The sequence below is a fragment of the Halapricum sp. CBA1109 genome (genome assembly GCF_009741825.1).
Lineage (GTDB): Archaea > Halobacteriota > Halobacteria > Halobacteriales > Haloarculaceae > Halapricum.
In genome coordinates this window covers 1-54883 of record NZ_WPCA01000002.1, presented here as the reverse complement: position 1 = coordinate 54883, position 54883 = coordinate 1, and the positions used below count along the sequence as shown (strand labels likewise).

The window sequence follows — 54883 nt, the reverse complement described above, 5'->3', positions numbered from 1 at the left end:
CTACTCCGGGGAAAGCACCGTTCTGAGCCGATTGCAGCATTCGTGCTTCACCGACGGCGGCGTGGTACTTCAAAGTGATCGTGATTATTGGAGTAATCACGTCCACATTGCTATTTCCCGGATACCGCGATTAACGCCTATCTGAGCCCTCTTAACCGGAAAGACAGAGATTATAAATTATATATTGCTATACAGAAAATCGCTCGCTGTTCCAGAGTTTCGGCAGATGAGATTCTACAAATCAAACGGAAACTGACACATCTCGACAAATCTAGTACTGCTCGGGATCGACTGCGTGATGCAGTAGCAATTCTATCAGAGGGAAGTAAGGAACATCATAGGCAGGGTGAGTCGTTCTCTGCTCTTGTTTTCTTTTGTCGGGGAACTGCCGAGCGAGCTTTTCGGAAATTCCGGCAATGACTCTTCCGGGTATGCCGCTATTCAGGGCCACCGCCAGAGTACGGATCGACACACCAGTGTGATCAGCTGATCTCCGACCATTTGCTCACGTTCACTCCCATCGTGGCTGTGAACAGAGCAGTCACACCGCCTATGCGACGAGATGACCTTGGAATGCCCTGTGGTCCGGTTCCAGAGTAGCTCAAACCGATCGATTGCCAGTCAGTAACTACTGAGGAGGCAGAAACAATCGGAGACCGGCTGGTACTGTACCGACAGGCCACCAATGGCGGCCTCTTCAAATCCGGTTTGGCGTTACTGATATGGTGGAAGCCGTCTTTCTCGTGGAACATCCCTCTCGACGACTACGAATCTGTGTGAGTGAGGCTTTCCAGCAACGCTCCACGCTCACAATCGAACGCCCGTCACGCGGTGTGGAGACTCTGGATCTCTACACCAGACTGACCTAGACGTGTTCGGGGACGTAGTACTGTGTAGCAGCAACGAAGAGCTGGTGACTGCCACGGGTACTGGACGATTGCTCCTCTGATTCTTCGGGCAGATCGGTTCCGTCGCGATCACGCTGCCGGCGATAGAGATCCCGTCGTCGGTGTTCCTCCGTATCGACCTCCTCTGGGTCGATGGCTCCCTCTAGGAGTTCCTCTTCGTCGACTACTTTTCCCACGTGAGACTGGCGATTGTGAGGAATTGCTCTTTCGCAGTCGCAGGCGGATGGTAGTATCGTGATGCAACCTCGTGGTAGCCGAACTCCGGCGGGATGATCGCACAGGCTCTTGCCAGCAGTTCGTCCGCGGTATGGGTGATGACGCGAATCCGTGTATTCTGCTCGAAGAGGCGAACTGCGAGAGCTACAATCGCCGCATCTCGCCGGTTGTTCGTCGTGGGGTACTTGCTGTGCTGGTCGAGGAAGTGGTTTGCCTCCTGCCACGCCTCCGTAGCGGGATCGGACTCACCGTCGGCCGAGTTACGCTCTGAGTCTGGTAACGATACAACTCGAATCCACTCGTCGTCGATTCCGTGATCCAGATACGGGTTCGTCGTGCCGTCTGGTCCGTGGTCTGCCAGTTCCTCGTAGATGAGTTCTGGAACCCAAATCTCAGTCTGTGCTTGCTCGACGGCGTCTTCGGGTCTGTCGAGATGCGGGTTCGGGTGTTTCCCAAGACTCCGAAAGACAACTGTATCGACGATGTTGGCCGTGAACATCCGCCTTTGTTCACCCGCACTCATTCCTCAGTCACGTCGACGTCGTACTGATCACTGTCGACGTTGGATGGGGTGTACGTCTCTGGGCTGGACGCAGTCGTATCAAAGTCTCGAATCGCGTAGATCGCGTCGACGAGATCGTAGGTCATCCCGGAGGAGAGACCTGTGAGGTCACTGATCTGGCGTATCGGAACGTCCCCATCGTTGTGATCCATCACGAGGTCGTGTGCGAGAGCGAAGGTCAGCAGGCCGTGCTCTTCGAGGACGCGGTCGATGACGGGGTATTCGTCTCGGTGGCTCAGTACAGCCACCAGCGCAGGTGTAATCGACAATAGAGTTACGAAACTCGGAACAGTAAACGTTTGGGTCCACGGTGTGAGCCGTATGCATTGAGACGACCAGTTTCAACTCCTGTATCTGTCAATAAATATGACATCTGTACTGGCCGAACCTACACCTCACATTGCGGTGTTTTTTGATTTTGGGGTAAAAAAGCCGCTCAGTACAGATGATTGTTACTCGATATATCTGGGGTACATATATCACTGTTCGAAAATAAATCGCGGTATGGTGAACAGATCGACGGTCTCTGATTTCATTGTGAAATCTATTCTGATCTTAGGGTTGAGTATAGCAATGATCCGTTCAGGACAAATCGTCGGGTCACGACTTTCACCATTCGATATTCCCTACGCAGGTCAATTGGGGTTCGTATTAGGTGCCGTATTTATAATCGTTATATTTGCTGTGCTACGTCAAATATATCGGATGGACAAGTTGGGAGCGTAGTGCCGTGACCCTCTAATCTTTGTCTCCACTGCTGAACAGCCCCCCAGAAACACCACGTCCTGTAGCTCGGACACTCAGGATATTGCCGGTCACTCGGAATTGCCCTCGCTTCCCGGTGTCTCCTCTTCGAGCGATTCGGCGAGGTCACGGTCGACGGTTACCCGGACCTTCTGGATCCGTGTGTTTTCGACCTGTTCGGCCCGCAGCGTGACGTTCTCGTACTCGAACTCCTCGTTCTGCTCGACGAGGCGGCCAGAGAGGTTGAAGACGAAGCCCGCGATACTCTCGAACTCCTCGCCTTCCGGCAGGACAATGTCGAGCGCCTCGTTGATTTCCTCGATATTAACCTCCCCGTTCACGAGGACGGTGTCGTCATCGACGAACTCGATCGGATCCTCTTCATCACCCGCCAGTATTTCGCCGACGATTTCCTCGGTCATATCCTCTATGGTGATGAGGCCCTCAGTAGCACCGAACTCGTCGACGACGATAGCCATCTGCATCCGTTTCTCGCGCATCTCCGAGAGGAGATCGTCGACGTTCTTCGACTCGGGGATGTGGAGCGTCGGAGTGATCACGTCCTCTACGTCGAGGTCATCGAACGTGTCGTAGTCTGCATCCTGCAGGTCACGGATGTCGAAGACGCCGATCACGTTGTCCAGCGACCCATCGTAGACTGGGAGGTCCGCGTGACCACTTGAGATACATTTTCGAATTGCCGCTTCGACGGTCGCATCACTGGAGATAGCCGCCATATCGAGTCGGGGGGTCATCACCTCCTTGGCAGTGGCATTGGTGAATCGCAGGGCGCGTTGGAGCCGCTGGTGTTCCTCCTCGTCGAGGACGCCCTCGCGCTCGCCCGTCTGGATCATATTCCGAATCTCGTCCCGGCTGACGTAGGTCGACTCGATGGACGGGCTGCCGCCAGTAAGTCTGTTCACGACGCCCGTCAGATAGTGAAACACGGTGATAAGCGGCCACAGTGGCTTCTCGACGATTTTCAGCCCCCGAGCGACACGCCGTGCGTGTAGTTCGGTGTTCTCCACAGCGTAGGATTTGGGTGCGCTCTCGCCGAATATCAACACTACCGATGTGATGCCGAGCGACGAGACGATAACTGCCGTGCCCGCGTCGAAGTAGAAGCCAACGATCGTCGTCGATATCGAGGACATCGTGATGTTGACCATATTGTTCCCCACGAGAATCGTTACGAGCAGGCGGTGGGGGTCCTCCTTGAGAGACGCAACCGCCCGTGCGCCGCGCAAGCCTTGCTCGACCATCGCATCGACTTGGTGGGACGGTAGAGAGAACAGCGCAATCTCCGACGACGAGAAGAATCCCGACCCTACCAGGAGAAGCAGAATCAAGCCGATACCGATCACGGTGACTGCCGTCTGGCTCAGTTCGAGGCCGACGACCGGCACGTTGTACTGGTGGAGGCCGCCCGTTGACAGTACTGTGCGGAGGGATATCCACATACGACCGCCTACTGCGTGAGCTGAAAAGTAACCCGTGGGAACAGGGTATGGATTCCTTGACCGACACCCATACGAACGAATCTGATGGAAGCACTGGACCCCCTGAGACCTACGCCGTGCGAACTCCCGAGACCGCGCTCGGCGAGGTCGCTGTTCCTGACGCTGTTGACGCTGATATCGACCGGCTCCGAGACGTGATGATCACTGATGGAACGGTGTTGCGGTTGCACGAGTTCCTCGCTGATGAGTTCCAGGCCCGCCACGAGGAGCAGGCTGACGATGTGATCGTGTTTCCGCCGGAACGCTGGGCGGCGACCTTCCGGTCGCACGCTCGGCTCATCCTCCACGAACTCGGTGAGTACCTCGGATACTCGCCACCGCCGCCGTTGGAGCGACTGATCGACGACGTACAGAAGATCCACCAGCAACGACCGATCTTACAGGAGACGCTCGCTACCGCTACGCAACCGGGATGTGAGTCTTATCTAAAGACGAATGCTCTTTCCGGTCAGGATATCGGGGAAACTCGAAGTGCAGGTATTCGGTCCAAACCTGATTTTGCGCATCGTGATAGTCATAGCCGGTCTGCTATTGTCTTGCGAAATCGAGGCCGGGGTGCTGTCAGACTGACTGACCCGGATTGCGTCGTTTGGGAACCGTAATGCGGACGGTTGTGCCAGTGTCGGTTTCGATTGTCAGTTCGCCGTTGAGGTTATCTACACACCATCGGAGTTGCCAGAGACCGAGGCCTCTCCCGTGCTGGAGGCGCGTCTCGGTCTGGGCTTCGATCGGTCTGAGTTCTTCCTCCGGAATACCGGGGCCGTCGTCGGCAATCGTAATCACGTGTTCGGTCGGTCTGTCATCGACGGCAACGGCCACCGCCGATGCTGCGTGCCCGAGTGCATTCTCCAGCGCGCTCTCGACAGCCATCGTTATGCTCTCCTCGTCCGTTTGCAGACGCGCTTCTTTCGGGAAGTCAGTCCTCACGACGATGTCACTATCTATCGCTTCCATCGTCTCGACGATCTCACGTAACCGCTGGGTGATGTCTATTTCGGTAAAATTATCCTCTTTTGATAAGATCTGGTCGACTTGGCGTGCGCGTCTCCCGACCCCGGCTAGGTCGTCGACAGCAGCGACGATGCGCTCTGCGTGGTCGCCAGTCGTCCGGCTTTGCAACTCTTCGGCGTGGCTCTGGATCACGTCGAGGCGGTTTCGGAGGTTGTGGCGCAAAATCCGGTTGAAAACCTCTAACCGTTGTTTGCGGCGCTTGCGCTCTGTGATGTCCCGCTGAATCGAGACGGTACGCTGCTCGCCACCAATAACGGCCGGAGCGACCTTGACCTCAAGCCAGACGCGTTCGCCACTACTGGTCTCTCCCTGCCACTCGACTATTTCGGGCTCGTCGCTCTCTACGACCCGTTGGTGGACCTCTCGACCCCGCTGTTCCGTGTACCCTTCCTTGGTGACACTGAGTCCGGAAACCCCTCGCTCGCGAAGTTCGCCGAGGCTCTCGTGATCGAACATCTCCAGATAGGCTTCGTTGGCATCGAGGAACTCCAATGTCCCCGGATCGAACACGGCTATCGCGTCTTGGACTCCGTTGAATATCTGTTCGTACTCCTGTTCCCGCCGCTTTCGCTCGGTGACGTCTCGCTGGATGCTCAACACCCGTTTCTCGCCCCGGATAACGGCCGGCGATAGCGTTATATCCAGATACCGGCGGTCACCACCGGCCGTCTCGGCTTCCCATTCGACGGTTTTCGGCTCACTGGTGGTACTCACCTCTCGGATGAGTGCCGTACCCCGCTCGGCGGTGTACTCCCCTTCGCTTGGGCTCATCCCCTCGATACCCAATTCTTGAATCGTCTCGAGGTCGTCGTATCCGATCATATCACGATACGGCTCGTTGACCTCCGTGATGTCGCCGGTATCGGGATCGAACACCGCTATCGGATCTTCGACCCCGTTGAAGATCTGTTCGTACTCCTGCTCCCTGCGCTTTCGCTCGGTGATATCTTGGACGCTCGCGAGGACCCGTTCCTCACCATCCAGTTCGATCACCGTCAGATCGACTTCTACCGGAAACGTTTTTCCATCTCTGCGCCGATTGCGCCACTCGAACCGCTGTGGCCCCTCTGTGCGCGCCTGCTGCATCATCTCCGTGGCTGCTTGGGGTCCGTAGGCCTCGTCGTCAGTCATCACGATCCCGATCGGTTCACCGATCAGTTCCGACTGCTCGTACCCGTTCATCTCGCAGAATCGCTCGTTCACGTCCACGATCACGCCGGTTTCGGGCTCGTGGACGACTAACCCCTCGGAGATTTTCTCGAACAGCGCCTCATATGCCTCCCCATAAGGCGACCCTCCCTTTTGCGTATTCGCGGGGGAGCTATCGGTAACGAGCCGTTCGACGGCGATTCGTACTGTGCGTTCGCTGTCGTCCGGGGAAACACGTCGGTCGCTCCCGCCTCGATGACGCGGGCAATCGTCTCGTCGTCCCAGCCCGACTCACTGAGGACGACAACCGGCAGACCCGCCTCTTCGATGAACCGTTCGATGACGGCTACCGGCTCGGCTATCTGCCCGTCAACAACAGCCCCGCCGAGGCTGCTGGTGTCGCGCTGTATCGCCTCCTCGACCGCTGGTTCGACCCGCACCCCGCTCGGCGCACCTTCCGTTCTTTCGATCGCATCAACCACCCCACTGCCGAACGACCGGTCCTCCGTGACCACCAGCACTTCGAGCTCAGGCCTCCCGCGGCTCTCGCTCATACGAACACTCGTTTGATTGTCGTGAGCCACATTAATACCACGGGAGAACACTGTTCGAGCTACGTACCGCCACGCAGTAGCTACTGAGAGGAGCGATTGTTGTCGCGGTCGTCGCCCCACGTGCGGTTCCCTTCACCGGTACTCTCGGCGTACACGGTCGACTCCTCGGCAGTAATCTCGCCCACACTTGACAGCATCTATGACACACCCGTGGGGCTACTCCACCCATCCCTCAGCAGTGTTTCTCCGTCTGAAACACTGATTCCCGTTTTATTCCCCTTCGGTACGTTGTCTCGGTCGTAGATGAAACTCAACAGAACGTACGTTGCAGGTGTCACGGCCGTGGCAGTCGTCGCAGCGTACAGCCTCTCCAGATGGCGTAACGCTTCCGACAGCACAGACGAACGAGCGTTCACCGCCGAACAGGAACGCCCCGCCGCTGACTGACCGACACCGACTACCCACCAATGGACTACGAGTTCTCACACCGACCGTCGTACACTCACCTACAAATAACACTAGACCGTGGCGAATCGATCGTTGCCGAACCCGGCGCGATGGTCGGTCACTCGACGACTATCTCGATAGACACCGGAACGAGCCGCGACGGCCTTCTCAGTTCCGCAAAGTCGATGCTCGGCGGTGAATCGATGTTCACCAACGAGTTCACTGCCGAAGATGGGCCGGGAACTGTGACCCTCGCGCCCCCGACGCCCGGGGACATTATGTCCCACGAGCTAGAGGGTGAGACGCTGTACTCCACCGACGGTGCGTTCATCGCGGGAACAGATGGTATCGACATCGATTCCGAGATAGGCGGCCTCAAGTCAGTGCTGGGAGAAGCCGGCTTGACCCCGCTTGCGTTAAAAGGCACCGGGACGGTGTTCATCGACGCGTACGGCGGCCTCGAAAAACTCGAGTTGGCTGCGGCGAGTCGTACGTTCTGGACAACGAACACCTGATCGCTTGGGACGACGAAATCGAGTATTCGACTCGCCGGGTCGGTGACCTCAAATCGACGCTACTGAGCGGTGAGGGACTCGTCTTCGAGTTCACCGGTCCGGGAACAGCGTGGTACCAGACGCGCGATATGGATTCGCTGGTCGAGGTTCTCGCCCCGCGGTTGCCCGGTGAGGAGGCGGACATCTCTATCGGTGAATGACGTGTCGTCCCGAACGCGGGGGTTGCAACGATCACCGCCGCCATCCGGCTCGAACACGGCAGGCGGGTGAACGCGACACAGCGAAGCCAGAAACCCGCGGTGGTTGCGGCCGTTCCCGCTCGACCGGCCTCGCTCCGGGTCGTCCGGCTAGAACGTGATGATCTCGTAGTCGTCGTCGACGAGCGAGCGGATGCTCGGGTGGCCGTCGTGGTCGTCCACCAGTTGGACGCCCGAGTCGGCGACGGCGTCCGTCACGCCGAAGGCACCCGAACAGAAGTCACAGACCGAGGAGTCGGCCTTGACCGTCCGGTAGAGCTCGTGGTAGTCGCTGTCCTCGTCCTCGAGCTCCGGGATCCACTGTGTCCCGGCGCCGTCGAAGATCAGTTCGAGTTCGTCGCCTTCGGTCTCGGCGAACTCCTTGGCCGCTTCGAGGCCGTTGGCGAGGCGACCGTGGTCCGCGTGCGATTCCGTACCGGCGAGGATTACGACTGCTGCTTTGGTCATTCCACTCCTCTGTAGCCGGGTCAGGGGGATAAGGCCGCGCGAACGTCAACGTAAGCCGGTGACAGTCGTGTTACGAGTAGTTCCATCACTCGCCAGTGAGTCACGCGGACGGCGGGTCCCCGGTCGTCCCGACCCGTCACGCGGAGCGCGGCAGGACGATCAGTGGCGGTGTTCGTGGGTCCCGCCGCGGCTGAACTGCCCGGAGAACGCCCGGTCGACGACTTCGGGCAGCGCCGGGTGGATGTGGACGGCGTTCCGGATGTCCTGGACCGAACCCGTCCCGGACCTCATCGCGACGACGACCTCTTGTATCAGCGTCGAGGCGTCGGGGCCGATCACGTGACAGCCGCGGATCTCGCCGTCGAGGTCGACGATGGCCTTCACGAAGCCCTCGGCTTTCATCGCGTCGCCGCGGGCGGTGTCCTCGTATCGGTAGGTGTTCGTGGCGTACTCTTCACTGGCCGCTCGCAGGTCCGCTTCCTTCGCGCCGACGCCGGCCACTTCGGGCGAGGCAAAGACGGCAAACGGCATCGCGCTGTAGTCGACGGGCTGTGGGTCGTCGCCAAAGATGTTCCGGACCGCCGCCTTGGCTTCGTGGTTGGCGCTGTGTTTGAGCAGGTACTCGCCGACGATGTCGCCCAGCGCCCAGACGCCGTCGGCGTCCGTCCGCAGGTACCCGTCGGTCTCGACGAAACCGCGCTCGTCGGTCTCGACACCCGTCGCTTCGAGGTTCAGCGTGTCGGCGTTGGAGACCCGTCCAGCCGCGACGAGCAGTGCGTCGCCGGTAGCGCGTACGCCGTCCGCGCCCTCGACGATGCCTGCGCTCTCGCCGGCCTCGGCATCGCCGACGCCCCCGCTGTCCCCGTACTCGTAGGGCTGTGCCTCGAGCGTAATCTCGTCGCCGTCTTGGGAGACGGCCGTGGCCGCGTGCCCGGTGTGGACGGTGAACCGGTCGGCGTAGCGGTCGGTAAACGCCGCCGCCACCTCCTCGTCGGCCTCGGGCAGGAGGTTCGGTCGCCGGCCGACGATGGTCACGTCGCTCCCGAAGGTCCCGAAGAAGTGCCCGAGTTCGGCGGCGATGTAGCCCCCGCCGACGATCAGGAGGTGCTCTGGCGGCGTCTCTAACTGCAACGCCTCCGTGCTGGTCAGATAGTCGACGGACTCGATACCGTCGACGTCCGGGACCGCCGGCCGCGTCCCGGCCGCGATCAGGACGGTTTCGGCCCGGAGACGGGCCCCGTCGTCCGCGCCGCCCGAGACTTCGACTGTCCGGTCGTCGACGAAGCGAGCCTCGCCGTCGTACAGTTCGTGGTCGGGCGAGGCGGTCAGTCCGCGCCGGATGGACTCGGCGTCGCTGTTGACTTCCTCGTTGACCTCGCGGACGATCTCGGCGAAGTCGACGCTCTCGACGGTCGCGTCGATGTCGAACTCCCCGGCGCGCTCGACCGTCTCCAGCACGTCCGCGTGATACAGTAGCAGTTTCGATGGGATGCACCCGCGGTTGAGACAGGTCCCGCCGAGGTGCCCCTTCTCGACGACGGCGACCGACTGCCCTCGGTTCGTCGCGACGTTCGCCACGTCTAGGCCGGATCCGGAGCCGATGACCAGAAAGTCGAACTCGTCCATAGCAGGACTGTCACGGACTGTCTCCTTGAAACCGAGCTAACCTATCAGTAAAACATCACTCTCGGGCCGGTAGAGCGCGTCCGGCCCGTGGTCGTCCTGCCAGGCGAACGCGAACAACCGCCGCGCAGGCATCCGGTCGAGTGCCCGCCCCTCCTCGCTCTCGCCCGCCGCGGGGTTCCAAATCGTCCCGTCGGCGCGGAGGGCCGTCATCATCAATAAGTGCGGTAACACCGGCGTTAGCCGCGGACAAGCCGTCGAGTCCCGATCACAGCAGTCCCTGCGAGATCCAACCGCCGAGCACGGCCCCGTAGACGAGATGGAACAGCGCGAACGTACCGACCATCGCCGGGTCCGGGTCCATATCGAGGACGACGTTCATCCAGAACACGGCACCGACCACCGTCAGGACGACCCCGTACCCGAGTCCGAGACCGACCGCCGTCACCACCGAGAGTCCGAATTCGAGCACCGTGAACAACACCGCGAACGCAGCGCCGGCGCTGATCCCGTACAGTATGTGCAGCGCCATCCCCTGCATCATATACTCCTCGGGGGGACCGTCGCCCACGTATTTCGCCCAGAGCGCGGCCGTCGGTGGCGGCGAGTCGTCGCCGAGAGCCATCATAAACACGGTCATAACGATAGTTGCGAGCAATCCACCTGCGAGTCCGTTGATGATGCTTACGTCAGCCATTGTTGTGTCTCCGGGCTCCGCGCCCGAGTTCGGTTACCTCTAGTTACCAAGTCGTCGCCGGAGCGTATAGTGTTGATCTGAGGCCGGCGTGACCGGGTTACGCCACGGGAAGACGACGCGTGAGGCCGAAGTAACACGGTCTCGCGGCGGTGAGTAAGTCCTATTCGGTCGGCCACGAACACTCTCCACATCGGCGACCGTCCTCGGCACCCCCACGACTCACGTATGTCCCCGTCACTGTACACCGTCCTCGAAACGCTTGTCGACCTGTACCGACAGTCCGGGGACCCGGTCACGGCGAGGGCCGTCGCCGCGTCCCTCGATCATCAGACTGTCGAGCCGCAGTGTCGGTCGCTTCGGGGCCACGACCTACTCGAGGCCACCGGCGACGGGTATCGTCCGACGGTCACCGCACACGAACTGCTGGCGCTCGACGTCGACGCCGACGACGTCCTCGTGCTCGATGTCGTCGACGACTGAGACGGGCTCAAATTTAATGCACCGACACGTGTACCTTCCGTCGACTATGGACCACCAGAGGGGCGGTGTACCGACCGATGACTGACGACGAGTCCGCGCGCGAGCCGTCGCTCTCGCTCCGGTCCACCGAGGCCGACGAGACGGCGTCGTCGGTCAGTCTCGCGGACCGGGAGTACGCAATCTACCGGTGTACCGACTGCAACAACGTCGTCCTGACGATGCAGGACTGCGACGGCGGGATGACCTGTCACGACGAACCGATGGAGCGCGTCGAGGAGTGCGCGCTGGACATTCGGCCGCCGGACGTCCGGCAGGTCCTGCTCGACGCCTTCGGCCTGCCCAAGGCGGGGCTGGACGTCTGTCTCTGTGTCATCGGTGAGGGACCGCTCTCCCCGAGCGAACTCGCCGAGCGGCTGGAGTACGACGAGACCACCGTCCGGCAGTACCTGAACGAACTCGTCGAGTTCGGCCTCCTACAGAAGTCACAGCTGAACCGCGAGTCCGGCGGGTTCGTCAACGTCTACCACTCTATCGATCTGGACGAGATGCGCGAGGAGACGTTGGTTGGGTTCTACGCCTGGGCGGGAGAGGCGGCCTCGCTCATCGAGGAGGCGAATCTCACCAAGGAGGACTATCGGGACGGCGAGTACGAGGACGGACTCAACGAGGTGTTCTGGGAGCGCTTCGAGGCGCGAGAGGACTCCTGAACCCCCCTTCGTGAACTGGGGCGCTCAGATATCGCGACGCCGCGGGACGTTCTCGTATATAACGGTTTCGGGGACGGGGGTTCGAGCCGCGCGTCCGTTTGTGCTTGATTACCGGTCGGTGTGTCTGTGGCTGTATGAGTTCGGAACCACTCTCGCGGAGCCGTGGTGTGGCCGACGGACAATCGCTGTTCACGAACCCGAGTGAACTGTTCGACGACGTGCAGGATATCCTCGGCCGGAAGTGGCACCTACGGATCGTCTACCGACTGCTGGAGCACGGCCCGATGGGGTTCAGCGCGCTCAAGTCCGAACTGGTCGACGTGTCCTCGAAGATGCTCTCGGAGAGCCTGACCACGCTGGAGGCGGACGGCATCGTCGACCGGACTATCGTCAACGACCAGCCCGTGCGCGTCGAGTACTCGCTGACCGAGCGCGGTCGGGCACTCGAGCCAGTCGTCTCGTCGGTGGTGCACTGGGGGACCGAGTACGGACCGGCGGAGGGCGAGTAGATGCCCCACCACGACGTCCTCGTGGTCGGCGGCGGCACCGGGAACAACGTCGCCGCCGCCGCGGCCGACGCCGGCCTCGACACGGCGCTCGTCGAGAATGGGCCCCTCGGCGGGACCTGTCTCAACCGCGGCTGTAACCCCTCGAAGATGCTGATTCAAGCGGCGACCGCCGCCAACCACGTCCGCGACGCGGACCGGTTCTTCCTCGACGCGAGCCTCGAAGACGTCGACTACGCGGCGATCATCGACGACATGGACGAGACGCTCTCGCCGCTGGCGGCGGGGATAGAGGACAGATACCGCAGGAAGGAGCACCTGACGATGTACAAAGACGAGGCCGTCTTCGTGGACGAGCGAACCGTCGAGGTGGGCGGGGAGCGAGTCAGCGCGGACAAGGTCGTCGTCGCCGCGGGGTCCCGTCCGCTGGTGCCGCCCATCGACGGCCTAGACGAGGTCGACTACATAACCAGCACCGAGGCGCTGTACCAGCGCGAACAGCCCGACTCGCTGGTGATCCTCGGCGGCGGCTACATCGCGGTCGAACTGGGCTACTTCTTCGAGTCGCTGGGGACGGACGTGACCATCGTCGAGATGATGGATTCGCTGGTGCCCCGCGAGGACCCGGACGTGGCCGAAGCGTTCACCGACATCGCGAGCGAGCGCCACGAGGTGTACACGGGCTACCGGGCGACGCGCGTCGAGGAGGACGGCGACGGCGTCGTCGTCCACGCGGAGGCCGAAAACGGCGACACGGTCGCCGTCCGGGGCGAGGACGTGCTGGTCGCGCTCGGCCGGCGGCCCAACACCGACACGCTGGACGTCGCGGCGGCGGGTATCGAGACCGACGACAGGGGGTTCGTCGTGACCGACGACCGCCTGCAGACCTCCGCTGAGGGCGTCTGGGCGCAGGGGGACATCGCGGACAACGCGATGTTCAAACACTCCGGCGACTACGAGACACAGGTCACTGTCGAGAACGTCGTCCACGGCGGGGACGCCGCGGCCGACTTCACCGCGATGCCCCACGCTATCTTCACCGAACCGCAGATGGCCGGCGTCGGCGAGACCGAGGCCGAACTGGAGGAGGCGGGCACCGAGTACGTCGTCGGGCGCGAGGACCTCCCCGGGACGCCGATGGGCCGGGCGAAGAAACTCGATCACGGCTTCGTGAAGATGCTCGCGTCCCCGGACGGCGAGATACTGGGGTGTCATATGCTCGGCTACGAGGCGTCGACGATGATCCACGAAGTCGTCGTGGCGATGCGGGCGGGGTCGGGCCACGTCTCGGACATCACCGACACCATCCACGCGCACCCGACGCTCAACAAGGTGGTGCAGTACGCCTTCGAGGATGTCTCACTGTAAAAGAGTCATCGCGCAGGGGCGGTTCAGTCTTCGAAGTTCTCCTCGTAGGCGTCGGGGTGGTTCTCCTTGGCGTGTGCTTTCAGTTGGTCGAGCGTGTCGAACGTCGCCCCGCAGTCACAGGCGTGGATATCTTCGTCTGACATTGCGTCCGATACTCTGGGACCTGTCCTCAAATACCTCTGTCGTGCGTGTACAAGGGACACATATGCGCACGTCGAAACGAAATCCCACGGCAAGCACCAATGAGTGAGCACGAATCCGGACAATCGGCGAACGAGCAGGTCGAACAGTTGACGCTGAACCACGCCGAGTTGCTCTCGGTCATCGGGACGGAACTAAGCGAGTCCAGCGAGGTGATCGCGACGCTGTCCCGCAACGCCGCCGAGGCCAACCAGTCGAGCACGGAGACGGTCGAGCGTGCGGAGACGGCACAGGACTCGGCCCAACAGGCCCACGACGCCGTCGGCGAAGCCAACGAGGCCGCGACCGAGGCCCGTGACCGTCTCGAAACCCTCCAGCAGACCGTCAGCGAGATCGACGAGATCACCGCGATCCTGAACGAGATCGCCGACCAGACGAACATGCTGGCGCTGAACGCTTCGATCGAGGCCGCTCGCGTCGGTGCGGAGGGCGACGGGTTCGCCGTCGTCGCCGACGAGGTCAAGACCCTCGCCGAACAGGCCCAACAGCAGGCGACCGAAATCGAGACCATCGTCGCGGAGGTCCAGTCCGACGCCGAGGACACCATCGCCGAGATCGAAGCGGTCGACGAGAAGACCGCGGTCGCGGCCGACTCGATCACCGAGACCGTCACGGACCTCGATGGGATCGCCGACAGCGCCGTCGAGACCTCCCGGAGCGTCGACGAGGTGGCCGACACGACGCAGGCGTTCGCGGACGATGTCGACGGCCTCGCGAGCAAGGTGATCGACGCGATCGACCAGGCCAACGAACTGCAGGAGCGGATCGGCGGCGCCTAGGTGTTTGCCGTCGCCTCGTCCACAGTCCGGACCGATCACGCCGACGACACCGGCGTCTCCCTGCCGTCGCGTTTCGGGTGATCCGTCAGCCCAGAAACGCTCGTGCGCGCTCGGCACCAAGCTCCCGCAGTTCGTCGAGGAACTCCGGGTCCCGGTCTACCTTCGTCGAGCAGTGGAACCGGTCGCTCATCTGGATCCGGCGGACCTCGGTGTGTTCGAACTCGTCGGCGGGGAGTTTGCCGGTCTCGACCCACTCGTTGACCTGCTCGATGAAGTTGAGCTCCTGGTTCAGCGAGATGTTGCCCGACAGTTCGTTGCGCCGGTCGGCGATGACCTCGTTGGTGGTGGGTTCGCCCTCGAACTCCTGGGCGTTGATCTGGATCACCCACAGCTCCTCGGGTTTGCGCTCCGGTGGCTGGTGCATCAGGTCGCTCACCGGCGGGTTCTGGGAGAACAGGCCGTCCCAGTGGAGGTGGCCGTTGATCTCGACGGCCTCGAAGAGGTTCGGCACGGCCGCCGACGCGAGGACGGCGTCGACGGTGACGTCCTCGTTGGTGAACGTCTCGAAGACGCCCGCGTTGATGTCGACGGTCCCGACGACCAGTTCGGGCGCGGTCGTCCCACAGAGGTCGGGGACCGCGTCGAAGTCGATGTGGCGTTCGAGGATGGTCCGGATCCGTCGCTTGCCGACCTCCGGGCCGGGAATCTGGTAGGGACTGACCGACGGCAGGGGGTAGCCGGCGCTCTCCATCCGGTTGAGGGTCGTGACCATCGTGTTGAGCCAGCGGTCTTGGACGCCATCGACGGCCAGGTCGTCCCACAACTCGCCGACGATCCGTCTGGCCGTCTCCGGCCCCTCGGTGACGAGGCCGTACCACACCGCGAGGGCGTTGAACGCGCCGCCGGAGGTGCCGCTGATGCCGACCAGTTCGTACTGGTCGTCCCAGTCGTCGAGCAGTTCCCGGAGGACGCCGCAGGTGAACGCGGTGTGGCTCCCGCCGCCCTGGCAGGCGATGGCGACCTTGGTAGGTTCCTCGGCGTCGCTTCCGCCGTCCGAGGAGGACTCACTCATACGTGTGGGTGTACCCGCCGTCGAACAGCAGGTCCGCGCCGTTGAGGTGTGTGGCGTGGCTGGAGAAGCCGAAGACGAAGAGGTTCGCGACCTCCGCGGGCGTCATCATCTCCTTCGTGCGGGCCTGGCCGAGCATCACGTTCTCGACGACCTGCCGTTTCGAGAGGCCGCGCTCTTCGGCGGTGTCCTCGATCTGGTTGACCATCAGCGGCGTCAACACGTAGCCGACGCTGACGGTGAAGCTCCGCAGGGACCCCTCGCCCTCGGCGGCGATAGCGCGGGTGAGGCCGGTCAACCCGTGCTTGGCGGTGATGTACGCAGGCTTGTCCTTCGTCGCGTAGTGGCCGTGCACGGAGGACATATTGGCGATAGCGCCCACCCCGTCGTCGGTCTCTCGGATGTGCGGCATCGCGGCCTGGGACATTTTGAACGGCGAGCGGAGCATGATGTCCGACAGGAGGTCGTACTTCTCCATCGGGAACTCGGGGATGCTCGCGATGTGTTGCATCCCGGCGATGTTGGCGACGAACCGGAGGTCGCCCTCCTCGGCCGCCGCCGCGACGACCGCCTCGACGTCGTCGTCGTCCATGAGGTCGGTCAGCGATCCCACGAACCGCCCGTCGAGGTCGAAGTCCTCGACCATCTCCTCGGTCTCGGCCAGTCCGTCCTCGTCGATGTCGGCTCCGACGACGGTGAGGCCGTTCGCCGCGAGCGCGACGGCCGTCGCACGCCCGATACCGGAGGCCGCGCCCGTCACGACCGCGACGGTGTCCGCGTGGAAGTACGGGTCGTCGATGGTGAGGACGTCCTCGGGCGTCAGTTCGGGGGCGCTGAGATCCAGTTCTTCGTCACTCATAACAAGTCACAACAGTACGATCGAGTCCAGACAGAATAAGGCCACCTCACGTCCGGGTAACTGTCAGCTAGGAACGCACACACGGCGCAGTTTTAACGACCCGGCCAACGACCGTCCTATCAAGACTCGTCTCCCGTCTCGGGACGGTAATCGAACGCATGCAAACGGACACGTTTCAGACGCCAAACGGAGATTCGGTCACGGCCGTGACGGCCGCGGAGATGCGAGCGGTCGACCGCGTCGCCGTCGGGGAGTTCGGCCTTGGGCTCCTCCAGATGATGGAGAACGCCGGCCGGAACCTGGCCTGGCACGTTCGGGACCTCGGGGCGGGCCCCGTCACGGTGCTGGCCGGGAGCGGCGGCAACGGCGGCGGCGGGCTCTGTTGTGCGCGGCATCTCGCGAATCGGGGCGTTCGGGTCTCCGTCGTACTGGATCGCGATCCGGAGGCCCTCGACGGCGCCGCTCGCACGCAGTACGAGACGCTTCGCGCGATGGGTGTCCCGGTCGAAAGCGGTCCGGACACACTCGACGACCGCCCGGGCACGGTCGTGGACGCGCTCGTGGGCTACGGTCTGGAAGGGGCCCTGCGCGGCACTGCGGCGTCGCTCGCCGACGCCATCGGCGACGCCCCGACCGTCTCGCTGGACGTGCCGTCGGGACTAGACGCGACGACCGGCGACCGCTCCGGCCCGGTCGTCCGTCCGGACCGCGTGGTCACGCTCGCGCTCCCGAAGACCGGACTGGCGGGCCTCGACGCGGACCTGTTTCTCGCAGACATCGCGATTCCCGCCGGCGTCTACGACGCGCTGGATATTCCCTACGCGAGTCCGTTCGCGGACGAGTACTGGATCGAACTCGACGCGCTCTGAGTCGGGCACGGCTACTGCAGCCGGTTACCCGCGCGTGAGAGACAGTTAATGACCTCCTCGCCCGACCTACCGACGTGACCCGATTGGACCGCCTCGAAAAAGACGAGATACCCGAACAGTACCACTATCTCTTCACGGACGACTACTTGGGCGACCGGCACATCTTCCGGGTGTGGGCCCACAATCCCGAGGTGCTCGAAGCACCCTGGAGTACTTAGAGACGCTGTACGACCAGTTGACGCCGCGACGGAAGGAACTGGTCATTCTGACGGTTGCCCGGGTTCGCGGGGCGCGCTACGAGTGGCACCAGCACGTGGACATCGCCCGCGAGAAGGGCGTCGGGACCGACGAGATGCGGGCCATCGGCGGGTGGGACTTCTCCGGATTCGACGACGAGGAGTTCGTCCTGCTGCAGTACGCCGAGGCGGTCGCGACTGGTGCGGTGACCGACCAGATTCACGCCGCGCTGGCGGCGGTGTACGCGCCGGCGGAAATCGTCGCGGTCGGACTGCTCGTCGACTTCTACGTCGGGCTCTGTAACTACGTCGCGTCCGTCGACCTCCCCTTCGAGGGCGGGGCGTTCGTCGGCTGGACGCCCGACGACGAGACCGTCTCCGCGCTGTTCGAATGAGACGGACGGTCGCCGGTGTCCTCCTGGCTACGCTCGGGACGTTCGTGCTGGTCGACCCGGCCGTCGGTGCGAGCCAGTCGGCTACCGCCGGCCTCGGGCTCCCGTCGGCCGTGGTCGCACAGCTCGACAGCGTCTTCGGCCCCGCGTTCACGGCGCAGTTTGTGAACCACTGGTGGGTGTTCCCGGTCTCGATCCTGTTCTCGGCGGTCGCGCTGGCGTCGGGCGTCTCCGGTGCGCTGTTTTTCAGTCCCTTCTTCATGCTCGTCGTCGGGCTGACGCCGTCTCAGGCCATCGGGGCCGGACTCCTCACCGAGGTGTTCGGGATGGGGAACGGCCTGCGATCGTACGTCAAACAGCGCGTCGTCGACTTCCGGACGGCGAAGTGGCTCCTCGCGGGCGCGGTCCCGGCCGTGGTCGCCGGCGCACTCGCCACCCACTACGTCCCGACGCGGGTCCTGAAGGGAATCTTCGGCGTCGGGTTGCTGGTCCTCGGCGGGTTCCTGGTCTACTACGAGTCGCCCGAGCAGTGTGAACCCGGCGAGTGCGAGGGCGAGTTCCTCCGGGAGAAAAACTCCGGGCGCGGGACGACGACGGTGGAGGCAGCCGACGGCGAGACGTTCACCTACGACACGTGCTGGCGGCCGCCGGGCGTGACCCTCTCGACCGTCGGCGGGTTCGTCACGGGACTGATCAGCGCCGGCCTCCCGGAGATCGTGACCACACAACTCATCGTCCGGTGTCGGATCCCCCCGCGGGTCGCCGTCGCGACGAGCGTGTTCGTCCTCGCCATCGCGGCCACGGCCGGCGCACTGGTCCACGCACTGACTGCCACCCCGGTCTGGTACGTGGTCGCGTGGTCGATTCCCGGCGTCGTCGTCGGCGGCACCGTCGGGACACGGGCCGGGAAGTACGTCCCGAGCGAACTGATGGAGACCGGCCTCGGCGTCGTGTTTGCGCTCGTCGGCCTCGTCGTCCTCGGTACCGAGTTCGTCGTGGCCTGATCGCGTGTCGAAGCCAAGAATTCGTCTTTCTGTACAGGCTTTCACCCCACTGTCCAGCAGAATTTTGTGATTGAGAACAGGGCGAACCACTGGAAGTATGTCGTCGGGTCGTTCTCACGCTCGGTGGGCTGACAGTCACCGGCGTCGCGGGATGTCCCAGTGGCGATACTGGTGACGCGACCACCCGTGGCGGGACGCGCGATTCCGACCAGCCATTCGAGGCCCCTCAGAACACACCCGACGATTCGGAATCAGCAGACCAGATACCACTAGCATCCGGGCCCAGCGTGGGCTCCGACGAACCGTGGCGTCCCAGCGGCGGTCCACTGGATCGATGGGTGCCCCGACCCACTCTCTGTGAGCCCACAGCCTACTGCTGTTCACTCTCGAACCGTAACCGACTGGTTCACTCCGAGTGAACCGTGTGACTGAGCACGTACAGAAGAGTGTTTGAGGAACAAATGAGATTCAGAAATGCGATCCTCTTCGTGGCGTTGGCCGTCGCGTGGGGTAGTGCCTTCACCGCCATCAAGGCGGGCTTGGAGTTCTTCCCACCGGTTCTCTTCGCGGCGTTCAGGTACGACTTGGCGGGCGTGCTGATGCTTGGATACGCAATATTTGTTACCGATCGCTGGATACCCCGAACTCGGAACGAATGGGCTCTAGTCGGTATCGGTGGCACGCTTATGATAGCCGCCTACCACGCGTTCCTCTTCGTCGGGGAACAGGGCACGACGAGTGCTGCCGCCGCCATCATCGTCAGCCTCTCGCCGATCCTCACGACGGGGTTCGCACGGGCGTTCCTGCCGGACGAACGACTCACGATTGTTGGAACCGTCGGGCTCCTCATCGGATTCGCTGGGGTCGGTGTGTTGAGCAATCCCGACCCGAACAACCTCTTCGACACGCGGACAGTCTCGCTGTTTCTGATATTCTTGGCCGCCGCTTCGTTCGCGCTCGGGAGCGTTCTGACCCGCCGCGTCGATGGCGACCTCCCGATAGAGACGATGGAAGCGTGGTCGATGCTCCTCGGAGCGGTGTTGATGCACGGAGCGAGTGTGGCCTTAGCTGAATCCGTGAGCGACGTGCGATGGACAGGAGAGGCCATCTTGGCGCTGCTCTACCTCGTCGTCGTAGCGAGTGCACTGGGATTCCTGATCTACTTTGATCTTCTCGATCGCCTCGGGCCGATAGAGATCAATCTAGTTTCCTATGCTGCGCCCGTCGTGGCGGCAGTAACGGGGCTGCTGTTCCTCGGTGAGACGCCGACGGCCTACACTGTGGTTGGGTTCGTGCTGATTCTCGTCGGGTTCGGTATCTTGAAGCGAGACGCTCTTCGCTCCGAGTTCACTCGGTTCCGGTTGCACAGCGAGAGTGAAAAGTGATCTGGCGGCCCCTGTTCGGCTCTCGTCCGATTATACATCCGGTGTGCGAGCTTCGGTTGTGAAATGATTCGGGGGTTGGAGGTGTCGAAAAACGCCGCTCAGATCGTATCGAACAGATACGTTCAGAGGTCCGACCGGCCGTAGCGCCGGTAGCCGATGGCGACGGGGATGACCGCCCAGAGGGCCAGCACGACGAGGCTGAAGCCCTGTGAGAGATACCACGGGCCCGCGCCGCTGAGCGTTCCCGAGAGGACGCCACCGACGGCGTTCTGGTAGGCCGCACTCGGCGGCACGTTCGCCAGGAAGGCGACCCAGTTCGGCATCGCCGCGAGGTTGCCGGTGAGCAGTCCCTCGGGGACCACGAAGCCGTTGGCGATCAGCCAGGCGCCGAGCGGGACGATGTCCCAGGCGAACTCCACGAGCACGAGCACGAGCACGCTGATCGTAGCGGCACGAGCCGTCGAGGACGTGCTGGCCGAGATGCCGACGAACAGGGCCATATAGACCAGAACGAACAGCATCGTGACGGCGGTGAACAGCGCGTATTCGCTTGCGGCGAAGGAGACGTCGGCCACGAAGATCACGGCCAGCATCGCGACCAGTCCGACGAGGACCGGGAGCGTGAGGACGAGCGTACGACCGACGATCTTCCCGAGGACGACGTCACGGCGGGTGTGTGGCAGACTCAACAGGAGTTTACCCGACCCGGACTCGGTCTCCCCGGCGACGGACTTGTAGGCTGTCACGAGCGCGGCGACGGCCACGAATATCGCGACCGGCGCTGCGAGGAATGCCATCAGACCGAGTGACGTGAGTTCGGCCTCGGCCGAAACTTCCGGGACGAAGGCGTACAGTCCCGCGAACAGGACCGCAAGCAGCAAGAACGCTCCCGAGAGTCCCCACAGCGACCGCGACCGACGAGCGTCGTTGAAGTCCTTGCGCGCGACGACGGCCCAGCTCATCGCGCCACCTCCACGGATTCGGTTGAGGTGTCTGGAGCGAGCGGTTCTTCGCTTTCGGTGTCGCTGCCAGCCTCGACGGCGTCTTCCGATTCAGCCTGTTCTCCGGCCCCGATAGCACCGTCTCCGGTGTAGGCCGCGAACAGTTCTTCTAAGGACATCTCGCTGGTCGTGAAATCAAGGATCTCGGCGCCCGCCGATTCCAGCGCGTGGAGGATGGCGGTTTTGCCGCCGTCCTCAGTGTGGACCGCGACGGTCCGGTCGGTCGCGCTCACCTCGCGGACGCCGTCGATGGACGCGATGGTAGCCAGCGCGGCCTCGGGCACGGCGTCGACGGTGATCGTCAGTTGGGTGCCCGTCCCGGCCGCCTCCCGTAGCCCGTCTATCGTGTCGACGGTGACGATTCGCCCCTGATCGATGATAGCCACACGGTCACAGATAGCCTCGACCTGTTCGAGGATGTGGCTGGAGAAGAACACGGTCGTGCCGCGTTCGTTCTCCTCGCGTATGATCCGGCGCATCTCACGGGCCCCGTTCGGGTCCAGTCCCGTCGAGGGTTCGTCGAGAATCAGGATGTCGGGGTCGCCAACCAGCGCCATCGCGAGGACGAGGCGCTGGCGCATCCCTTTCGAGTAACCGCCGGCCTTGCGGTCGGCCGCGTCAGCGATGCGACGCGCTCTAGTAGGTAGAGCGGGTCGTCGTCGCTATCCTTGGAGTCGATCGCGAACTGCACGTGCTGGCGACCGGTCAGTCGACCGTACACTTGGTAGGCGTCCGGCAATACGCCCGTTCGGCGTCGGATCTCGAGGCTGTCAGCCTGAGCGTCCATACCCAGAACGCGAACGGTCCCCGAGTTGGGGCGGACGAAGTCGAGCAACGTATCGATAGTCGTGGACTTGCCGGCGCCGTTCGGCCCGAGGAAGCCGAATATCTCTCCGTCCTCGACCGTGAGGTCGACACCGTCGAGGGCGACCACTTCGTCGAAGTGTTTCGTCAATCCACTGAGCTCGATAGCAGAAGCCATACCAGATAGACGACTTGTTAATATATAAATATATACTGAACAGTAGTAGCACGGCGCAACCGTTCAGTAGACGTGACACTCTCGGAGACCGGACAGTCGGGACAGAGAGCAGATCGACTCGGAAACGATCACCCGTGAAAACAGCGGACTCAGACAGGTCGGTTCTGCTCGCGAGCGGTCGGGGCCTCGTCCTCGGAGAGGGAGACACCGATGTATCCGCCCAGAGCACTGAGACCGATCATATATGCGACGCCCACGAGGGCGCTGAACAGGATGGCCACGCCGACGAAGACCGAGATCGACGCGGCGAGTCCGACCTCGGACGCGACAACCGCGAAGCCTCCGAGGGCGATCAGCACGACGAGGGTTAGGGGGAGCGCGGCCACGAGACCGGCGTACGCACCGATCCGGACACCGTCGCGCCCGGCGCCGCCACGGAGATGGCCCGAGACGATCCCGCCGATGATCGGCGAGAGTGGGACGAACGAGGTGACGAGGCTCACGACGCCACCGGCGATGGCGATAGCAGCGGTGTCAGGCGTGACGACGCCCGACTCCTCCCGGCGACGCCGGGCGCGGGTTCTGTAAGCCACGAAGGCCACGCCGGCGAGTACGAGCAACAAGCCCGTACCGACCAGACCGAGGCCACCCCACCAGAGGAGGCCGTACGTCACATCTATCAACTCGGGGTCAGTGAGTTCGGTCGACTGGAGTCGGCCCTCGGCGACGAAGTCGGTGATCAGTCCGAGGTCAGCCCAACTGTAGAAGAGGGCCCCGGCAGCCATCGCGAGTACCCCGCCCAGGACGAGAAAGGCCGCGACGAACCAATCGACGAGTTCGCTCAGCGGTTCGGACGTGCGGTCGCCGTGCTGTACCATCGACTCTGTGGACGTGTTTGTCGAAGCCATTTTCGTCATATAATACAACGAACGAGATAATAAAGTCGTACTGACAGGAGCTGTCATAGCACACGCCCGTTTGTAGCTGTTCCCGAGCGGTCGCTGTGCGGCGATCGGCTGCTTTGATAGTCTGAGACCCCCTCGAGCGAACGGACGTTGTATCCGGGCGGCCTATGGATGTCGGGACACAACGATCGGTAGACAAGCGTGCGGTGTAAGATATCTATAAATATATTCCAATCATCACTCTTTGTATGGTCTCTAAGATCACCATCTTCGAAGCCCACTTCGACGGCGCACAGTTCGGTCCAGCCTCCCTCGAGACGCCCACAGGCCACGGCGAGGACTCGTTCGACCACGAATTCCACGAGACCGAATCAGCCGAAGAGCACGCATCGAAGTCCAGTTTCACGACGTTCCTGCAGGGCGCGGCGGTGTTCGTCCTGATGTTCGTCACGCTCTGGGTCGTGCTCTCTCGGGTTCTCGAAGGGGAGGAAGAAGAAGCAGACCCGGACATCGAATAAATATACTCGACAGGATATCGCACCGTCGATTATAGGTGGAACAGGCGCAATACCACGGCCTTCAGGCCGTGGATACGCGCCGTCATTCCGTGAAACAATTCACTGGTTATACCATGGCAGGATATTCTAGAGTATTTAAAAATAAGAAACTCATAACAATATGTGACGGATGCCGACAACACGCCGCACCTACGTCTGCCGTATCCAGAACCACTCACAAGTGGCTGGTGCGCTAGACAGGCACGGCTGGTCGGCATCCAAACTCTGGAATGTTGCCAACTACTACGCCCGTCAACAGTGGGACGAAACCGGTGAAATCCCCGACGAAAAACAACTCAAACGCGAGCTGAAAACCCATCCTAAGTACAAAGGACTGCATAGCCAGTCCAGTCAGAACGTTCTCGAAGAACTTTCTGAAGCCTTCAGTTCGTGGTTTGGCTCCAACGACGACCGAGACAACCCACCGGGCTACCGCAAAACCAACTACTACGATAGCGACGGCAACAGAGTTCACGAAGAACACCCACGCTCGACGGTGACGTGGAAACAGAAGGGCATCCGCCATGACACTAAACACGACAGAATCCGTCTGAGCAAAGGCAAAAACCACAAAGACGGACACGACTTCATCCTCTGCGAGTACCAAGCACCACCAGCGGTCGAACTGGAGAATATGCAGCAGGTGCGTGCTGTCTGGTGTAACACCAAACAACGGTGGGAGTTACACGTCGTCTGTGAAACGGAAATCACCGCAGAGTCGCCCGGTGAGAAAACCGCAGGCGTTGACCTCGGTATCTGTAATCCAGCCGCTGTCGCGTTCCCTTATGACGCTCTGCTGTATCCGGGCAACACGTTGCGTGAAGACAAGCATTACTTCCAGCGCGAAGAATACCAGACAGAAGGGCCCCACGGGCCCAGTCAGACGGCACAGTGGGCGCGTGAGAAGGTGTCACAGCGGAAAGACCACTTCCTGCACGCCCTGTCGAAAGACATCGTAGAACGGTGTGTTGCCCACGACGTGGGAACGCTCGTTGTGGGCGACCCCAGTGGTGTCGATGAAGATGATTGGGGTCGGCACGGCAACAAACGCTTGGATAATTGGGCGTACAAGCGGCTGATGAATCTGCTCGACTACAAGGCCCGTGAACGTGGTATCGAGGTGGAGATGCCGGACGAACGCGGTACGTCCTCGAAATGTAGTGTGTGCGGGCATAAAGACGGTGAAAGTCGTATTGAACGTGGCCTGTGGAAGTGCGACCGCTGTGGTGTGGTTGCGCACGGTGATGTGAATGGAGCCGATAATATCAGACAGAAAACGCTACCCGTGACTCCCCCATTAGGGGATAGCGGTAACGGCTGTTTGGCCCAGCCTCGCGTCATTCAGTTCAGCCGGACTCGCGGATTCCAACCGCGAGCACCCGCCGAGTGACGCGTAAACCCTAATATCCCAACGCTTGCGGTGCGGTCGGGATTCCTCCGCGTTCACGCGGAGGAGGAGGTCAAGGACGAGTATGTAAACTCCGATCCCTACCGAACAGACTGAGTTGTATCCCAGTCGTCTTTCTGCGATTGGTATCTCATTGGAAGCCAAGCGAAAGCGAACAGTCCGATAGCGAAAGCGTTGTCCAGTCCATAGTCGGTGGTGACGAGCGTGGAAAGACGGGCTCCGGTGAGTATTCACAAGCGCGATCTCCGTCGATTCAGCTACACAGTTCCGGAACAATCGACTGCTATCGAACATTTTTCAGCCGAGAATACAGATGAAAATATATTTCGACAGAGCCCCTACGCACTACTTTAGCTGCATCTTCGTTCGAAGCATCGGCATTTCAACTTCGGTGTCAATCGGTGATCGAGACACCGCCGAAGGCGGCGAAACCGGTTACGACGAGGTCAGTCTCGTCAGTAGTGTTCTCGTGGCGTGGGCGGTCGTCGGAGGCACCACCCAGAACCGGCAGGACATCCATCTGGACGTTCCAGTCACGGGGGACGACGACCTCGACACCGCCGAATAGAGCAATCACGTTTATTTGTGCCGGTTGGTCCTCGATGCCAGCGTCACGCAGGTCAAGCTCTACCCCTCCGAACATAGCTGTCAGGTCTGCACCTTCGAACGCCTTCGACGTGTTGCGTTTCTCGACACCGCCGAACGCGGCGAATGCGTTAGTAAAGGCAGTATTGGTCGTCCGGGCACGTGATCGAACCTGTCCGAGAAGTATCGAGAGGCCAAACGCGATAACCAGAACTGGCCAGAACGCGACAACTTCATCACCGGTCGCATAGTCAAGCGCGACGAGTTGCCACGCCCCAGCGACGAAGATCAGTACGATCGGGCCGACGACGTTCCGAAACCGACTCTGAACGAGCGCCCAGACGCCGATTCCGACGAACAACACCGGAACGTACACCAGCAAGTCACTCGTGGAGACGAGCCCTGTCGTCTCCAGCAACAGCAACAACCCAACCAGAATGACGATGGATCCGAAGAGAAACTGGCTGGTTGGCACACGACGATTCGTTTTCGGGTTCATTGGTAACGAGGTGTCGGCAGTACAACAATCACGTTTCGATGAGATTGTAATGAGTGTCCGTAACAAGATAATGCCGGACTACTATCTCCGAACAGCGACCCGCCACTCGCTTCGAAACCACAGCAGTCCGCTCAGAGCATCCCGGCGACGAGAAACCGACCTCTGACGGGACATCGAACCGGCTGTTTCCGTCGCTTGGCGTCCGATCGGTCTCTCGAACCGTCTACACGTCACTCTCCGAGACACATATGTTGAAAGTGATCGTATCAACTGTCTTCGGGTGGTCGTAGGCACACCCGGTAGGCCGGAGTACTGTCGCGGAACGACAGGGTCGGTTTCGGGTGCGTAGCAAATGCCTATGTCACCGGGCGGTTAGATACGTAAGTAGCTCCGGGTATGCGTCTCAGACTAGTCTCACGGCGGCACACGACCCTCGCTCGAATCGCCACCACACCATATCGCCAGTGCGCTCCCGATTTCGAATAATGGTCGCTCCCTCATCCGTTCTCGATTCGTCGACCGTCCTGCTCGCCGGGGAGAGCGAGTGGCTCACCCAGTTTGCAGCGACGCTCGAATCACGGACGAACGCCGTCGTCCGGACGGCCGAAACCACATCGGCGGCGATCGATATCATCGAAGACGGGGGTATCGACTGTCTCGTCAGCGCGTACGCGCTGCCGGAGACGACCGGCATCGACCTCCTCAGAGCGGTCCGCGCCGAGACCACCACGCTCCCGGTTCTCCTCGGTACGACGACCGGGAGTGAGGCCATAGCCAGTACGGCCATCGAGGCCGGCGTCACCGATTACATCGCGCTCGCGGACTCGGCCGAGCAGCGGACCGACGAGATACTCGACCGAACCGAACGCGCGGTTCGGTCCGCACAGCGGTCGACCACGCAACGAGAGCGGGCCAGACAGTTCGACGCGGTGTTCAACGATTCCCGGGCGGCGACGTGGGTACTGGATCCGGACGGCTCGCTCGCTCGTGTGAACCAGACTGCACGGGAGCTGCTATCCGAGGACGTCGACACGCTCGTCGGCGACCCGTTCTGGACACTCCCGTGGTGGTCACGACCGGGCGCGGCGAACGCCGACGTCCGGCGTCTCGTCGAGCAGGCACTCGACGGGTCGTTCGGGAACGCAGTCGTCCAACAGCCGTTGGACACCGACGACCCGCGCGTCGTCGACCTCTCCGTTCGCCCCGTCGAGAACGAACGCGGTGAACTGGTCTCGGTCGTCGTCGAGGGCGTCGATATCACCGAACGTGTCGACCTCGAACGCGACCTCCGGCAATCGGAGGAACTCCACCGGGTGACGCTGAACAACATGACCGACACGGTCCTCATCACGAACGAGGACGGCGAGTACACCTACGTCTGTCCGAACGTTCACTTCATCTTCGGCTACACAGCCGAGGAGATTCACGAGCAAGGGACGATCGACGACCTCCTCGGGGCGGACCTCTTCGACCGTGCCGACCTCGCGGCGGACGGCGTCCTCAAGAACATCGAAACCACGGCCACGGACAAGGCCGGTCGCGAGCACACGCTCCTGATCAACGTTCGCGAAGTCTCGATTCAGGACGGGACGCTCCTGTTCAGCTGTCGCGATATCACGAAACGCAAGCAACGCGAGGAGGCGCTCGCGACCCTCCAGGAAACCGCCCGGGACTTCCTGTACGCCGAAACCCACCAGGAGATCGCTCAGCACATCGTCGACGACACGTCCGGTGTCCCCGACCTCGACGCGAGCGCGGTCTACCTCTTCGACGTCGATGCCAACGACCTCCGCCCGACGGCACACTCGGCGGCGATGCGGGCGCTCAACGGACCACTCCCGACCGTCCACGCCGACGGCGAGACGCTCGTAGGTTACAGTTTCGTCGAGGACGAGGCGCTGTTTTTCGACGACGTCCACGAGGCGGACCGACTCGAAAACCGGGCGACCGACCTCCGGAGCGTCGCCTACATCCCGCTCGGGGACCACGGCGTGTTCGTCGCTGGTTCGGAGCACGTCGGTGTGTTCGACGACGTGACCCGGGAACTGGCCGACCTGCTCGCCGCGACCGCCGAGGCCGCCCTCGACCGCGTCACACGGGAGTCTCGACTCCGCAAGCAGGACCGCACACTCCAACAGCAAAACGAACAGCTCACCGCCCTGAACCGAACGAACGAGACCATTCGAGAGATCGATCAAGCGGTCGTGCGAGCCGAGACGCGGGAGGAGATAGATCACACGGTCTGTGAGCTGTTGACCGCCGACGACCGGTTTCGGTTCGCGTGGATCGGCGCCGTCGACCCGACGACCGACACCGTCGAGCCCCGGGCGTGGGCGGGTTCCGAACAGGGGTATCTGGACAGTCAATCGTTCGCCGTCGACGGGACGACCGCGGAACCGGCCGGTCGAACCGCGGCCACCGGCGACGTGACGATGGTGACGAACGTCGCCGACGGGCTCCGTGAGGAGCAGTGGCGCAAAGACGCACTCGCCCGTGATTACCTCTCGGTGCTGAGTATCCCTCTCGTGTACAACGACCTCTCCCACGGGGTTCTGACAGTCTACACACCGTCCCGGGACGCCTTCGACGACACGACGAAGACCGTCTTGGCCGAACTCGGCGAGACGATCGCGTCCGCTCTCAGTGCCATCGAGCGGAAGAACGCGCTGCTCACGACGTCGATGACGCGAGTCGAGTTCGCGGTCGACGATCCGGCGTTCGTCCTCTCGCGGCTCGCACGGGACGCCGACTGTACGCTCTCCTATCAGGGCGGGATCCAGCAGTCTGCGGAGGGGAGCTACGTGTTCGTCACCGTCGAGGACGCGCCGCTGTCGGCTGTCGTCGACGCCGCCTCGCAACTCGTCGGTATCGACGACGTCCAGACCATCAGTACCGGTGACGAGGGTGGCGTCTTGCGACTCCGGCTCACGCAGCCGTTTCTCGCCTTGGAACTGGCCGACCACGGTGCCGTGTTCCGCGAAGCGACGGCCACACCGACCGCCACGACGCTCGTCGTCGACATCCCGGACAGTATCGACGTCCGAACGATCACGCAACTCGTCCGCGAGACGTTCGCTACGGTCGAACTCCGTGCCAAACAGACCCTCGACCAGACAGCCACACACGACCTGTATTCGAGAGTCCTCGATAAGCTAACCGAGCGACAGTTCGAGGTCGTCCAAACCGCATACTACAGCGGGTACTTCGAGTCACCGCGCGAGAGCACCGGGGAAGACGTCGCCGCGACGCTGGGCATCTCGCCACCTGCGTTCTACGCACACGCCCGGACCGTCCAGCGCAAACTGTTCGAGACGCTCTTCGAGGAGCACAATCTCCCCGCTTCCGCGAGGCAGGTTGAATAACGAACCCTCTTTGTCTCTCAGTGTTTGGTTGTTAACTACCGATTATTCCCTTATACACCTATTACTCACATCTAGAGTGCCCCGACCCAGTGTTGGCACTCGTGACCTCACTATGAGAGATGTCGAACCCAACCAAGACCGAGAGACCGCTTACGAGTGTTTCGAGTGTGGCAACATCGTCCTCGCAGCGGACAGCCCCGATAAGTGCCCGGATTGTGGCGGGGCGATGCGCAATCGCCATATACCCCTCGAATGACGATGGCCTCCACACCCGGGAGCGCCGGCGAGGAGTCCACGGAGTCGGCGACGGACCGAACCACGTCGGAATCAGCGCTTGAAACGGCCCGCCGCCAACTGCACCACGCTGCCGAGCACCTCGATATCGACCCCAACGTCGTCGAGCGACTCAGACACCCGAAGACAGTGCACGAGGTGACGGTCCCGGTAGAGCGTGACGACGGGACCGTCGAGGTGTTCACGGGCTATCGGGCCCACCACGACAGCGTCAGAGGGCCGTACAAGGGCGGCCTCCGGTATCACCCCGAGGTGACCAGAGACGAGTGTGTCGGTCTCGGGATGTGGATGACCTGGAAATGCGCCGTGATGGACCTGCCGTTCGGCGGGGCCAAAGGCGGTGTCGCCGTCGACCCCAAGGCGCTGAGCGCCGAGGAGAGAGAGCGACTCACTCGTCGGTTCGCACAGGAACTCCGTGACGTCATCGGCCCCAACCGGGACATCCCAGCGCCGGATATGGGGACTGACCCCCAGACGATGGCGTGGTTGATGGACGCCTACTCGATGCAGGAGGGCGAGACGATACCGGGGGTCGTCACCGGCAAGCCGCCGGTCGTCGGCGGTAGTGAAGGCCGCGAGGAAGCCCCCGGTCGCAGTGTCGCGATCATCACGCGGGAGGTCTGTGAGTACTACGACCGGCCACTCGAGGAGACGACGGTCGCGGTCCAGGGCTACGGGAGCGTCGGGGCGAACGCCGCACGGTTGCTCGACGACTGGGGCGGGACTGTCGTCGCGATCAGCGACGTGAACGGGGCGATGTACGACCCCGAGGGCATCGATACGGCGTCCGTCCCGTCACACGACGAGGAACCGGAGGCGGTCACGACGTACGCGGACACCGTGATATCGAACGACGAGTTGCTCACGCTCGACGTCGACGTCCTCGTTCCCGCAGCGCTGGGCAACGTGATCACCGAACAGAACGCCGACGCGATAGCTGCGGAGTTCGTCGTCGAAGGGGCGAACGGCCCGACGACGTCGGCGGCCGATTCGATCCTCGCGGAGCGGGACATCGTCGTGATCCCCGACATCATCGCCAACGCCGGCGGTGTCACGGTGAGTTACTTCGAGTGGCTACAGGACATCAATCGGCGGGCGTGGTCGCTCGAACGGGTGCACGACGAACTCGAGACGGAGATGCAGGCCGCCTGGCGGGCCGTCCGGACGGAGTTCGAACGCCGCGACGTCACGTGGCGGGATGCGGCCTACATCGTCGCACTCTCACGCATCGCCGAGGCACACGAAACCCGTGGGCTGTGGCCCTGAAGGCAGCGCCGTCGCGTCCGGCCGATCGCATCGCCCGTTTTGCAGAGCCGGCGAATCGGCAGTCGGCATATTAGGATGACGCCTCGACTGCGGGGTATGGAACGCCCAGACGCGTCGACGACACGCCGCGCTGTGGTGGCCGGTCTCGGGGCAGCGACCGTCACCGGTGGCGTCGTCTACGCAGGCGCGACGCTCGACAATCGGGGGACGGACACGGACACCACCTCCTCGGCCGACGACGTAGCGTTTCACAGAACCACCGGGTCGACCGGTTTCGGCATCGAACTCGACGGACATCCCGTTATGGGGAGTATGGACGCACCCCTCGATATGTACTACTGGGGGGACTACCAGTGTCCGTTCTGCCGTCGGTTCGAGGAGAACACGTTTCCGGCACTCGTCGACGACCACGTCGCTCCCGGTACCGTCCGCGTCGTCTTCATCGAGTTCCCCTATCTGAGTGCGGGGTCGATGACCGCGGCAGTGATGGACCGGTGTGTCTGGCGACAGGTTCGCGACGAGAACCCGCGCCGATACTGGGCGTGGCACTCGTCGGTGTACGATGCCCAAGGCGAGAAGGGATCGGGGTGGGCCAGCAGGTCGAACCTCCTCGAGATCACACGGGGAGTCGACGGTGTCGATGCGGCGGCCGTCGAAACCTGTATGGACGAGGACCGGACGGACATCGAGGCGGCTATCGCTACCGATATCGAGCGCGCACGCCAGCTCGGTTTCCGTGGCTCGCCGGCGTTCGTACTCTACAACCGCGACGCCGACGAGGCGGGGAAACTCGTCGGTGCACAGCCGAAAGAGCGGTTCGACGAGGCCATCACGACCGTCGAAAACGTATGATCGACCTCCGGGCCCACGTGATTCGGTTCCGCGGAGCGCTCGCCTATCCGCTCACGACGACCCGGCGCACAGTCCTGACACTCCTCGTCGCGGCCGTGACCTACTGCCTGCTCGTTTTGAGCTCGTTCCCGACCTACTCGATGCAGCTGTTGGGCGCCGATCTCGGGTACGTCGACGATGCAGTCATCGCGCTGACGGGAAACACCTACCGGACTGCGGGTGCGGGCGGCCTCGCGCTCGTCGTCGTGTACGCCATCACGACCGGTATCGCGGTGACGGGCGCACTCGGGCGTGTTCGGTCGGCCGGTCGACCCGACGCGCGTGGGCTCTCTGCCGTGTTGCCCGGGCTCCTCGCCTCCGGTTGTGCGAGCTGTGGGGCAGGCGTCCTCGGACTGGTCGGCTTTGCCAGCGCACTCGCGACACTGCCGTTCGACGGGAACCTCCTCCGGCTGGCAGGCCTGCTCTTGCTCGTGGGCTATCTCTCCCGGCTCGGTGACCCGCGACACTGTACCGTCGCGTCGGCAGTCGAATCCGAGTAGCGGCCGTCACGCCTCACAGGAACAGTCCGTATCGAGTCGATAGCGGACCACGAGGCCGACGAGGCCGACTGTCAGTGCCGTGACGAGCACGCGGACGAGCCCACCACCTACCGCCGCCGTCGCCCCGCCGCTGACCGTGGCGCCTGCCGCGCCAGTCGCCGCCGGTGTTGCGAACAGACAGCAGAGGCTCACGACACCACCGAGCCCGAGCAGTGGCCACCGGGCAGTCGTCGTCTCGCCGTCCCCGTCCGAAGTCGTGTCCGTGGATGCCATCGTTCTCCCTCCGGACACTCACTCGGGTGTGGTTCCCGTCGGTTCGCCGTCGACACACTGCTCGCAGGGTCGCTGCCTGCGGACGTAGAGCAAGCCCCCGAACAGAGCCACACTGACAACTCCGAAAAGCGGGCGAAGGGGGTCGAAGTACGTCATAAGAGCGGAACTGCCGAACAGTGTCAGCAAGACGGCGTTACAGACTGGACAGCCGAACGCTAGAAATCCGAGAACCGTACTCGCGCCGGCGGTCGTGTCCGCTCCGGTCCCGCCGGGCGCTCGCTGGACGGTGTACAGACCCAGAAAGCCCGCGGTCAACAGGAGAAACGCGTAATCGAGGCCCGTTCGCGGCACCATCCGAACGTACACCGGGTTCGGTATCAGCCCCGTCACGAGACCGAACAACGCGAACGACCCGACGCCGAACCCAGTCGCCTTGCGGAGACGCCTCCCGAACTGCTGCATACACGCACCCGTTCACACCTGTGGAAGTAAAGTCGACTGCCGATTTGCACGCTCGGCAAACCGAGGTACGAACCGTCGGTTCTTTCAGTGCCACCGTGGGACAGTGTCCTATGAGCAACGGTGGCGAGCAGGCTCCCGAGGCCATCTTTCAGTTGCTCGCCGACGAGTACGCACGACGGATTCTGCTGGCGGCCGATAGGGAACCACAGACGGCCAAGGAGCTCAGCCGTTTCTGCGACGCATCGTTGGCGACGGTTTACCGCCGCGTATCCACACTCGAAGAGCACGACCTCGTCGACGAGCACTCGACTGTGGATGCCGACGGCTCACACCGCCGGGTGTTCGAGACGACGCTCGAAGAACTCCACGTCGAACTCTCGGACGGGGACCTCGACCTCTCGGTGGCGACACGTGACGAACTCGCTGATACCTTCACGTCCCTCTGGACGGATATCCGGGACAGCACATGATACAGCCACCGATACTCCTCGCAAAGCTGATCACGCTCGTTCTCAGCCTCGTCGTCGCCTCGCTGGCGTACCACGGCTACCGGCGAAGCGACCGCGACGCGATGCGGTACGTCGCCGCCGGCTTCCTGTTCATCGGCGTCGGCGCCATCTGTGAGAGCCTCGTCTATCAAGTTCTCGGCACGTCGCTCCTGTCGGCGGCGCTCCTCCAGGCGGCACTCGTCTCTGGCGGCCTGTTGCTCATCCTGGCGTCGCTCACGTTCGAGGGAGACACCAGCGGCGCCTGAGGCTGCCACTCGGTGTACCCGTCGTAGAGGGCGGTGACGACCGTCGCCAGACTCGTGACGAGGGCGATGTCCCACCGCAGTTCGGCCTGTCGGGGACGGGATGCCGGAACGGTGTCTGGCCTGCAACGCACCGCGGAAAACGATACTGAAAATGCGGGAGGACTGATCCCCATCCCGCTCACCGCTCGGGACTCCTGAGTGCGGCGACGATGCCGCCGACGGCACCGAAGACGGCGGGGAACACGACCCCGGCAACGAGAACCGCCGGCAGGAGTTCGGGGTAACCGCTGAATCGGGCGCCCCCGCCCTCCGCCGAGACGCGGAACACTACTGCGCCGACGACCGACAACGCCAGATACGGCGGGACGACGAGGCCACCGACGACCGCGCCGTCGCCCACCTCGGTGACGCCGTGGAACCGCCCGACCGCCAACCCGGCGCCGACAAGCAGTGCCACCGGAATCAGGTACACGAGTGGCGTGAACCCGTCACCGCCGACGAACGACACCGCACTCGACCCGCCGAACCCGAGGAAGCTACCCTCGAGTACGGTGTCGACGAAGTGGCCGTTGAAGAACACCCAGCCGACGAAGTCGATGCCGCTGGCGCTATCACCGGCGCCATCGGCTATCTCGCCCAGTTCGGAGTCCTCGATGCGAGCGAGGACGATCAGTGCCGTGAGCACGTAGCCGACGATCCACGCGGCAGCGCCGGCGACGGCACCCTCCTCAGCGGGAGGTCGTCGGCGTCGCCTGTCGGGGACATACCCACTGGACTCGTGACCGCCCAAAGAGCGTTTCGACCGGTTGACTGTCACGAGACGGTGGCACCCTACGCTTTGACCCACACGCTCCGGAGTTCGTACCGCGTGACGTCCTCGGTGTCGATAGTGAGGGGGAACTCCATATCCGTCGACTCCCCGACGCCGACCGGTTGGACCAGTTGTCTGCCGGCCTCGTGGAGCCTCTCGCCGTCGTCGTCGAGAAACCTACAGGTGACGTTCGGGACCTGCCCCTCCGTCGTGATCCGTTCGTCGCCGTCGTTCTCGGCGGTGACCTCGACGAGGACGCGGGTCCCGGACGCCGTCCCTTGGGTCGCGTACTCGTGGGAGAAGACCAGCGGCGTCTCGTTGGCCGCCACTTCGCCGTCGACCCGGTTCCGCGAGCATCCGGCCAACAGTACCCCTGCGCCTGCTCCCGCCGTCCCGAGGAACGTCCGTCGGTGCATACTCCCGCTGGAAGGAGGCCAGCCCTCAATGTATCGTCCGTAGAGTCCGGACTCGGGGTCACACGCGCCGCTCGGTCGCGGTCGCTCGCTCGACCAACCGCTCCAGATCCGGCACCTCGAAGGTCGGTTCGGCCGAGAGCGTCACGTCCGCGACGTGGTCGCGCCGCAGGTAGGCCGCGTCGATGCCGGCCCGCTGTGCGGCGACAACGTCTTTCTCGGAGTCGCCGACGTACAGGGCGTCCTCGACGCCCAGATCAGCCACCGCGGCCTCGACGTACTCCGGTTCGGGCTTGCGCGCCGCGGCACCCGACAGCGTGGGTCGCCGTCCACGCGCCGTCTCGAACTCCGGCAGGTCGTGGAACGCCAGCAGGAACTCGATGGTCGCGTGCTGGTTGTTGCTCACCAGCGATGGGACAGGACAGGTCGGCCAGCGCGGCCACGTCGTCGTAGACGGGCTTACCGCCCGCCCGGACGTGGGTCTGCTGTGCGAGGCTGGCGGTCAACTCGCGGTAGTGCCAGAACGCCTCGGGGTCGATACCGTGCTCGCGGGCCGTTTCGGTCGGCACCTCGTCCTCGGTGACCGACCGGCGGGCGACCGAGCGGTCGATGTCGACGCCGAACGCGTCGAAGGCGTCGACGACGGCGTCGACCAGCACCGCGGTGTCGGTCGGTTCGACCAACACGCCGTCACAGTCGAAGACGACGGCGTCGTAGGTGTCAGTCATCGGCCGGCACCTCCGTCTCGGGCGGCGCGTGGTCGGCACCGACACACCGGGCCACGTCCGCGACCGACTTCATCTCGAAGACGAAGTAGTTCGCCGGCACGGCATCGACGACGGACTCGTAGTCGGGTAAGGGCCGGTGCTGGTCGGCGGTGCCGTCGTTGTCGTGGAGGTGACAGACGCGGATGCGGTGGCCGAACTGCTCGACGAACGTCCGCCAGTCGTGGCCGTTGGCCTTCGCGTGGCCCACGTCCAGCGTGACGCTGAGGTACTGTGGCGGCACGTCGACGGAGTCGACCATCGCGGCCAAGTCCGCCGGCGTCGTCGTGTAGCGCCGTTTGCGCTCGTCTATCGGTTGGTTCTCCAGACACAGCGAGACGCCGACCATCTGGGCGTACTCGGCGCACTCGGCGAGCGACCGGCGCGCGTTCTCGCGGGCCTGCTCCCGTACCCACTCGGGGTACCGCTTCGGGACCGACCCGCCGTGGACGACGACGCTCGTGGCGCCTGCGGCGGCCGCATCGTCTAACGTCTGTTTGACGCGTTCGACCGAGTCCCGCCGGACCGTCTCGTCGTAGCTCCCGACGTTCCAGTCCCGGAACGGGGCGTGGTAGGTGACGCTGACGCCGTAGTCGTCGGCCAGTTCCCGAACGCGCTCGGGGTCTGGCGTGTCGGGATGGCCGGCCAGATACTCCCGCTTGAACTCGACGTGGTCCAGCCCGATGGCCGTGACGTACTCCATGAACTCCGCGACGCTCGTCCCGAACCGGACGTCCATCGCCGCGCCGATGCGGTGGTCCGTCATCGCCGGCCCCCCGCGGTGGCGTCGGCGCGGTACACCGGCCGCCCGGCGACCAGCGCGCTCGTGACCGTCGGTGCCGGCTCCCGGTCGACGACGATCAGGTCCGCCCGTTTGTCCTCCTCGATCCGACCCCGGTCGGGAACGCCCGCGGCGTCGGCGGGGTTCGCGCTGACCCGTGCGACCCGTTCGGGGAGGGACTCGCCGGTGTCGACGAACACCGACGCCAAAAGCGACGGCGGGTGGTAGTCTGCGACCAGCGTATCGACGACGCCGGCGTCGATTCCCTCGGCGGTGGCGAGGTTGCCCCACTGGCTCCCGCCGCGGACGAGGTTCGGCGCGCCCATCGCCGTCGTCATCCCGGACTCGGCCGCCGCTTGTGCGGTCTCAAGCGTGATGGGATACTCGGTGATATCGACGCCCGACTCCGCGAGTCGCCGGACCTCCGCGGGGTTCTCGTCGTCGTGAGAGGCCGTCACCGCACCGGCGGCGTGTGCCCTGTCGACGACCCGGTCGATCCGGTCGCGTATCGTCGCCATCGGGATGTCGGTGCGCTCGTCGATTATCTCGTCGGCCTCCTCGGCGGTGTGCTCGTCGGCGCTCTCGTAGTACTCCCGGAAGGCCTCGACGTCCCGGAACTGGCCCTTGCCGGGGACGTGACTCATCACGGACACCAAGTCGGCGTCGCCGTTGTCGAGTACGTCGAGGACGGCCTCGACACACCGCGTCTGTGTGACCTCACACCGGGCGTGCAGGCGGTGGTCGGCCAGCAGGTCAGTCGCTTCCGAGATGGCGTCGGTCAGCGTCGCCGCCAGTTCCGGCGAGCGGTCGGCCTCCTCGTCCAGTTCGAAAGAGATGGCGTGGAACTTCGTGGTGATGCCCGCGGCGACGTTCGCGCGGTCGGCCGAGGCCAGCGCGAGGGGAATGTCCATCCGGGCGCCCGAGCGCGGGTGGAGGTGGCCCTCGATGTCGTCTCCGTGGAGGTCGATCAGTCCGGGCAGGACGAGACGGCCCTCGGCGTCTATCACAGTGTCCGCGCCGGCGTCCACGTCGCCGACCGAGACGATGCGGTCGCCCTCGATGCGGACGCCGCCCTCTATCACTGCCTCGGGCGTGACGAGTCGCCCGCCGACGACCGCGACGGAACGCTCGGCGGCCTGTGCGGTCGAACTCATCGGCCCACCTCGCCGTCGAACGCCTCGACCGGCAGGACCGCCTCCAGAGCGCCATCGTCCAGCACGACCACCCGGTCGGCGACGGCCGCGACCACGTCCGTATCGTGGAAGACGCCGACGACGGTGGTCCCGTCCCCGAGGGACGTCTCCAGCAGGTCGATAGCGTCCCGTCGCGTCTCCGGGTCCAGCGCGCTGGTCGGTTCGTCCAGCAACAGCAGGTCCGGGTCCGGAGCCAGCGCCTGCGCGAGGTTGACACGCTGGCGCTCGCCGCCGGAGAACGTCGCGGGGTAGGCGTCCCACAACGCCTCGGGGACCGAGAGGGCGTCGAGCAACTCACGGGCGCGGTCCCGGGCCGCCTCCGTCGGCGTCCCCTGTTCGACCAGCGGTCGGGCCACCACGTCGACGGCGGGGACCCGCGGTATCTCGTCGAGGAACTGGGAGGTGTAGCCGATGGCGTCCCCGCGGAGACCCATCACGGTGCGGTCGCCACAGGAGGCTAAGTCGACCGTCTCTTCGTCCTCGGCACCGTAGTAGCGGACGCTCCCGGCGGTCGGATCGTACGTCCGGTAGAGACACTTCAACAGCGAGGACTTGCCGCTGCCGGACTCCCCGACGACCGCGAGGAACTCCCCCTCGCGGACGTCGAACGATACGCCGTCTAGCCCGACGACTTGCGTGTCGTCGAGCACGTGCACGTCGAAGGTCTTCTCTAAGCCTTCGACTGATAGGGCTGTCATAGTACTGAGTTGATGAGGGTCTGGGTGTACTCGTGGTGGGGGTCCTCCATCACGCGATCCGTGAGTCCGGACTCGACGATGCGGCCGTGGCGCATCACCAGCGTCCGGTCGGCCAGCAAGCGGACGACACCGAGGTCGTGTGAGACGACGATTGCCGCGACGCCCTCCTCGCGTTGGACGCGCCGGAAGGTGTCGAGCACTCGGGCCTGGACGCTGACGTCCAGTCCCGTCGTCGGTTCGTCGAGGACGACCAGGTCGGGGTCGGTCGCCAGCGCACGGGCGATCTGGACGCGGCGCTGCATCCCGCCCGAGTACGTCCGCGTGGGGTCGTCCATCCGGGCGACCGGTATCTCCGTCTCCTCGAACAACTCCCGGACGCGCGCTCGCACGTCCTCGTAAGAGCGCCACCCGGCCGAGAGGAGCTTCTCGGCGACGTTGCCGCCGCCGGTGAACTCCAAGTCGAGGCCGTCCCGGACGTGCTGGTGGACCAGAGAGATGTCGCCCGTCCGCAGGTCGTGGCGGGTCTGGTAGTCCACGTCCAGCAGGTTCCCGTCGTGGCCGGCGTAGGACACCTCGCCGCCGACGGTCGCCTCCGGGTCGCGTTCCAGCGCCAGCGCCTCGGCGAGGCTTGACTTGCCCGACCCCGACTCGCCGACGATGCCAAGCACTTCGCCTCCCTCGACGTCGAGGTCGGCCTCGGCGCAGGCGACGACGGTCCCGCAGTGGGGACACTGGTTGGTCCCGGCGCGGTCGCCGGTCGCGTCGCGGCAGTCCGGACACCCCGGCCCGTACAGCGTCTCGACGCCCGACGCCTCCAACAGGGTCACGCCTCACCACCCCCGTTCCCGTCGGCGTCCGGTGTCGCCGGGCCCCAGTCGACCCCGGAGCGGTCGAGATGGTGGTCTTTGAGCAGGTCAGGGTCCCCGCGGCGTTTTGCACAGAAGCTCGAATCGTTGCAGGCGTAGCGCGTCTCGAAGCCGTCAGCGTCGTCGTCCGCACCGCCGTTCCCCTCCCCACCCGCTCCGCCCGCAGCCGACCCGGGCTCCTCCGAGACCTCCACGAGATAGGTGTCGGTCGAGCCGCAGGCGTGACACTCCTGCTCGGCGAAGCGCTCGACGGTGAACGCCCGGTCCTCGAAGGCCAACGGCTCGACGGCCGTATGCGGCGGCACGGCGTAGATGCGGGCCTCCCGGCCCGCCGCCAGAATCGTCAGGTGGTCGGCGTCGTCGAGTTTCGGCACGTCCCACCGCGGGATGGGCGAGGGGTCCATCAGGTACCGGCCCGCGACCATCGTCGGGTACCGCGAGGCGATGTTTATCTCGCCGTACTCGACGACGTTCTCGTAGAGGTGGACCCACATCTTCCCGTAGTTCTCGTGGGCGTGTCGCCGCCGGTTCGCGGCGTCCGAGGGGTCGACCTTCCGCAGGGCGTCGGTGATCGGAACCTGCAACACGAGGCGTTGGTCGTCGGTCAGCACCTCCTCGGGGATGCGGTGGCGGCTCTGGATCAGGTCCGCCTCGGTCGTGTCGGCCGTCGTCGACACCTCGGCGGTGTTTGCCGCGAGTCGCCGGATGTTGGCGGCGTTGACGCTCTCGTCCGCGCCTTGGTCGATCACCTTGAGCGTGTCCTCGGGTCCCAGAAGCGACAGCGACGCCTGGATGCCGCCGGTTCCCCACCCCCGGGCCAGCGGCATCGGCCGCGAGGCGTACGGCACTTGGTGGCCGGGGATGGCGACGGCCTTCAGCATCGACCGTCGGACCTCCCGTTTGGTGTGTTCGTCGAGGTAGGCGTAGTTGTACCCCGACAACCCCTCGGTCTCGACCGCCGAGAGCGCGGCGTCGACGGAGTCTGTCGGCACCGCCGTCCCGCCGCCTGTCGATTCGTCCCGTGACTCGGTAGTGGTGTGTTCAGTCATCGTTGCTCGCCTCCGCGACCGGTGGCTGTTCGGCGGCGTCGTCGCCGCCCGAATCGACCGCTCCCGCTTCGCCCACGCCCTTCCGTTCGCGGATCGACCGGATTCGGTCCAGAATGGACTGGAACGTGACGTAGTGGGGGAGTTTGAGGTGTTCGATGAAGCCGAAGGCGTCCATCCCGTCGATAGTATCGAGGACGAACTCGGCGTTCTCGGCCGGTTCGTCGTCGCTGTCCAGTTGGATCGAGGCGTCGAGGATTGTCATCCCGATTGCCTTGCGCTCGTTGCGGCCGAACGTCAGGCCGTAGCCGAACGCGAACTGCGGGTCCGCCCGCTTCTCGTAGACGGGGACGACGGCTTCGGACTCGGTCACGTCGGCGTGGGTGACCGTCACCTCCTCGTCGGTGTAGGGATGCTCGATGCGCACGGGGAGGCGGCCGACCCGAACCTCCGCCAGCGTCGGGTGGACCTGCCCGTACCCCCGGAGCGCGGAGTAGCCCAGCGCGGTCACTGCGCCCGTCTCGCCGCGGGCGAGTTCCTGGAGCACCGCGTCCCGGTCGGGCGGATGCGTCACCGACTCCCGGGTGGTGTCCGTCGGTTCCTCGACGTCGGGTTCGTCCGGTTCGTGGAGCAATCCCTCCGACCGGAGGAGTTCCGTGACGTTCGTGAGTCGCTCGGGGTCACCCTCGTCGCAAGGTCCCACGCCTCGGTCGGGTCGGTCTGCTCGCCCGCTTCGAGGTCGAAATCAAGCAGCCGCTGGGTGTAGTCTTTCGTCGCGCCGAGAATCTGCCCACCGGGCACGTCCTTGAACGCCGGGGACACCCGCCGGGAGGCGATCATCTCGCCCGGGTCGACCGCGGGCGTCTCGTCGTACCGCTCCAGCGTCGAGCGGTAGGCCCGCAACAGGAAGGCGGCCTCGACGGTGTCGCCTTGGGCCTGTTTGACCGCCAGCGCGGCCAGTCGCGGGGCGTAGAGGCCGCCCTCGCTCATCGCCTGAGCGGTGAGCCGTCCGAGTTGCTCGTCCAGTTGGTCGACGCTCACGTCCTCGCTGTCGCCGGCGAGACGCTGTTTCTCGAAGAGGTCGGCCGCCCGCTGGATTATCTCCTCGCCGGCGGCGACGGCGACGTACCCCATTCAGGCCACCTCCATCGTCACCGACCGCGGGACGGCAGCGACCCGGTTTTCGGCCGCGAAGATAGCGTCGACGCCCCGGGGGTAGTCGGACTGGGCTTGGGCCAGCGCCGCCAGTGCCGATTCGGGAAGGGACACCGACAGCGTCGCGGTGCCGTCGACGCCGGGACCCGAGAGCGTCACCGTCGTCCCTTCACCGGACCCGGCGGCGACGGACGCGACGCGGTAGACGACGGTCGCGCCCTCGCTGGGTTCGACAAGCGACCCGCGCTTGCAGGCTCGCACGTCCACGCGGGAGTGGTCCCGGACGTGGACGATATCGGCGTTCTCGGCGGCGGCCGCTTCGAGGCGGCCCTGCCCCGAGAGGGCGTCCCGGAGCGAATCGTCGTCGGTCGCTATCGTCACCTCGTGGTCGACGAAGGTGGCGACGACGGCGTGGTCGGCGGGCGCGGGCACCGCCTGCACTGTCCCCGGTCGGCTCATCGCCGAGAGGAGGCCGTCGAAGGTCCGCCGCGTCTCGTGGACCGGGTCGATGCCGAGCGCCCTCACTGTTGGTCCTCCATCGTCTCGAACTCGACGGCGGTGTGTTTGCTCTCGGCCCACGACTGTCGGCGCCGTTCGCGCTGGCGGGTCGCTGTGTCCTCGAGGGCGTCGACGATAGCGGGTGTCCGCTCGTGACCGCCGGCCACCGCCGCGTCGACGATAGCGCCCGAGAGCGCGGCCCGTTCGGCCTTGCCGGGGACCATTGCGAACCCGCGCTCGCCGGCCAGTTCGACCTCCGCGGGCGTGACCAGCACCTCGCCGAGGTTGAACGGCCGCCGTTCGACCGGTTCCTCGACGCGTTGCATCAGCAACTGCGGCCGCGGTTCCTGACGGACCGACAGCGGCGGGTCGTCCTCGAGTACCTCGTTGGCGAACCGGGCGAGCGTCGCCGCCTCGCAGGCGGCAATCAGCTCGAACCGGTCCGATCTGTCGTGTGGATCAACCATCACTCGGGGGAAACACACCCCAACTACCGCATAAGAATTCGCTCGGTACTCTCTGGTCTCTCCCGGACGTAGTGGTTCGTTCCCCCTCCCGGCATCGAGCGTCCGGACGAGTACGGACGCCGCTCGGTAGCCGAGTACTCCGGCCGCTATCGAGCGCGTGCGACAGGGACGCTGTGGACTCTACCCAGCCAACCGTTATTCGACCCGTTTGCAAGAACAGAGATGATGTCCGACGACACGAGCAGGAGCGAGGGGGTACCGGCAGCAAACGACAGTTCCTCGATCAGTCGCCGGCGGTTGCTCGCCGGGAGCGCCGCGACGGCCGCGACGATGGGAATCGCGGGGTGTGGCGGTGTGCTCGGCGGCGGCAGTTCCTCCGGCGCGGAGACCGTCACGATGCTGCTCACGCCCGGGACACCCAGTGACGCCCGGCGACGCTACAAGCCCGTCCAGAATCTCCTCAACGCCGAGGTCGACGGCGCGGAGTTCGAGATGACGGTCCCGACGGACTACTCGGCGATCCGTCCGGCTATGGAGAGCGAACAGGCCGAGATCGGAATGGACGACGTGACGGTGCTCTCGAAGCCGGATATGATGGATATCTACGGCACGACCGTCACCGGGGGGTCGGCGTTCTACTTTTCGATGATGGTCGTGCCGCCGGAGTCGACCATCGGCGGCCCCGAGGACGTCGAGGGCAAGACGTGGGCGTTCGCCGACCGGCTCTCGACCAGCGGTTCGATCTTCGCGCTGTACGCCCTCCAAGAGGCCGGACTCGACATCGGCGACGCGCCGAAGGGCGACCCGGTCGACTTCGACGGTAGCTGGACCGACCACGATCAGGCGCTCCAGCGGGTCAGCCAGGGCAAGGCAGACGGCGCGACGACCTGGAGCGGGAACGGCCTTCCTCACCTCCCGGAGGACCACGACCTGCCGGACCGCGTTCAGGAACAGGATTCGTTCATCGAGACGATGGGGACCGAGACGCCGCAGTTCAAGGCGGTCTGGTGGTCGTTCCCGATCCCGAAACAGCCGATGTACGCCCGCAAGAGCTGGGAATCCGACATCAAGACGGAGGCCGGCGAAGTGCTCCGGAACTCGACGAAAGACAAGATAGAGGAGCACTATCCGGACGACTACAACGAGGAGGAACTCCCGTTCACCACGTTGAACGACACCTCTATCGACGATTACCAGCCAGTCATCGAGCGGATGAACGCCGTCGGCATCGACCCCGCGGCGTAACAGACCACGTTCTGAGATGGAATTCCAATGAGTACACTCAAAATAGAGAACCTCTCGAAACAGTACGGCGACGTGACGGCGCTGGAGGACGTGTCCTTCGAGATAGAGGACGAGTTCGCGGTGTTGCTCGGCGAGTCCGGCGCCGGCAAGTCGACGCTGCTCCGGTGTATCAACGGGCTGACCGAACCCACCTCGGGGTACATCGCCCTCGACGGCGAGGAGGTCCGCGGCTCCCAGACGGACGTGGGGATGATCTTCCAGCAGCACAACCTCGTCGACGGCGTCTCGGCGTATCTCAACGCGCTCACCGGCTCGCTCGACCGCGTCTCGATGCTCAAGAGTATGCTCCAGTGGCAGTCCCGCGAGGACAAACTCCGGGCGCTCGAGGCCTTAGAGACCGTCGGGTTGCTGGATGAGAGCCACCAGCGCGTCTCCCAGATGTCCGGCGGCCAACAGCAACGGGTCGGCATCGCTCGCGCTCTCGTGCAGGACCCGCGGCTGTTGCTCGCGGACGAACCGGTCGCAAGCCTCGACCCCTCGAGCGCCGAGACGGTGATGGGCTACCTCCGGAAGGCCGCCGGCGAACACGACGTGACCGCCTTGGTGAGCCTCCATCAGGTGAACATCGCCGCGTACTTCGGCGACCGGTTCATCGGCCTCCGCGACGGCGAGAAACTGTTCGACGTCCGGCGCGAGGAACTCACACCGGAACTGATCGACGACCTCTACGGCAGCGTCGAGACCGTCGGCCTCGCCGATCAGGAGGAGACGGTCGAGGAGATACTACACGGCGACGGGGACGACCCGGACGACACCGCGCCGCCGGAGACCGTCCCGCAGGAGATCGAAGCATGAGCGCGCCGTCGTCCGACGATAACTCGATAGCGACGTACTTCGGCTACGGCGAGATCGGCGACTCCGACGCCGAACAGAAGCTGCAGGATATGAAACGCCGGAAGACCCGGCGGCGGCTCTGGACGCTGGCCGGCATCGTCGCCACCTACGCGCTGTTTTACGCCAGCCTGCTGGTCATCGAGTTCAACCTCGCGGAGTTGGTCGGGCAACTCGGCCAGTTCTACGATGCGCTGCTGGAGTACTTCCCGCCGACGACGTACTTCGGCATCCCGTTCGTCGACCTCGGCGCGTACCTCGACTTCATGATCGCGGAGAACCTGATCCTGACTATCGAGGGCGGACAGATCGTCTGGGGCGCGATGTTCGTCACGCTGGCCGTCGCCTTCGCCGGGACGGTGCTGGGCCTCCCGCTGGCGCTTTTCTTCGGCGTGATGTCCAGCGAACGGGTCGTCCCCTACCCGTTCAACTTCCTCTTTCGCGGGACGATGAGCCTCATCCGCGCCATCCCGGGGCTGGTGTGGTTCCTCATCCTGATCCCGCTGGCGGGCGTCACGCCCTTCACCGGTGCGCTGGCGATTATGGTCGACACCACCGGGTATCTGGGTCGGCTGTTCACCGACGAACTCGAGGAGATAGAGGACGGCCCCATCGAGGGCATCCGTTCGACCGGCGCGAGCCGCACACAGATCGTCTCCTTCGGGATGTTGAGTCAGGTGTTCCGGCAGTTCATCGCGTGGATCGCTTTCGACCTCGAACACAACGTCCGCGCGGCGGTCGGCCTCGGGATCATCGGGGCCGGCGGTCTGGGGCTCGAGCTGTACATCCAGCGCCAGACGTTCAACTACACCAATATGATGGCCTGTATCATCCTGATCTTCCTGCTGGCGGCCTCGGTCGAGTTGATCAGCCAGCGGGTCCGCTCGTCGCTCCGTGAGGACGACGACGTCGAGCAGTCGGGCATCCTCGAAGCCTTCGTCAACGCGCCGAAGAAGATCCTCACCTCGACGATGGGCCGCCGCGACCGATGACCTACTACGAGGCGTACGGCCCCGAGCGGACACGCGACCTCGGGCCCGAACCGACGCTGCACGACCCCGTCTCGATCACCGAGAGCGAACTCGGCGCGTGGACGGAGGTCCGCGAGCACGCGCGCCTGCACGAGTCGGCAATCGGCGACTACACGTACCTGATGGAGCGAGTCCAACTGGACCACGCGACCGTCGGGAAGTTCGGTAACGTCGCCGCCGACGCGCGGTTGGGGCCGACGAACCATCCCATCGACCGCCCCTCTGCCCATCACTTCACGTACCGCGCCGGGATGTACGGCCTCGGCGAGGACGACGACTCGGTGTTCGAGTGGCGGGCCGACCACCCGGTCGAAGTCGGCCACGACGTGTGGATCGGTCACGGCGCCGTCGTCCTGCCGGGCGTCACCATCGGTAACGGTGCCGTCGTCGGCGCGGGCGCAGTCGTCGCCGACGACGTCGACCCATACACCGTCGTCGCGGGCGTCCCGGCCGAACCGATCCGCCGGCGCTTTCCCGCGGACGTGGCCGCCCGCATCGAGGCGACCGAGTGGTGGGAGTGGGACCACGAGACGCTGGCCGACCGTCTGGAGTCGTTCCGTGATCTGGAGACGTTTCTGGATCGCCACGCTCCCGATGCGATCAACTCCGTGGCATCGGACTGACTCGTCCCGAGCGATCGACTGTAGGATCGATATCCCCCTCTGTACGTATGCCAGACGACGTATCTGAACGGCGCGCTGTCCGCCTGACCGGCGCGGTTGTTCTCGTGATCGGTGCCGCTCTCCTCGTCAACGTCGCCTTCGGCTTCGTGGAAGTGGGCGAGCAGCGCTACCGCTACCAGGCCGTCGATGCGACCCCCGGCGAGACGACGTTGTTCCCGGAAGACAGTCCCGACCACGTCGACGGCATCGACTGTCTGGACGAGGAGAGTCACCTCTGTGCGCTTGAGTTGTCGATGCTCGAACGCCAACCGCGGGCGAACGAGTCCACGCCGTCGGTGTCGGTGACGGTCTCTGCGTCCGTCGGCAGTAGCGACGTCCGGTTCGCGTTTCACAAGGGCGAGTTCTACCCGTTCGACGGCCAGTACTACGAACGGACGCACGAGGACGGTCAGATCGCCCTCCGGCCCGTCTCCGAGCGGGCGGTCTTCGAGCGAATCGCCGTCGGCACCGGGAGTCTCTCGGAGCCCGCTCGACGGGCGCTGTCCGGACCGACGACGGGCGAGCGACCGCTTGCCGCTGTTGGGACCGTGGTCCGGACCGACGACGGCTACGTCGTCCTGAAGAGCGACCGTCTCGACGATGGCGACCCGCTGTTGCGGTGGACGGCTATCCTCCTCCAGTTCCCCGTGGGGGCGACACTGAGCGTCCGCGGCTGGCGGTCGGTCCGGGACCCTCAGATCTCGGCGTGATCGGGCTGGACGCCCGAGTGGAGCCGGACCGCTAGTTCGGCGGCGTCGACCCAGTAGTAGATGGCCCGCTCCAGCGCCCGGGTGACGGCGACGAGGTAGCCGTACATATCGGGGTCGTAGGCAGTCACCAACTCGAACAACTCGTCCAAATCGCGGTGGACCGCCTCCTCCTCGTCCCGAAGCGTCTCGTGGGCGGCGAGTTCACAGTCGAACAGTATCGCCGAGAAGTAGTCGTTGATGGCCGCGCCGGACTCGAAGATGTCGGCCATCCGCTCGCCGACGATGCCCGTCGTGTCGGTGTCCTCGCGGTCGACCACGTCGGCGATGAAACAGGCCCGGTCGCCGATGATCTCCAGATCCGTGGCGATGGTTGCGAGGTCGGCGGCGACGCGGTTGCCCGGCCAGTCGGTCGTCAGCGTGTAGGATTTCAGTTCCGACAGCGTCGCGGCGTAGCGCTCGTTTGTCAGCGACTCCAGCGTCTCGGCCGAGCGGTCGACCGACTCGCCGGCGAAGGCGGCCCGCGCGGCGTCGTACTGTCGGGTCGTTACCGACTCCAGCCGGTCCAGAAGCGCTAGCACGTCCGCTCCGGGGCTGTCGTCCCCGGGTCCGCCGCGCAGTTTCGAGACGTGGTCGGCACTGGCGTACAGGGCGTCGTCGTCGACGACGTACCCCTTCCGGACCGCCCCCTCGGCTTTCAGTTCCTGGAGTAACTCCGAGAGGTACTGCTCGGAGATACCGACGGCGCGGGCCAGTTCCGCTTTCGTCTGCGGTGCCGTCCGGTCTATGGCCTCGACGACCTGTACACGCGTCGCCTCGCGGCCGCCGACGCCCAGCGAGCGCCCGTACATCTGGCGGGACATACCTGCCCGTCTCGACTGGCCGGCATAGGTGTGGTCAACAGACACTCCGGACTAGTCCGTACTCGACCCGTCCGGACCCGCCGCCGTCGTGGCCGCTCACCACACTCGATACGTATCTCTCCGTACCGGTATGGACGGGTCATACCAACGGTTAGGTCGGGCCCGGTCCCAGCGAGACTGTATGGAGACACGAAAGGTCCAGCTCTCCGGGGGAACGACCTACACCGTCTCGCTGCCGAAATCGTGGGCGAACGAGCACGGCATCGACGCCGGATCGACGCTGTCGCTGTACCCGAACGGGGACGGGACGCTGTTGGTCGAGGTGGACGCCGACAGGTCGACCGACACCCGCACGGCGACTATCGACATCTCCACGGCGTCGGCCGACGCTGTCCGACAGCGCATCCACGCGCTCCACGCCGTCGGGTTCGACGCGGTGACGCTACTCGACAGAGCGGGCCACGCTACCGAGACGCGCGCCCTGATCGAGGACACCGTCTCGAACCTCTCGGGGTTCGAGTTGCTGGAGGCCGGGGACACCCGAATCCGGCTGACCAACCTCATCGACGCCGACAACGTCGACATCCGGAAGTCGACGCTCCGGCTTCGCCTCGTGATGCTCGGGATGCACCGGGACGCGGTGACGGCGGTGCTGGACGGCGACGAGACGCTCGCCCGGCGGGTCGTCGACCGGGACAGCGAGGCGGACAAACTGTTCGCGATGGTCACCCGGCACTTCCGGCGGGCGCTGACGGACCTCCAGGAGGTCGAGAAACTGGGGTACAGCCGGGACGAACTGTTCGAGTACTACTACGTCAGTCGGCAGTTCGAACGCATCGCAGACCACGCCGAGAAGATAGCCCGGTTCGCCATCGACCCGGAGGCGACGGTCCCCGCGGCGTTCGAGGACCGGATCGACGCGGTGGCGTCGGACGCCAGACAGGTCGTCGACACGGCGGCTGACGTTGTCCTCGCCGACGCCGACATCGAGGCGGCACACACGGCGCTTGCGACCCGGACGGAACTGGCGGCTGACCTCCGGGCGCTGGACCGCGACCTCTACACGCACGACGACCCCGCCGAGGCGTACGTCGTGGGACTCCTGCTGGACAGCATCCGGCGGACGGCTGAGTACGGCGGCAACGTCGCCGACATCGCAATACAGCAGGTCACTCGGGCGTGTACCTGCGCCGAGTAGCTACCCCCACTTTCGGCCCACCCGCTGGGGCCCTCATCGTAATTCGGGCGGACCGGCCGGTAACTGTACATCTGGTTTTCCCGATTCGATATTCTCAGCTGACTGTGTTGGACGTGTGAAATCATTCTCTGGCCGTATAGGGCGAGCACAACACTGAAGTCAAATCGAGATATACCGATACGTATGTCGATACTCGACCGGCTGTTCGGCACGGAGTCACGCGACGAGAGCTGTTGTGATATGCAAATCGAGGAAGTCGACGACGGGGACGACTCGGCCGACGGGCCGATAGACGAAACGGGGGACTGAGAACGGATGGCTGACGACCCAAACGCGGCCACAGAGCGGGACTCGGAGTCGGCGAGTGGGACGCTCCGGCGGATGGAGCCCGACCGTTGTTGTGACGGCCACTTCCCGGAGACGCGGCGTCCCGACGACGACGTGGTCGAGGCCGAACTCTCGGCGTTCAAAGCGCTGGCGAACGAGAAACGACTGGCCGTCGTCCACGCGCTTCGACAGGGGGAACTCTGCGCGTGTGAGCTAGAGACCGTGCTGGACGCGCCACAGTCGACCGTCGCCTCGCACTTGCGGAAACTCAAAGACGCGGGTATCGTCCACACGCGAAAGGAGGGCAAGTGGACGTACTACCGCATCGCGGACACGGCGAGTCTCCAGTTGCTCGATCTGGCCGCGGCGCTGGGTGATGCCGAGTGATACCGCCCGGGACGCAAGCGGCGTTGCTGGATTCGTGGGAGTACTTCCTCCACCTTGCGATAGTTCTCACGCCGCTTTTCATCGGTGCCTCGTTCCTCGTCGGCCTCGCACAGGAGTACCTCCCGCCGGAACGCGTCGAGGCGCTCTTGCAGTCGCGCGACCACGGCAGCGGCAACGTTCTCGCCGCCGGTCTCGGCGCGGTGACGCCCTTCTGCTCGTGTTCGACCGTCCCGGTCCTCGCCGGGCTGCTCGGGGCCGGTGCGCCGACCGGGATGGCGTTCTCGTTCCTGCTCGCCTCGCCGATCGTCAACTGGATCGCGGTGCTGTTGTTGCTCGGTCTGTTCGGTCCGGGCGTCACCGCGGCGTACGTGACCACTGCACTGGTCGCGGCCGTCGTCGGCGGGATGATAATCGGCACGTTCGACCTCGAACCGTACATCAAAGACGTCCGGATAACGGCCGGCGGGCGAGAGATAGCGACGGACGGCGGCGCGGCCGCGACTGGCGGCTGTAGCGACTGTGGGTCGGCCGTCGAAAACCGGACGCACACCGAGCGCGTGAGTGCGGCCGGGACCGGCGCGCTCTCGTTTTTCAGGGAGACGCTGCCGTACATCGCGGTCGGTATCGCTATCGGCGCGCTGATCCACGGGGCAGTGCCCGCGGAGTACCTCCAGCGCATCGCCGGGCCGGGGAACCCGCTCGCGACGCCGATTGCGGCAATCGCCGGTGCGCCGCTGTACGTGAGTATCAGCGGGATGTTGCCCATCGCGCACTCGCTCACGCAGGCCGGGATTCCAATCGGGACGGTCATCGCCTTCGTCATCGGCGGCGCGGGAATCAGCATCCCGAACCTCATACTCCTGAACAAACTCTTCGAACGCCGGTTGCTGGCCGTCTACGCGACGACCGTCGTGACCATCGGAATCACGGTGGGCGTGTCGTTCAACACCGTGTTCGCCGGCCTGCTGTGAGCATCGGGACTGGGTTCGCTCCCCGCGGTCGGCTCGCGTGAGTCTCCGAAACAGCCGCCGGCGACAACGAGACGGTCTGCGGTATCGCCCGGATCGACGGCGCTCTCAGCGGCCCTTCGCGTCATCGGGTCGTCGAAGCGTGACCTCGATACACGTCCCGTCGTCGTGTTCCGGCACCGTGAGCCGTCCTCCGAGGCTCTCGACGATACAGTACGTGAGCCACAGTCCGAGTCCGCCCCCGTGTTCCAGCGGCGTTTCGTCCCCCGACGACAGCACCGCTCGTTCGTTGTTGGGCAGTCCGGGACCGTCGTCCTCGATCCGGACCGTCGTACTGTCGTCGACGAGCACAGTGACGGTTATCGACGGCCGTTCGCCGGCGTGTTTGGCCGCGTTGTCCAGCAACTCCGTTATCGCCGTCTCCAGCGACGGCGAGGACCGCGCCGTCGCTGTCTCCGGCGTCTGCACCGTTATCGTCGCCCCGGGATACTCGTCGTCGATCCGGGCGGCGGCGCGGGAGACGACCGGGACGACGTCCGCCGTCGTGATCTTCGGCGGCGCTTCGAGGGTCGTCTCGAACTGGCGGGCCGTCTCGCTGAGCGCCAGCAACTGATCCGACTTGTCGACGATTTTGCGTGCCTGTGTCGCTCCCTCGGCGTCGAGCGTCTCGTAGAGCATCTCCGCGTACCCCCTGATCACGGTCATATCGTTCCGCAAGTTGTGCCGGAGCACGCGGTTGAGGACCTGAATCATACGCTGGCGGCGGTGGCGGTCCCGTGCGTCCCGGGCGATACCCTGCAGTCCGACGATGTCGTCCGGGGTGCGTTCGGCCGGCGACACCGTGCCAGAGTACAACGGCGTCACCCGAACGTCCACGAGCACCGATTCACCGTTCTCGTGTTCGAGCGGAAAGAACTCCCGAACGACCGTATCGCCCGCCATCACCGCCTCGTATATCTCCGCGGCGTACCCTCTCGTCTCCCGGTCCGGCAGGACGAACGCACACGACTGCCCGATGCACTCCGAGGCGGAATAGCCGAGGAGGTCCGTCACGGTGTCTGAGACGTACGTGATCTGTCCGCCCGGGTCGATCTGAAACACCAGATCGAAACTGGCGTCGACGACCGCGCGGTAGACCTCCTCCTGTGTGTCTATCTCGGCTTCGCGGTCATCCAACTCGCGTTCGTACGACTGCTGTTCGAGGATCTGGCCGACGAGTCGGGCGGCGAGTTCCACGAAGTAGCTTTCGGCGTCCGAGAACCCGCCCGGGCGCGTCTCGGTGTCGGCGAAACAGACGGTCCCGTACGTCTCGCCTTTGACGACGACCCGTGCGCCGATGTACGCGCCCAGACCGAACGTCTCGACGGCCGACCCGGAGACCGACGACGAGCCCACGGCGTCCTGTATCGCAAGCGGGCTCTCTAGTTCGACCGTCCGGCGGCAGTAGGCGTCGTCGAGCGGACACGTCTCGCCGGGTTGGATCAGGTCGTGCTCTCCCGTGGCTCGAACGACGGTCTGTGTGTCGTCCTCGATCCGAGTGAAGAACCCGATCGGTAGCCCGAGATAGTCGACACCGATATCGAGAGCGTCGTCGATGCGGCTCTCGACCGACACCTCCGAATCACTGAGAACCGCATAGAGTCGTTCCCGATACTCTATGCCACCCATTATTGTATCCTACGGGTGAACCCTCCTAACCCTTACTGTGGTGTGTCTGGGCTCGTCTGACTACCCAGCCGGAACCGTGTCCCGGTCGACTGGGACCGGCGCCACTCCTACCTGTCGAGCAGTCGGACGGGGTGTGCCGGCCGGCGGGAGAGCAGGTCGTCCAGTTGTTCGAGACAGGACGTGCCGCTGGCGACGACGGTGCGGTCTGCGGTGTCGTCGGTCCGGAACTGCTCGACGAGGGACTCGCCGACGTCGACGCTGAGGTCGTAGTATTCGGACTTGTAGCCGAAGCTCCCGGCCATCCCGCAACACTCCACGTCGGAGGTCACCACGTCGAACCCGCGGTCTTCGAGCACCGCGACGGTGTGGGGTTCGAGGCCGAGCGTACGCTGCTGGCAGTGGCTGTGGTAGGCGACTCGCTCGCCGTCGCCGTCGGGGAGGGCGTCGGCGTCCGCGCCCGCCTCCAGCAGGCCGTAGACGTACTCCATGATCTCGTAGCTGTGGGCCTCCAGCGCGGCGAAGTCGTCCTCGGGAAGGAGCCGTTCGTACTCCCGGTGGAACATCGCGAGGTCGGAGGGCTCGATGACGACGACGTCGTGGTCGGCCGCGACGGCGGGCGCGAGCGCCTCGTAGACGGCTTCTGCGTTCTCCCGCGCGGTCGCTATCATCCCCTGTGAGAGCGGGGCGCGGCCGCTCTCGCCGGCCGCGGGAACGTCGACACGAACATCGAGGGCTTCGAGGACGCGGATGGCGGCTTTCCCGCGGTCGGTGCGCACGTAGTTGGTGTAGGCGTCGGGGTAGAGCGTGACCTGCCGGCGGGCGTCCTCGGGGCGGACGCGCGGGCCGCGGTCGTCGAACCACTCGACGAGGGATTCGCGCTCGAACGACGGGAGTTCGCGGCGGCTGTCGACCCCGAGGGTCCGCTCCATCACCGACCGGGCGGGGCCGGCCCGGGCGACCCAGTTCGACAGCGGCGCGAACGCCGAGCCGAGCCTCGCCAGCGTGTCGAAGTTCCCGAACAGCCGCTTCTGGAGGTCGACGCCGCCCGGTTCCGCGTCGGGGGTGAGCCCCTCGACGAGGAAGTCGAGGTTGCCTTCCTCGCCCCGGTTGATGCGGTCGCGGACGACGGTGTTGATCCACGGAATGTCGATGTTCACCGGGCACTGGTTCACACAGCGGCTACACCCCGTACAGAGGTCGTTGAACTCGGCGGCGCTGTCCTGTCCGTGGACGCCGGCCTCCCACCCGGTGGCGATGCCGCCGGAGTACGTCTCCCCGCCGAAGGCGTGTCCGCCGACGTGCTGAAAGTTCGCACACGAGTTGGCACACGCCGAACACCGGATGCAGTACAGCGTCTCCCGCAACTGGTCGTCCTCGCGCATCGCCATCCGGCCGTTGTCGATCAACACGAGGTGGAACTCGCGGTCGTCGCCGGCGGCCAGTTCCCCGTCGTCGCCGGCGGTCGGGGAGTCGCCGGGCGGCGTGAACAGCGAGACGTAGGAGGTGATGTCCTGTCCGGTCCCCGACCGGCCGATGAGTTCGACGAACGGCTGGAGGTCCTCGACGCTCGGGATGATCTTCTCGACGCCCGCGACGGCGACGTGGGTGTCCGTCGCCTGCACGCACTTCCGGGCGTTGCCCTCGCTGGTGACCAGTGCCATCGTCCCGGTGTCGGCCGTGAGGAAGTTCGCGCCCGTCATCCCCACCTCGGCGTCGGCTATCCGCTCGCGAGGTGTTCCCGGGCGAACCGCGTCAACTCCTCGGCGGTTTCGAGTCGCTGGTCGGGGTTGAACACCTCGTTGAACAGCGCCGCAATCTCCTCGCGGGACTTGTGGATGGCCGGCGCGACGATGTGGGAGGGGGCCTCGTCGGCGACTTGGAGGACGAACTCCGCGAGGTCGGTCTCGACGACGTCCGCGCCGTCGGCTTGTAGGGCCTCGTTCACCTCGATTTCCTCGCTGGTCATCGACTTCGATTTCACCACGTTGCGGCCGTCGACG

58 protein-coding genes and 5 pseudogenes are annotated in these 54883 nt (G+C 64.4%); 30 read left to right on the top strand and 33 right to left on the bottom strand.

Annotated features, from left to right (window positions below; all coding sequences use genetic code 11):
* Positions 1-1071 precede the first annotated feature (1071 nt).
* From GJ629_RS00540 to GJ629_RS00530, 3 genes are all read right to left on the bottom strand, one after another.
* The gene (locus tag GJ629_RS00540) at positions 1072-1623 is read right to left on the bottom strand and encodes a hypothetical protein (protein ID WP_157511262.1); all 552 of its coding nucleotides are present in this window, start codon (positions 1621-1623) and stop codon (positions 1072-1074) included.
* A gap of 20 nt (positions 1624-1643) precedes the next feature.
* Positions 1644-1934 carry a hypothetical protein gene (locus GJ629_RS00535; protein ID WP_157511261.1) on the bottom strand — a complete coding sequence of 97 codons (291 nt, stop codon included), beginning with the start codon at positions 1932-1934 and terminating at the stop codon, positions 1644-1646.
* 567 nt (positions 1935-2501) lie between these two features.
* Positions 2502-3890 carry a hemolysin family protein gene (locus GJ629_RS00530; protein ID WP_157511260.1) on the bottom strand — a complete coding sequence of 463 codons (1389 nt, stop codon included), beginning with the start codon at positions 3888-3890 and terminating at the stop codon, positions 2502-2504.
* Between the two features lie 266 nt (positions 3891-4156).
* Here GJ629_RS00530 and GJ629_RS00525 point away from each other — a divergent pair.
* Positions 4157-4372: pseudogene (locus GJ629_RS00525) on the top strand (IS4 family transposase); the annotation flags it as partial.
* 139 nt (positions 4373-4511) lie between these two features.
* Here GJ629_RS00525 and GJ629_RS00520 read toward each other — a convergent pair.
* Positions 4512-6215, bottom strand: a complete 1704-nt coding sequence (locus GJ629_RS00520) for a PAS domain S-box protein (RefSeq protein ID WP_370515736.1) — start codon at positions 6213-6215, stop codon at positions 4512-4514.
* Positions 6200-6664, bottom strand: coding sequence for a hypothetical protein (locus GJ629_RS00515; protein ID WP_157511258.1), 465 nt, complete (start codon positions 6662-6664; stop codon positions 6200-6202). The genes GJ629_RS00520 and GJ629_RS00515 overlap by 16 nt, the downstream gene beginning before the upstream one ends.
* A 303-nt stretch (positions 6665-6967) precedes the next feature.
* On the opposite strand from GJ629_RS00515, the gene GJ629_RS00510 reads away from it, so the two are divergent.
* The gene (locus GJ629_RS00510; protein ID WP_157511257.1) at positions 6968-7111 is read left to right on the top strand and encodes a hypothetical protein; all 144 of its coding nucleotides are present in this window, start codon (positions 6968-6970) and stop codon (positions 7109-7111) included.
* Between the two features lie 20 nt (positions 7112-7131).
* Positions 7132-7826 (top strand): annotated as a pseudogene (locus GJ629_RS00505) (TIGR00266 family protein).
* A gap of 147 nt (positions 7827-7973) precedes the next feature.
* Here GJ629_RS00505 and GJ629_RS00500 read toward each other — a convergent pair.
* From GJ629_RS00500 to GJ629_RS00485, 4 genes are all read right to left on the bottom strand, one after another.
* Positions 7974-8330: a DsrE family protein gene (locus tag GJ629_RS00500; protein ID WP_157511256.1), complete on the bottom strand. Its 357-nt coding sequence runs from the start codon at positions 8328-8330 to the stop codon at positions 7974-7976.
* Between the two features lie 159 nt (positions 8331-8489).
* Positions 8490-9956: a dihydrolipoyl dehydrogenase gene (locus GJ629_RS00495; RefSeq protein ID WP_157511255.1), complete on the bottom strand. Its 1467-nt coding sequence runs from the start codon at positions 9954-9956 to the stop codon at positions 8490-8492.
* Between the two features lie 36 nt (positions 9957-9992).
* Positions 9993-10166 carry a hypothetical protein gene (locus GJ629_RS00490; protein ID WP_157511254.1) on the bottom strand — a complete coding sequence of 58 codons (174 nt, stop codon included), beginning with the start codon at positions 10164-10166 and terminating at the stop codon, positions 9993-9995.
* A 55-nt stretch (positions 10167-10221) separates the two neighbouring features.
* Entirely contained in the window at positions 10222-10650 is a 429-nt protein-coding gene (locus tag GJ629_RS00485; protein ID WP_157511253.1) for a hypothetical protein, read from the bottom strand.
* 225 nt (positions 10651-10875) lie between these two features.
* Between GJ629_RS00485 and GJ629_RS00480 the strand changes: the two genes are divergently transcribed.
* The 5 genes from GJ629_RS00480 (at position 10876) to GJ629_RS00460 (ending at position 14691) form a co-directional block, all read left to right on the top strand.
* Entirely contained in the window at positions 10876-11130 is a 255-nt protein-coding gene (locus GJ629_RS00480) for a hypothetical protein (RefSeq protein WP_157511252.1), read from the top strand.
* A 77-nt stretch (positions 11131-11207) separates the two neighbouring features.
* Entirely contained in the window at positions 11208-11837 is a 630-nt protein-coding gene (locus GJ629_RS00475; protein WP_157511251.1) for a helix-turn-helix domain-containing protein, read from the top strand.
* A gap of 134 nt (positions 11838-11971) precedes the next feature.
* Positions 11972-12346: a helix-turn-helix domain-containing protein gene (locus GJ629_RS00470; protein WP_157511250.1), complete on the top strand. Its 375-nt coding sequence runs from the start codon at positions 11972-11974 to the stop codon at positions 12344-12346.
* Positions 12347-13711, top strand: coding sequence for an NAD(P)/FAD-dependent oxidoreductase (locus tag GJ629_RS00465; protein ID WP_157511249.1), 1365 nt, complete (start codon positions 12347-12349; stop codon positions 13709-13711). It abuts the gene before it with no gap.
* A gap of 242 nt (positions 13712-13953) precedes the next feature.
* The gene (locus tag GJ629_RS00460) at positions 13954-14691 is read left to right on the top strand and encodes a methyl-accepting chemotaxis protein (protein ID WP_157511248.1); all 738 of its coding nucleotides are present in this window, start codon (positions 13954-13956) and stop codon (positions 14689-14691) included.
* Positions 14692-14776: 85 nt separating this feature from the next.
* On the opposite strand, the gene GJ629_RS00455 is transcribed toward GJ629_RS00460, so the two are convergent.
* Positions 14777-15763: a patatin-like phospholipase family protein gene (locus GJ629_RS00455; protein ID WP_157511247.1), complete on the bottom strand. Its 987-nt coding sequence runs from the start codon at positions 15761-15763 to the stop codon at positions 14777-14779.
* Entirely contained in the window at positions 15756-16619 is an 864-nt protein-coding gene (locus tag GJ629_RS00450; RefSeq protein ID WP_157511246.1) for an SDR family oxidoreductase, read from the bottom strand. Before GJ629_RS00450 ends, GJ629_RS00455 begins: the two co-directional genes overlap by 8 nt.
* A gap of 158 nt (positions 16620-16777) precedes the next feature.
* Between GJ629_RS00450 and GJ629_RS00445 the strand changes: the two genes are divergently transcribed.
* The 4 genes and pseudogenes from GJ629_RS00445 (at position 16778) to GJ629_RS00430 (ending at position 20505) form a co-directional block, all read left to right on the top strand.
* Positions 16778-17488 (top strand): NAD(P)H-hydrate epimerase, encoded by a 711-nt coding sequence (locus GJ629_RS00445; RefSeq protein ID WP_157511245.1) that lies wholly within the window; start codon positions 16778-16780, stop codon positions 17486-17488.
* 74 nt (positions 17489-17562) lie between these two features.
* A pseudogene (locus GJ629_RS00440) lies at positions 17563-18119 on the top strand (carboxymuconolactone decarboxylase family protein).
* Positions 18116-19120: a sulfite exporter TauE/SafE family protein gene (locus tag GJ629_RS00435; protein ID WP_157511244.1), complete on the top strand. Its 1005-nt coding sequence runs from the start codon at positions 18116-18118 to the stop codon at positions 19118-19120. The pseudogene GJ629_RS00440 and the gene GJ629_RS00435 overlap by 4 nt, the downstream one beginning before the upstream one ends.
* A 461-nt stretch (positions 19121-19581) precedes the next feature.
* On the top strand, positions 19582-20505 hold the full coding sequence (locus tag GJ629_RS00430; protein ID WP_157511243.1) for a DMT family transporter: 924 nt from the start codon (positions 19582-19584) through the stop codon (positions 20503-20505).
* Positions 20506-20627: 122 nt separating this feature from the next.
* On the opposite strand, the gene GJ629_RS00425 is transcribed toward GJ629_RS00430, so the two are convergent.
* The 3 genes and pseudogenes from GJ629_RS00425 to GJ629_RS00415 all read right to left on the bottom strand — a co-directional run bounded on the left by GJ629_RS00425 (position 20628) and on the right by GJ629_RS00415 (position 23396).
* Positions 20628-21467: an ABC transporter permease subunit gene (locus GJ629_RS00425; protein WP_157511242.1), complete on the bottom strand. Its 840-nt coding sequence runs from the start codon at positions 21465-21467 to the stop codon at positions 20628-20630.
* A pseudogene (locus GJ629_RS00420) lies at positions 21464-22488 on the bottom strand (ATP-binding cassette domain-containing protein). The gene GJ629_RS00425 and the pseudogene GJ629_RS00420 overlap by 4 nt, the downstream one beginning before the upstream one ends.
* Before the next feature lie 149 nt (positions 22489-22637).
* On the bottom strand, positions 22638-23396 hold the full coding sequence (locus tag GJ629_RS00415) for a DUF5518 domain-containing protein (RefSeq protein ID WP_157511241.1): 759 nt from the start codon (positions 23394-23396) through the stop codon (positions 22638-22640).
* Positions 23397-23641: 245 nt separating this feature from the next.
* On the opposite strand from GJ629_RS00415, the gene GJ629_RS00410 reads away from it, so the two are divergent.
* Both GJ629_RS00410 and GJ629_RS00405 read left to right on the top strand, forming a co-directional pair.
* A complete protein-coding gene (locus tag GJ629_RS00410; RefSeq protein ID WP_157511240.1) occupies positions 23642-23911 on the top strand; it encodes a hypothetical protein in 270 nt (89 codons plus the stop codon).
* A gap of 169 nt (positions 23912-24080) precedes the next feature.
* A complete protein-coding gene (locus tag GJ629_RS00405; RefSeq protein ID WP_157511239.1) occupies positions 24081-25340 on the top strand; it encodes an RNA-guided endonuclease TnpB family protein in 1260 nt (419 codons plus the stop codon).
* Between the two features lie 412 nt (positions 25341-25752).
* Here GJ629_RS00405 and GJ629_RS00400 read toward each other — a convergent pair whose 3' ends face one another.
* Complete coding sequence (locus GJ629_RS00400; protein ID WP_370515732.1) at positions 25753-26418, bottom strand: LiaF domain-containing protein; 666 nt, start codon at positions 26416-26418, stop codon at positions 25753-25755.
* 509 nt (positions 26419-26927) lie between these two features.
* On the opposite strand from GJ629_RS00400, the gene GJ629_RS00395 reads away from it, so the two are divergent.
* From GJ629_RS00395 to GJ629_RS00375, 5 genes are all read left to right on the top strand, one after another.
* A complete protein-coding gene (locus GJ629_RS00395) occupies positions 26928-29804 on the top strand; it encodes a bacterio-opsin activator domain-containing protein (RefSeq protein ID WP_157511237.1) in 2877 nt (958 codons plus the stop codon).
* A gap of 112 nt (positions 29805-29916) precedes the next feature.
* Entirely contained in the window at positions 29917-30060 is a 144-nt protein-coding gene (locus GJ629_RS00390; RefSeq protein ID WP_157511236.1) for a rubrerythrin-like domain-containing protein, read from the top strand.
* Positions 30057-31364, top strand: coding sequence for a glutamate dehydrogenase GdhB (gdhB, locus tag GJ629_RS00385; protein WP_157511235.1), 1308 nt, complete (start codon positions 30057-30059; stop codon positions 31362-31364). Before GJ629_RS00390 ends, gdhB begins: the two co-directional genes overlap by 4 nt.
* A 96-nt stretch (positions 31365-31460) precedes the next feature.
* On the top strand, positions 31461-32216 hold the full coding sequence (locus GJ629_RS00380; protein WP_231754397.1) for a DsbA family protein: 756 nt from the start codon (positions 31461-31463) through the stop codon (positions 32214-32216).
* A complete protein-coding gene (locus GJ629_RS00375) occupies positions 32213-32755 on the top strand; it encodes a hypothetical protein (protein ID WP_157511234.1) in 543 nt (180 codons plus the stop codon). Before GJ629_RS00380 ends, GJ629_RS00375 begins: the two co-directional genes overlap by 4 nt.
* 6 nt (positions 32756-32761) lie before the next feature.
* Here the strand turns inward: GJ629_RS00375 and GJ629_RS00370 are convergent, their stop codons facing one another.
* Both GJ629_RS00370 and GJ629_RS00365 read right to left on the bottom strand, forming a co-directional pair.
* Complete coding sequence (locus tag GJ629_RS00370) at positions 32762-33028, bottom strand: hypothetical protein (RefSeq protein ID WP_157511233.1); 267 nt, start codon at positions 33026-33028, stop codon at positions 32762-32764.
* Between the two features lie 18 nt (positions 33029-33046).
* Complete coding sequence (locus GJ629_RS00365) at positions 33047-33490, bottom strand: hypothetical protein (RefSeq protein ID WP_157511232.1); 444 nt, start codon at positions 33488-33490, stop codon at positions 33047-33049.
* 110 nt (positions 33491-33600) lie between these two features.
* On the opposite strand from GJ629_RS00365, the gene GJ629_RS00360 reads away from it, so the two are divergent.
* Together GJ629_RS00360 and GJ629_RS00355 are read left to right on the top strand one after the other, a co-directional pair.
* Entirely contained in the window at positions 33601-33960 is a 360-nt protein-coding gene (locus tag GJ629_RS00360; protein ID WP_157511231.1) for a helix-turn-helix domain-containing protein, read from the top strand.
* Complete coding sequence (locus tag GJ629_RS00355) at positions 33957-34244, top strand: hypothetical protein (RefSeq protein WP_157511230.1); 288 nt, start codon at positions 33957-33959, stop codon at positions 34242-34244. Before GJ629_RS00360 ends, GJ629_RS00355 begins: the two co-directional genes overlap by 4 nt.
* A gap of 178 nt (positions 34245-34422) precedes the next feature.
* Here GJ629_RS00355 and GJ629_RS00350 read toward each other — a convergent pair whose 3' ends face one another.
* From GJ629_RS00350 to phnG, 13 genes are read right to left on the bottom strand one after another with little or no spacing between them, the layout of a single operon-like run.
* Positions 34423-35034 carry a hypothetical protein gene (locus tag GJ629_RS00350; RefSeq protein ID WP_157511229.1) on the bottom strand — a complete coding sequence of 204 codons (612 nt, stop codon included), beginning with the start codon at positions 35032-35034 and terminating at the stop codon, positions 34423-34425.
* 41 nt (positions 35035-35075) lie between these two features.
* Positions 35076-35471: a twin-arginine translocation signal domain-containing protein gene (locus GJ629_RS00345; RefSeq protein WP_157511228.1), complete on the bottom strand. Its 396-nt coding sequence runs from the start codon at positions 35469-35471 to the stop codon at positions 35076-35078.
* Positions 35472-35529: 58 nt separating this feature from the next.
* Positions 35530-35823 carry an HAD family hydrolase gene (locus tag GJ629_RS16620; RefSeq protein WP_231754403.1) on the bottom strand — a complete coding sequence of 98 codons (294 nt, stop codon included), beginning with the start codon at positions 35821-35823 and terminating at the stop codon, positions 35530-35532.
* Entirely contained in the window at positions 35726-36196 is a 471-nt protein-coding gene (locus tag GJ629_RS00340) for a hypothetical protein (protein ID WP_231754396.1), read from the bottom strand. The genes GJ629_RS16620 and GJ629_RS00340 overlap by 98 nt, the downstream gene beginning before the upstream one ends.
* Positions 36189-36998 (bottom strand): sugar phosphate isomerase/epimerase, encoded by an 810-nt coding sequence (locus GJ629_RS00335; RefSeq protein ID WP_157511227.1) that lies wholly within the window; start codon positions 36996-36998, stop codon positions 36189-36191. The genes GJ629_RS00340 and GJ629_RS00335 overlap by 8 nt, the downstream gene beginning before the upstream one ends.
* On the bottom strand, positions 36995-38167 hold the full coding sequence (locus GJ629_RS00330; protein ID WP_157511226.1) for an alpha-D-ribose 1-methylphosphonate 5-triphosphate diphosphatase: 1173 nt from the start codon (positions 38165-38167) through the stop codon (positions 36995-36997). The genes GJ629_RS00335 and GJ629_RS00330 overlap by 4 nt, the downstream gene beginning before the upstream one ends.
* Positions 38164-38904, bottom strand: coding sequence for a phosphonate C-P lyase system protein PhnL (locus GJ629_RS00325; protein ID WP_157511225.1), 741 nt, complete (start codon positions 38902-38904; stop codon positions 38164-38166). The genes GJ629_RS00330 and GJ629_RS00325 overlap by 4 nt, the downstream gene beginning before the upstream one ends.
* Positions 38901-39731 carry an ATP-binding cassette domain-containing protein gene (locus GJ629_RS00320; protein WP_370515731.1) on the bottom strand — a complete coding sequence of 277 codons (831 nt, stop codon included), beginning with the start codon at positions 39729-39731 and terminating at the stop codon, positions 38901-38903. The genes GJ629_RS00325 and GJ629_RS00320 overlap by 4 nt, the downstream gene beginning before the upstream one ends.
* The gene (locus GJ629_RS00315) at positions 39728-40819 is read right to left on the bottom strand and encodes an alpha-D-ribose 1-methylphosphonate 5-phosphate C-P-lyase PhnJ (protein ID WP_157511224.1); all 1092 of its coding nucleotides are present in this window, start codon (positions 40817-40819) and stop codon (positions 39728-39730) included. The genes GJ629_RS00320 and GJ629_RS00315 overlap by 4 nt, the downstream gene beginning before the upstream one ends.
* On the bottom strand, positions 40812-41450 hold the full coding sequence (locus GJ629_RS17410; RefSeq protein WP_255475183.1) for a carbon-phosphorus lyase complex subunit PhnI: 639 nt from the start codon (positions 41448-41450) through the stop codon (positions 40812-40814). Before GJ629_RS17410 ends, GJ629_RS00315 begins: the two co-directional genes overlap by 8 nt.
* Entirely contained in the window at positions 41387-41950 is a 564-nt protein-coding gene (locus GJ629_RS17405; protein WP_255475182.1) for a carbon-phosphorus lyase complex subunit PhnI, read from the bottom strand. Before GJ629_RS17405 ends, GJ629_RS17410 begins: the two co-directional genes overlap by 64 nt.
* Complete coding sequence (phnH, locus tag GJ629_RS00305) at positions 41951-42496, bottom strand: phosphonate C-P lyase system protein PhnH (RefSeq protein WP_370515730.1); 546 nt, start codon at positions 42494-42496, stop codon at positions 41951-41953.
* Complete coding sequence (gene phnG, locus GJ629_RS00300) at positions 42493-42936, bottom strand: phosphonate C-P lyase system protein PhnG (protein WP_157511223.1); 444 nt, start codon at positions 42934-42936, stop codon at positions 42493-42495. The genes phnH and phnG overlap by 4 nt, the downstream gene beginning before the upstream one ends.
* A 225-nt stretch (positions 42937-43161) precedes the next feature.
* On the opposite strand from phnG, the gene GJ629_RS00295 reads away from it, so the two are divergent.
* Genes GJ629_RS00295 through GJ629_RS00275 form a run of 5 tightly spaced genes read left to right on the top strand, consistent with a single transcriptional unit; the run spans position 43162 to position 47475 of the window.
* Positions 43162-44181 (top strand): PhnD/SsuA/transferrin family substrate-binding protein, encoded by a 1020-nt coding sequence (locus GJ629_RS00295; RefSeq protein WP_231754395.1) that lies wholly within the window; start codon positions 43162-43164, stop codon positions 44179-44181.
* A 27-nt stretch (positions 44182-44208) separates the two neighbouring features.
* The gene (locus GJ629_RS00290; RefSeq protein WP_197428339.1) at positions 44209-45036 is read left to right on the top strand and encodes a phosphonate ABC transporter ATP-binding protein; all 828 of its coding nucleotides are present in this window, start codon (positions 44209-44211) and stop codon (positions 45034-45036) included.
* Positions 45033-46064: a phosphonate ABC transporter, permease protein PhnE gene (gene phnE / locus GJ629_RS00285; protein ID WP_157511222.1), complete on the top strand. Its 1032-nt coding sequence runs from the start codon at positions 45033-45035 to the stop codon at positions 46062-46064. The genes GJ629_RS00290 and phnE overlap by 4 nt, the downstream gene beginning before the upstream one ends.
* Positions 46061-46726, top strand: coding sequence for a DapH/DapD/GlmU-related protein (locus GJ629_RS00280; RefSeq protein ID WP_157511221.1), 666 nt, complete (start codon positions 46061-46063; stop codon positions 46724-46726). The genes phnE and GJ629_RS00280 overlap by 4 nt, the downstream gene beginning before the upstream one ends.
* A gap of 47 nt (positions 46727-46773) precedes the next feature.
* On the top strand, positions 46774-47475 hold the full coding sequence (locus GJ629_RS00275) for a hypothetical protein (protein WP_157511220.1): 702 nt from the start codon (positions 46774-46776) through the stop codon (positions 47473-47475).
* On the opposite strand, the gene GJ629_RS00270 is transcribed toward GJ629_RS00275, so the two are convergent.
* Complete coding sequence (locus tag GJ629_RS00270; RefSeq protein ID WP_157511219.1) at positions 47460-48335, bottom strand: helix-turn-helix domain-containing protein; 876 nt, start codon at positions 48333-48335, stop codon at positions 47460-47462. The two genes, GJ629_RS00275 and GJ629_RS00270, sit on opposite strands and share 16 nt — an antisense overlap.
* 181 nt (positions 48336-48516) lie before the next feature.
* Between GJ629_RS00270 and GJ629_RS00265 the strand changes: the two genes are divergently transcribed.
* The 4 genes from GJ629_RS00265 (at position 48517) to GJ629_RS00255 (ending at position 51218) form a co-directional block, all read left to right on the top strand.
* Complete coding sequence (locus tag GJ629_RS00265) at positions 48517-49533, top strand: phosphate uptake regulator PhoU (protein WP_157511218.1); 1017 nt, start codon at positions 48517-48519, stop codon at positions 49531-49533.
* Between the two features lie 183 nt (positions 49534-49716).
* A complete protein-coding gene (locus tag GJ629_RS17400; RefSeq protein WP_255475181.1) occupies positions 49717-49842 on the top strand; it encodes a hypothetical protein in 126 nt (41 codons plus the stop codon).
* A 6-nt stretch (positions 49843-49848) separates the two neighbouring features.
* Positions 49849-50247: a metalloregulator ArsR/SmtB family transcription factor gene (locus tag GJ629_RS00260; RefSeq protein WP_157511217.1), complete on the top strand. Its 399-nt coding sequence runs from the start codon at positions 49849-49851 to the stop codon at positions 50245-50247.
* Positions 50244-51218, top strand: coding sequence for a permease (locus GJ629_RS00255; protein ID WP_370515729.1), 975 nt, complete (start codon positions 50244-50246; stop codon positions 51216-51218). Before GJ629_RS00260 ends, GJ629_RS00255 begins: the two co-directional genes overlap by 4 nt.
* A gap of 105 nt (positions 51219-51323) precedes the next feature.
* Here the strand turns inward: GJ629_RS00255 and GJ629_RS00250 are convergent, their stop codons facing one another.
* Together GJ629_RS00250 and GJ629_RS00245 are read right to left on the bottom strand one after the other, a co-directional pair.
* Positions 51324-52883, bottom strand: coding sequence for an ATP-binding protein (locus GJ629_RS00250; protein ID WP_157511216.1), 1560 nt, complete (start codon positions 52881-52883; stop codon positions 51324-51326).
* A 107-nt stretch (positions 52884-52990) separates the two neighbouring features.
* Positions 52991-54883, bottom strand: a pseudogene (locus tag GJ629_RS00245) (LUD domain-containing protein); the annotation flags it as partial.

Excerpts from the sequence above, each read along its gene's own strand:
- GJ629_RS00540 (WP_157511262.1), bottom strand. The coding sequence starts at position 1,623 with ATGTTCACGGCCAACATCGTCGATACAGTTGTCTTTCGGAGTCTTGGG.
- GJ629_RS00530 (WP_157511260.1), bottom strand. The coding sequence starts at position 3,890 with ATGTGGATATCCCTCCGCACAGTACTGTCAACGGGCGGCCTCCACCAG.
- GJ629_RS00515 (WP_157511258.1), bottom strand. The coding sequence starts at position 6,664 with ATGAGCGAGAGCCGCGGGAGGCCTGAGCTCGAAGTGCTGGTGGTCACG.
- GJ629_RS00510 (WP_157511257.1), top strand. The coding sequence starts at position 6,968 with ATGAAACTCAACAGAACGTACGTTGCAGGTGTCACGGCCGTGGCAGTC.
- GJ629_RS00500 (WP_157511256.1), bottom strand. The coding sequence starts at position 8,330 with ATGACCAAAGCAGCAGTCGTAATCCTCGCCGGTACGGAATCGCACGCG.
- GJ629_RS00495 (WP_157511255.1), bottom strand. The coding sequence starts at position 9,956 with ATGGACGAGTTCGACTTTCTGGTCATCGGCTCCGGATCCGGCCTAGAC.
- GJ629_RS00490 (WP_157511254.1), bottom strand. The coding sequence starts at position 10,166 with ATGACGGCCCTCCGCGCCGACGGGACGATTTGGAACCCCGCGGCGGGC.
- GJ629_RS00485 (WP_157511253.1), bottom strand. The coding sequence starts at position 10,650 with ATGGCTGACGTAAGCATCATCAACGGACTCGCAGGTGGATTGCTCGCA.
- GJ629_RS00480 (WP_157511252.1), top strand. The coding sequence starts at position 10,876 with ATGTCCCCGTCACTGTACACCGTCCTCGAAACGCTTGTCGACCTGTAC.
- GJ629_RS00475 (WP_157511251.1), top strand. The coding sequence starts at position 11,208 with ATGACTGACGACGAGTCCGCGCGCGAGCCGTCGCTCTCGCTCCGGTCC.
- GJ629_RS00470 (WP_157511250.1), top strand. The coding sequence starts at position 11,972 with ATGAGTTCGGAACCACTCTCGCGGAGCCGTGGTGTGGCCGACGGACAA.
- GJ629_RS00465 (WP_157511249.1), top strand. The coding sequence starts at position 12,347 with ATGCCCCACCACGACGTCCTCGTGGTCGGCGGCGGCACCGGGAACAAC.
- GJ629_RS00460 (WP_157511248.1), top strand. The coding sequence starts at position 13,954 with ATGAGTGAGCACGAATCCGGACAATCGGCGAACGAGCAGGTCGAACAG.
- GJ629_RS00455 (WP_157511247.1), bottom strand. The coding sequence starts at position 15,763 with ATGAGTGAGTCCTCCTCGGACGGCGGAAGCGACGCCGAGGAACCTACC.
- GJ629_RS00450 (WP_157511246.1), bottom strand. The coding sequence starts at position 16,619 with ATGAGTGACGAAGAACTGGATCTCAGCGCCCCCGAACTGACGCCCGAG.
- GJ629_RS00445 (WP_157511245.1), top strand. The coding sequence starts at position 16,778 with ATGCAAACGGACACGTTTCAGACGCCAAACGGAGATTCGGTCACGGCC.
- GJ629_RS00435 (WP_157511244.1), top strand. The coding sequence starts at position 18,116 with ATGAGACGGACGGTCGCCGGTGTCCTCCTGGCTACGCTCGGGACGTTC.
- GJ629_RS00430 (WP_157511243.1), top strand. The coding sequence starts at position 19,582 with ATGAGATTCAGAAATGCGATCCTCTTCGTGGCGTTGGCCGTCGCGTGG.
- GJ629_RS00425 (WP_157511242.1), bottom strand. The coding sequence starts at position 21,467 with ATGAGCTGGGCCGTCGTCGCGCGCAAGGACTTCAACGACGCTCGTCGG.
- GJ629_RS00415 (WP_157511241.1), bottom strand. The coding sequence starts at position 23,396 with ATGGCTTCGACAAACACGTCCACAGAGTCGATGGTACAGCACGGCGAC.
- GJ629_RS00410 (WP_157511240.1), top strand. The coding sequence starts at position 23,642 with ATGGTCTCTAAGATCACCATCTTCGAAGCCCACTTCGACGGCGCACAG.
- GJ629_RS00405 (WP_157511239.1), top strand. The coding sequence starts at position 24,081 with ATGCCGACAACACGCCGCACCTACGTCTGCCGTATCCAGAACCACTCA.
- GJ629_RS00395 (WP_157511237.1), top strand. The coding sequence starts at position 26,928 with ATGGTCGCTCCCTCATCCGTTCTCGATTCGTCGACCGTCCTGCTCGCC.
- GJ629_RS00390 (WP_157511236.1), top strand. The coding sequence starts at position 29,917 with ATGAGAGATGTCGAACCCAACCAAGACCGAGAGACCGCTTACGAGTGT.
- gdhB (WP_157511235.1), top strand. The coding sequence starts at position 30,057 with ATGACGATGGCCTCCACACCCGGGAGCGCCGGCGAGGAGTCCACGGAG.
- GJ629_RS00380 (WP_231754397.1), top strand. The coding sequence starts at position 31,461 with ATGGAACGCCCAGACGCGTCGACGACACGCCGCGCTGTGGTGGCCGGT.
- GJ629_RS00375 (WP_157511234.1), top strand. The coding sequence starts at position 32,213 with ATGATCGACCTCCGGGCCCACGTGATTCGGTTCCGCGGAGCGCTCGCC.
- GJ629_RS00370 (WP_157511233.1), bottom strand. The coding sequence starts at position 33,028 with ATGGCATCCACGGACACGACTTCGGACGGGGACGGCGAGACGACGACT.
- GJ629_RS00365 (WP_157511232.1), bottom strand. The coding sequence starts at position 33,490 with ATGCAGCAGTTCGGGAGGCGTCTCCGCAAGGCGACTGGGTTCGGCGTC.
- GJ629_RS00360 (WP_157511231.1), top strand. The coding sequence starts at position 33,601 with ATGAGCAACGGTGGCGAGCAGGCTCCCGAGGCCATCTTTCAGTTGCTC.
- GJ629_RS00355 (WP_157511230.1), top strand. The coding sequence starts at position 33,957 with ATGATACAGCCACCGATACTCCTCGCAAAGCTGATCACGCTCGTTCTC.
- GJ629_RS00345 (WP_157511228.1), bottom strand. The coding sequence starts at position 35,471 with ATGCACCGACGGACGTTCCTCGGGACGGCGGGAGCAGGCGCAGGGGTA.
- GJ629_RS00340 (WP_231754396.1), bottom strand. The coding sequence starts at position 36,196 with ATGACTGACACCTACGACGCCGTCGTCTTCGACTGTGACGGCGTGTTG.
- GJ629_RS00335 (WP_157511227.1), bottom strand. The coding sequence starts at position 36,998 with ATGACGGACCACCGCATCGGCGCGGCGATGGACGTCCGGTTCGGGACG.
- GJ629_RS00330 (WP_157511226.1), bottom strand. The coding sequence starts at position 38,167 with ATGAGTTCGACCGCACAGGCCGCCGAGCGTTCCGTCGCGGTCGTCGGC.
- GJ629_RS00325 (WP_157511225.1), bottom strand. The coding sequence starts at position 38,904 with ATGACAGCCCTATCAGTCGAAGGCTTAGAGAAGACCTTCGACGTGCAC.
- GJ629_RS00315 (WP_157511224.1), bottom strand. The coding sequence starts at position 40,819 with ATGACTGAACACACCACTACCGAGTCACGGGACGAATCGACAGGCGGC.
- GJ629_RS17405 (WP_255475182.1), bottom strand. The coding sequence starts at position 41,950 with ATGGGGTACGTCGCCGTCGCCGCCGGCGAGGAGATAATCCAGCGGGCG.
- phnG (WP_157511223.1), bottom strand. The coding sequence starts at position 42,936 with ATGGTTGATCCACACGACAGATCGGACCGGTTCGAGCTGATTGCCGCC.
- GJ629_RS00295 (WP_231754395.1), top strand. The coding sequence starts at position 43,162 with ATGTCCGACGACACGAGCAGGAGCGAGGGGGTACCGGCAGCAAACGAC.
- GJ629_RS00290 (WP_197428339.1), top strand. The coding sequence starts at position 44,209 with ATGAGTACACTCAAAATAGAGAACCTCTCGAAACAGTACGGCGACGTG.
- phnE (WP_157511222.1), top strand. The coding sequence starts at position 45,033 with ATGAGCGCGCCGTCGTCCGACGATAACTCGATAGCGACGTACTTCGGC.
- GJ629_RS00280 (WP_157511221.1), top strand. The coding sequence starts at position 46,061 with ATGACCTACTACGAGGCGTACGGCCCCGAGCGGACACGCGACCTCGGG.
- GJ629_RS00275 (WP_157511220.1), top strand. The coding sequence starts at position 46,774 with ATGCCAGACGACGTATCTGAACGGCGCGCTGTCCGCCTGACCGGCGCG.
- GJ629_RS00270 (WP_157511219.1), bottom strand. The coding sequence starts at position 48,335 with ATGTCCCGCCAGATGTACGGGCGCTCGCTGGGCGTCGGCGGCCGCGAG.
- GJ629_RS00265 (WP_157511218.1), top strand. The coding sequence starts at position 48,517 with ATGGAGACACGAAAGGTCCAGCTCTCCGGGGGAACGACCTACACCGTC.
- GJ629_RS17400 (WP_255475181.1), top strand. The coding sequence starts at position 49,717 with ATGTCGATACTCGACCGGCTGTTCGGCACGGAGTCACGCGACGAGAGC.
- GJ629_RS00260 (WP_157511217.1), top strand. The coding sequence starts at position 49,849 with ATGGCTGACGACCCAAACGCGGCCACAGAGCGGGACTCGGAGTCGGCG.
- GJ629_RS00250 (WP_157511216.1), bottom strand. The coding sequence starts at position 52,883 with ATGGGTGGCATAGAGTATCGGGAACGACTCTATGCGGTTCTCAGTGAT.